Raw genomic sequence first — 57,671 nt, 5'->3', positions numbered from 1 at the left:
ACTAGGAACCTATGCATATGAAGGATACCGAGCGATTCCAAAAAACAAACCTTCTTTTCAAACAGTAGAAATTGTAGTCAATGAAGAGCAAGAAGCTAAAGCAGAAAAAGGATTGCAGATGGCACAAGCATTTGGCACTGGTACGAATCTAGCTCGTACGTTAGTGAATGAGCCTGGGAATTACTTACCTCCACATGAATTAGCACAAAGAGCGATTGAGGTAGCAAAACGTTATGGAATGAGCTATGAGCTTCTGGCAAAAGATAAGCTGGAAGAGCTAAATATGGGTGGCGTCTTATCTGTCGCGCAGGGCAGTGCCGAATTACCGTATGTGGTTGTGGTCAAATACCAAGGGAAAGAGCAGTGGGAAGATGTCATTGGCTTAATTGGAAAAGGGGTAACCTTTGACACAGGTGGTATCTCGATAAAGCCGGTAGCTGGAATGGAAGAAATGAAAACGGATATGGGTGGAAGCGCAGCGATGATTGGAGCTATGGAAGCAATCGGACGCTTGCAACCGGCTGTTAATATCATGATGGTAATTGGATGCGTGGAAAATATGCCTTCTGGAACGGCGTTTAAGCCAGGTGATGTAATAACTACGATGAGCGGGAAAACGGTAGAGATTATCACTACTGATGCAGAGGGTCGATTGGTATTAGCAGATTGTATCACGTATGCGAAGCAGCAAGGTGTCTCTTGCCTAGTGGATTGCGCAACGTTAACAGGTGGGATCGTGGTTGCGTTGGGGCACGTTACAACAGGATTAATGACCAATAATCAGCAATTGGCTGATGAGATGTTCCAAGCTGCTGATTACTGCGGAGAGCGTTTGTGGCAGTTACCAACGTTCCCAGAGTATCGCGAATTAAATAAAAGTCATGTAGCTGATCTAAAAAATTCAGGTGGAAGATATGGTCATGCAATTATTGCTGGTGTATTTCTGCAAGAGTTTGCTGAAGAGACTCCATGGGTGCATTTAGATATCGCTGGGACTGCATCTCAGAGCAAAACGACTCCATTAGGACCAGTAGGTGCTACCGGTGCAATGGTTCGCTCTATTGCTCAATTTTTGTTACAACGCACCAAGTAAGGTGTTCATAATATAAACGAGGTGAAAAAGATGGCATTTACAAATCCAACAAATGACGAGCGCAGAAAGATTTTGGAAGAGGCAAAAACGATTGCAGTTGTAGGATGCTCTAATCGAACAGATCGTACGAGCTATATGATTGCCGAGGCACTGCAACATGCAGGATATCACGTAATCCCAGTCAATCCAATCATTGCAGGGGAAACGGTGTTGGGTGAGAAAGTGATTGCTTCTCTTACTGATTGTAAGACTCCGGTTGACATTGTAAATGTGTTTCGTCGTAGTGAAGACACTATGTCCGTTGCTGAAGATACCATCAAGATGGCTCATAAGCCTAAAGTTTTTTGGCTACAGCAAGGAATTTATAACGAAGAAGCGGCTCAGCTGGTAGAAGAGCATGGCATTACAGCTGTTATGGATCATTGCATCAAGGTAGACCATGCCATTTTGGTACGGAAATAAAGGAGCGATGACATGTGTTTTATGGATTAAGCCGTGGATCAAAAGATGATCGCGTTCCACCTAATCAAAAGGTAACGACAGGCTTTCCTGTGCTTCATTATGGTAATGTGCCAGAGTATAAAGACTTGAGTCAGTGGGATTTTCGAATTTTTGGAGCAGTAGAGGAAGAAAAGACGTTAAGCTTTTCTGAATTTAAAGAGCTACCTATAGGAGAAGTAAGCAATGATATTCATTGCGTGACAGGCTGGTCCAAGCTAGATAATGTCTGGGAGGGTATTCCTGTAGAGGAAGTAGTGAAGTTGGTTACCATTAAGCCAGAAGCTAAATACGTGATGCTCCATGCTGAAGAAGGTTGGACGACCAACATGCCATTCGATGATTTTATGACAAAAGGGAATTTATTTGCGTTGAAGCATAATGGTGAGGAGTTGACACCTGACCACGGCTATCCGCTTCGATTTGTCATCCCGCATCTTTACTTTTGGAAAAGCGCAAAGTGGGTTCGAGGTATCGAGTTTTTGGAGAAGGATAAGCCAGGATTTTGGGAGAAGAATGGCTATCATATGTATGGGGATCCATTTAAAGAGCAGAGATATGCATGGGATTGATGGAGATAGGGGCGGGAAACCGCCTCTATTTTTTTAGAGTGGCTACAATTATAAAAGTGAAATTCAAATAATAGGTTCCAAAGGAGAGAAAAACCAAGTGAAAACTCTTCCAAATTGGTTTTGGACTATATATTACTTATTTTTGTTAATAACATTAAGAAGTGCTATATCCAGTCTTGTTAAAAAAAAGGTTTTAAGAATAGTATCTAGTTTAACAATTATTTTTGTGTGTACTATTCCCTTTATAGGTTTAATTCATGAGATTGAAAGACAAGAAGGGTTAAATGAGTTTGAATATTTAATCGATCAATTACAACAAGGAGAGATGTGGACTATTTATTCAATTTTAGGATACATATACATACTTGTGTGGTGGGGGCTAATAATCAACAAAAAAAAGACTAATAATGTATATTGAAATGTACACTTAACGATACAGACTAATAGCTATGCTAAACAATACTGGATAGCTGTAGATGGGGAAAGGCCCCCCACGCGCTTGACCTATAAACCATGTTAAAAGTGATCAGGATAATTAGTTAGTCTACGGAAAAGCTCTAGAATTGTTCTAAGGCTTTTGTTGTGTGTAGGTTTACAATGTAAAATCATCATCTGTTAAAGAAAAGGCTGAAACTAACTCTTCATTTTATGTCAGCCGACACATTTGCATTATACGAGAATAAATTTTATAAAACAAAAAAATAAATTGAAAAATATGTAATTAATTATGGCGTAATTTGTAAATTTTTAAAAATATATTTTCTTTTTTAATTTTTATAGGAAAGAAATATAATCTCTTTCGTTATCAGTTTGTTTTGTAGGTGTAACGAAGCCTTAAATCATTTATATACACAATAACCCCCTAGGAAGCCCTAGAGGATTAATTTTATTTAAACAACTATAACTATTTCCTAATCATGAGAGAACCCTCCTTCGCAATGTTGGAGGGCGTTTTTTAGATAAGGTATAAGTTCACTATGCTGTATAAGTAAGTGATAAATTAGTTCGGAAAATTTCGAATAATACTCCTTTAATAAACCTCATATTCGAGCTGTAACTTAACAGGATCGTAATGATAAACAACATCTCCAAAATCGGTTGAAATTCTTTGTTTAATATCACCAGTTCCATACACAATTGCTTTTGTATCACCTTTTAATAAATCGTAATCTGTATCACCATTTACAAATTCATTTCCATACCCATATTCTTTTGCTTTAATCTTTGCACTTACTTTACTAATATATCTAAAAGAACCATCGCCTTTAAGAGTGAAGTTCGCTGTTAGGGTAACTTTTGTGGAATTTACAAGACTAATATAGGTGTGCTCTTTTTCTCTAGTTACTTTTGTTGCTTTATCAACAGCTGCCATCATCATCTTACGGTCTGTTTCTATAAATTCTTCTCCTTCTTCAGATCTAATGCTTTCAAGAAATATTTGAAGTTCCTCAGGACTATCGACTTTTATAGTACTACCTCCAACTTCTTGGTCATCAGCACTTTCAAGATGGTATTCCTTCATTAGTTGTTCAAAGGTTTTCTCGTTCCCTTTAATTGAATCTAATTGTTCTTCTGTGACGTAATTTGTCATGTCAATTACGTCTACGTTTTTTTCTTTTGCTTGTGCTTGATATGGAATTGATACAGAGAATGCTAAAGAAAGTGCTAAGAAAGGTGCTACAACTTTTTTGAACATTTAAAAACATTCCATTATTTGGTATAATTCCTATACAAGATTGTTTTATCATAATTTTTCCTGTAAGTAAACATTTATGGAAAATATTCCGGAAAAAGGGGTTATTCAGTTGGAATTTAGCGTTATTTCTTCATTATATCAATTATTTTTCTTGTTTCTGATAGTATTCGTGATTGTGTGGATATATAGATTTTTCTCTCAGAAATTTGGTAGAAAACACGATGAAACAATAAAAATGTTGCAAAAGGTTGTTGATTTGCTTGAAGAACAAAACAAGAAAAAGAAAGAGTAGTTATTTTTTACAATAATTGTTGGGTCTACTGCTGTCAAAGCAGGTGGACCTTTTTTGTTTTATCTACTGCATATTCTCCATAATATCTAATTAGATAAGAACACAAGTTGGTGTTTGGAGAGATGTTTTGATGGCTAGCAAAATTCTTGATCCACTTGTAACGAAATTTATTTTGCCAGAGCATGCTGAGATGCTACGACAATTTCATGAGGATAAGAAACTAATTGAGAAACCGATCATTGAAGAGGATGAGCTAGCCGAGTTTTGTTATAGAATATCTGACTCACATCAGTATGACTACGCATTAACAATTAGCTGGTGGAAAGAAACAAAAGAGGGTAGAGGAGTAATTGAATCAGCTTGGGGATGGGTAGAGAAGTTTGATTCAACGGTTAAGCAGATCAAGCTAAAGAATGATGAGGATTTTTGATGGATACCCGTAGAAGATGTCGTTAGTGTAGAAGCCTAAGTAGTGCATCTACAACTACATAGAATGTATTGTTGTGGGAACAGGGATACAGCAAACACCCCCGCCATTGATAACCTGGCGGGGTGTTTACATCTCCCAAAAGTCGGTTTGCTTCACAGTTGGATCTACTTTGCGTAAGGCGTCCAATATCTTTTTAGCGGTTCTCATCGTTGGAAGCTTTTCATCATTGGAGCAAAGTTGTCCAATTGTATCTCTGTTGTTAACCTTTGAAGCCGAAGAAAGCCACTCCTGTTTCATTCCACGTCGATCGAGATATTTTCCAAGGTTTGTTCTTTTTTTTCCTAGTCCAAATATTTATCTACCAAATCTTTAATTTTTGTTTTTCAAATATTTTCTAATTATCAAAACTGCTATTACGATTAAACCTACCCATATTACGACTCCAGTCCAAATTTGGAATCCAAACGAAAACATGGTAACAACCCCCTTCAGTTTCAATGATTTGCATTATACATTTTTTGGGGGGTAATTTCATAAAAAAATTTTTTAGTCTAGTTTTGGCAATCGGATTATTATTACCCGCAGCGTTACCAGGAACGGTTTCAGCAAGCAATGTATCAAGTTCTGAACACACTACAATCAAAGCTCAGCTCGAAGGTGTCTTGACAGTTAAGGATGTAATCAACGAAGAGTATCAAAAGTACATCGCAAATACAAAGGGGAGTTTAGCATTTATGAGGAGGTTCGTGCTAGCGCAAACTTTGGCGATGGTGCAGTTGATATTGATGAGTTTGACAGTTCTAAGAGTAAAGGATACAAAGGTATTCAGGTTAATAATGTTCTAAAAGAGCTTGGGAGGTTGTAAAACTTAAAAACTTATCTCCAATTGCCAAGCCTGACAAATGATACCGAATGGCAACATGAACACCCTTTACCTTTGGGCCCGGGAATATAATCAGATGGTTGAACCGTCCCATACTAACATCTTCCAACTCCCTTCTACCAACCTTCACCGAAACTATTTTTAATGCTGTAGATTGATTCGTATTTAGACTCGATGTTGGTATTTCAAAACCCGTTCCGATATAACCTAAAAGGACAGAATTGATAAATGTTTCTTTGTGTTCTTCTGAAGGGTTATACGGATAATGCATAAGAATGATGTTTCTTATTCGCTCTACATTTTTAAACATTAGTGCTAATGTAGGGCCTCTAAATTATATTGGAAACCCTTATCCCCCTGTATTAGTCTAATCTCCTTAAACTAATAGAAGCAAATAACATAAAAAAACGGTGGTGAATATACATATCATCATCGCTTTTTTGCTACTTATTTGTCATATTGAACCACTTATATAAGAAAATAAAATATAAATAGTTTCCATGTTATATTTTATTTATGGAGTGGAGGGTGCATATGCAAATCAAATTAATCATCGATGAGAATGTAAAGGAAACAGAAATCCATATTCATACAAATGCGTATACAAATGAAATTGAACGAATTATGAGGTATTTTGAGTCTTCTAACACAGAAGTAATTGATGGTTATGTACAACAGCAAATCTATATGTTGAAAATTATAGATATTTACTTTGTTTATTCAGAAGGTTCAAAGGTTTATTTTTCAACAGATGAGGATGAATATGAATCAAAGCGTAAATTATTTGAGCTGGAAGATTTATTAAAAAAGAACTTTGTCCGTGTCAATAAATCAACGCTCGTAAATGTGTCTAAAATTTCCTTTATGAAGATGGAGAAAATAGGTATGATGCAGCTTGTGATGGATAATGGATCAACAGCTCATGTTAGTCGTATGTATTTAAAGGTACTGAAGAAGCGGCTAGGAATCGGGAGGGATGCTTAATGAAAAAAATAATCCAATCTTCACTAATAGGGGCCCTTATTGGGTTAAGTACCTCTTATATCATTCTTACAATTGTTTTATTACAAAATCAAACCAGAGTAATTAATGGGCAAGAGCTTTTGTTGGAATTGCTTTTGGCTGTATTTCTAGGAGTGGGTTGCGGTCTTATCACACTTATTTTTTACTTTGATCGTTGGCCATTTGTGGTTAAATTATCAATACATTATGTTGTTGTCTTAATACTTGTGTTTATTTGTGGTGCAATTGGAGATTGGTATGAAAATCCAGCTGAGAATCCAGTCAGGTTTCTTATGTTTATTGGAGTTCAATTAATTATTTATATCCTTGTCTGGGCGGTGCTATATTGGCTGAATTTACGAGAAATGAAAAAAATTAACGAGAAATTAAAGAGGAAATAATCTTCAGACGATACCTGTAGAAGATGTAGTGGAGATTCGTATATAATAGATTATAATGATTGCTTATACGAATGAACGGGGATCCTTTCCGAGGCAACGATACACTTGGGATTAAAACAATAGAGTGGGAAGCTAAATAGTTCCCACTTTTTTATTTAAAATCAAGAATATTTCTACAAAAAGGAGTTCATTTATGACAAACAATATTCCAAGAGTGGGTGTAGGAGCTGCAATCATAGACGAGAATAGACGTATTCTACTTGTCTTACGCAAAAAAGCACCAGAAGCCGGTTGTTGGAGTCTACCTGGAGGCAAGGTGGACTACATGGAAACGATTGAAGATGCTGTGATACGTGAAATAAAAGAGGAGCTTAATATAAATATCGTTATTGACAGCCTATTATGTGTGACAAATCATATTGTTCAAGCAGAAAATGTCCATTGGGTTGCTCCAACTTTTATAGCTCACATCGATAGTGGCAAGGTTCAAAATTTGGAACCACACGCTTTAGAGGAAGTAGGATGGTTTCCAATCGACGAATTACCGAATAACATTACGATAACCACCACTTATGCTATTGACCAGTTAAAAAATCAATAAGGACCTTCCCAGAGTCAATTGCTATGATGATTAAGGACATCATCAAGAACTTATACATAAGGAGAGGTGATGTCAGTTGAGCATTTTTCAGATACTGATTGCGTTGCATATCTTAGCAGGAACAGTATGTTTACTCACAGGATTATTGGCAATCATCATGAGGAAAAAAAGAGGTTTCCATACCATTTACGGGGAGATTTATCACGGATCGTACGTAGTGATTTTTCTGACATCCATTATAACGGCTATTTGGCATTGGGAGGAGAGCGCATATTTGTTTTTTATTGCGCTGTTTTCGTATGGATTAGCACTATATGGGTATTTAGCTAGAGAACGTAGATGGACTGAATGGGTAGGCAAGCATATTTACGGAATGCTTGGTTCCTACATTGGGGTTATTACAGCGGTTTTGGTCGTAAATCAAGCTAAGATTCCTGTTCTGAACCAGTGGCCGTCACTTTTGCTATGGTTACTGCCAACAATCATTGGTTCTCCGCTTATTGCTATGGTACAAAGACAATCTGGGAAAAGAAAAATGGCAACAAAGCATGTATAGAGCTTTACAAAGGCATCATTCTATATCTTTAATAAAAAAAGGGGCATTGCTCGCTCAGGTTGTTTATTTGAGGAGTAGCCCTTTTTCTATTCGGAAAATGGTTTTTTAATTGTTAATAGCTGTAAAATCGATATTCTTGATTCCTTTCCTGCTTTAAACGTTGCTTTGAGCGGATTCTGATTGCTAAATGATATACTCCCTGCACAGACTACTCATTCTGATTTATCCATTGTTTTCGTCTGTCCCTTTTGAAGCTGTAATTGTACCATCCTCTGCAATTTTAACTCCTGAAGAGATTGACTCTATTCGCTTTATCAATTGAAGAGAATTTTCCTCATTCATTGGTACAGCCTGACCGAGTTCCGCATGGTATGGCACCATTTTAAGCTCCTTAACTCCCTCCTTTGTCAGGGTAGCTTGTAGAACCATGGTTTCCCAGGTTTTAGGCTGTGTCGCACGGGTAAAGATGAAATTTCCCATGCTGTATGCGATCCATTTTCCATCAAGCTGCTCGAATCCTTGTAGTACATGAGGATGACCACCGACAATAAGGTCAGCCCCTGCGTTCACGAGAGCTCGGGCCAATTCTTTTTGGTGCTCTACTGGAAAATCTACTTTTTCTTTTCCCCAATGAGCGATGACAATGACTAGATCAGCTTCCTTCTTGGCAGCTTGTACGGCTTCAACTGCCCGTTTAGGATCATACATTACCGCAAGGCCAGTCTTATTTTTTCCTGCATACCAACTGGTTTCAGGAACGACACGACTAAAACCGAAAAATGCCATTTTAATACCATTACGTTCTACGAAAACAGGGGAGTAAGCACGATCAGCATTAACCCCAGCTCCTACATACTCGATTTTTTCCTTGTCCAACGTGTACAACGTATCTAATAATCCATCTTCTCCCTGGTCCATAGAGTGATTGTTGGCTAGATTGACTAGATCGATCCCTGATGCTTTCATGGCAGTAACTGCTTCCGGTGCTGATTTATAGACAAACTGTTTGTTTGCGGCTGGACTACCTTTTTCTGTGATTGGAGTCTCTAAATTGCCAATTGTATAATCATCGGCTAGAAATATATCTTTTACATGCTTGAAAGCATAGTCATAACCTTTATCCTTTAATAAAGTCTCCACATGTCCAGACATCATGATATCGCCCGCAAACGTAAGTCGAACATTCTTAGAAGTAGGGTCTGTAGAATCTGTAGAAGCATTGTTTTGAGAGGAGAAGAATTTGTCAATTTTTTCGGGAAGATAGATACAAGCGACGATAAGTAGGACTACTGTTAATAGAACAGTATTGGTCATAATAAGCAGGCGGAGTCGTTTACGTTGTTCTTGCTTCTTTTTGTTACGTCTGATTTGAAGACGACTCGGTTTTTGTTGATCCATTATTCACCTCAGGTACTAGATTTATCTATTAATAAGACGGTAAAGGAAAGAAAAAGTGACAAATTAAGGGTGGACCCCCTTTTATTCTAAGAAAACATCTGTCCTGAAAGGTTACAAATATCTTACAAAATGCTCATATCAAAATAAAAAAAGAGGCTCATGGGTAGCCTCTTCACTAGCATACTAATCATGCATTCTAAATATTACGTGTTCTTAGTTAGGCATCCTTTTTTAATCTCGAATCTAAAACAAAGGTTCCAAATGGAATAACGGATGCTAGCACAGCACCTATCGCACGGATAAATGACCATCTTAACGCAAAAGTAGCATGAGCCACAACAAATAGATAGAGAACAAACAGAACACCATGTAAGGGCCCAATCACTTGTACTCCAACGGGTAGATCAGCATAATACTTTAGTGGCATCGCGATAAACAGCAGGAGTAAGAAGGAAAGACCTTCTAAAAAGCCAATCACACGAACACGTCCCAAAACAGTTTTTAGCATAGATGGATGCGACCCTCTCTTTCATATATGAACGAATATAGTTATGACTTACGATAGTTAACACTATTTTATTACAGTTTTCTTTCGAAAGTCCACGTCTTGTCCAGTCAATTTGTGAAAATTTGGTGATCGGAAAAAGAGGATTCCAGATAAGAGCAGTAAGATTAGGCAAATGCTAAATAAGGTTTCCCCACCAAAGGTAAGCAAAACGACTCCTCCTAAGAAAGGACCAAATGTGCGTGAGATATCCCAATGAATGCCGTGCAAAGAAAAATAACGGCCACGTTCCTCTGGAGGAGCAATTTCTGAAATGTACGTATGCAAACGCGTTAGCCCGATAGTTTCTCCTACAGTCCACGTTAATTGAACCAGAATAAGGACAATCATACTTTTAGAGAATCCATACGCGACAGCAGTTACCATAAAGCAAGAGCAGGATAACAGCATCACACGTTGAAAGGAGAAGCGCTCTGTTAATTTGACCAATGGTAGCTGTAGTACCACAGATAAAATAGCTTTGATTGTTGATAGAGTTGCAATAATGGATACATAGTTAACAAAGCTTTCTTGCAAATAGATTCGGAAGGTGGTCTCAGTTTGAGCATAGAAAAAACTGATTGGTAGAGTGTAGATCATTAGCGTGAGTACATGTTTGTATCTAGTGATCAGTGTAGTAATTCGATGTAACGAGAAGAAACGATGCCTACTCGTTCCTACAGAGACATGGTTTGTTTCGGTACGATCAGAAGATCCTGCCTCTTTTTTTTCCGTTCCTGACGCCTCACACTGGTCAGATGAGGAAGAAAGAATATCAGATGAGACAGGAGCTGTTTCAGGTAATTTCCACCAGCATACAAGCATGTAAATAAATATGGATAGGGCTTCTATACCAAACAGCCAAGTAGGATCATAGTGGAATAATAGCATTCCTCCTACAGGACCTAACGCAAGACCAATATAGCTAATGGTATTGAGTAATCCGAACACTTCCACACGTTGATCATCTGTTGTGACATCAGCAATTTGAGCACGTTGAGCAGGAACAAACAATGATTGTCCCGCTCCATGCAACATGTACAGCAGGGCAAAACTAAGTACCGAGTCAGCCAAAATAAAACCTGCCATTGCTATGCTTTGCATGGTTAGGGCAAGCAGCATCACGGGTTTACGTCCTAAACGATCGGTAATACCACCCCCGAGCAATGTAACAATGATGTCGGTTAATGGTTGTAATCCGACAATGAGCATAGGTACTAGCACAGCCCCGTTTAATTTATCATGTAAGTATAACAAGAAAAATGGGGCGAGCATTGAGCTAGATAGACTCGTTATGAATGCTCCAAACATTCTGATCCAGATAGTGATATGATAGCGTTGAGTCCAATTTTTTTTCGTTGGGTTAGGAAATTTCATAACTTGATCCCCCTTTGTTTTGCTGATTGTATGGCATAGGGGAGACAAGAAAAAGAGAAGAAGAGGAAGCACTACTTTTTCCTCTTTTATAGAGGGGCAGATCTGAGAGAGATAAACAGTTGATATAAAAAGGGTTAGGAATAGTCGTCTACTACTCCTAACCAATTTTTACTTTATAAAGTAACATGTAGAGTTGGGACTATCTTTTCTGTTTTGCTTAGATTTTCATATGTACTTATCTTGTATTATATTTACAATTTTCGGATAACTTGTTGTGTAGCGGGAATCAATAGTTACGAAAATAGAGTAAATAGTGGTAGAGAATGAGTAAAAAGGAAGAGTCGTTATGTATATTTTAGATGATTTTATACGATTTCGAACGGAATTAAATCATATTCCATTAAAAGAGCCTGTTTCGATTTCGCTTGAACAAATTGCTACTTTGTTGTGCTGTACCACTCGAAATAGTAAGTTCATTTTGCAAAAATGGATTGCTCTTCAATGGATTGCTTGGATACCTGGTAGAGGAAGAGGAAATCGGTCACAGCTTTCCTTTCTAGCTGAGCCAGACGAACTAATAATTAGCCATGCACAACAGATGATTTATTCAGGGCAGGTAGCAGAGGCATTGTCACTCATACAAAAATATACGATTACTCTGCCAAAAGCTAATGAGAGATTTCAGCGTTGGTTTCGAGGGCAATTTGGATTGCAGTGGGAAAGGGAACAGGGTAAAAGGATCGAGACCTTGCGTCTGCCTCTAGGTGAACCATTAGCTATAGTTGACCCTATCCATGCATACCTACGCTCAGAGTGCCATATCAGTCAGCATATTTGTGAAACGCTGCTTCGCTATAATAAGACGTCGGGTAGTATGGAACCTCATTTGGCCTATCATATCGAAAAAAATGAATCTGGGGACCGTTGGACGATTTTTTTGCGCAAAGGGGTCTTGTTTCACCACGGGCGAGAAATGCTAGCAAGCGATGTAATTTTCAGCCTTAATCGATTAGCAAGGGAGAATTCCCCTTATCAATGGCTGACGCGGGAAATAAGAGAGATGATCCAGCATGATGATCGTGTTATTGAAATAAGGCTCACAGGTCCTCACCATTTATTTGATCGCTATCTAGGGAATGAACATCTTGCTATTGTGCCTAAGGATTATGTAGAGCAAGTAGGTGAGGATTTTGCAAGGATGCCGATAGGAACGGGGCCGTTTAAACTTATTCGAAACGATGATGGTCTGGCCATACTAGAAGCGTTTGAAAGTTATTTCGGTATTAGGCCTCATCTCGATCGTGTGCAATTTATTGCTATGCAAACAAAAGCTGATGAAATCGAAATGAAAACCACATATGGCATGTGGTATGAAATGGATGAAGTAGAGCAAAAAGTAGAGAGTCACAGGGAGGATTGGCAAAGGGTAACAAGTGATGATTGGTGTGTTCAGTACTTGAGCTGCAATCAGCGAAAATCAGGACCAATTACTTCTCTTTCATTTCGCCGAGCGCTGCAACTGATCTTATCGCCTGAACAGATGCTGCACGAACTGGGAGGTGCACGTCACGAAACAGCTACGTGTTTTGCTTCTTGGAAGCGAGATAGCTTATTTTTAGAAGAGAGCAAGCGACAATCTGATTTATGTCTTTCTGAACGTGTACATCTTTTACTTCAACAGAGCAATTACCAAGGAGAAGCCGTTCGTTTACATACTTTTACAGATCAAGATCATGTGGAAGATTGCGAATGGATCAAAGAGCGGTGTGCGATGTATGGCTTAAATATGGAAAATCATTATTATACCGTGAGTGAGCTACTGCAACCTATCACTATTGAGCAAGCTGATTTCATTCATGATAGTGCCACGATTGGTGATGATACAGAGCTATCTTTACTAGAAGTTTTTTTGTCACATAACAGTTTTGTGTATTCCCATGTAAAGGATGAGGACCGACAAAAAATTAAGATCGCGATCACTCATCTACAGAGTCTTTCCTCAGGGGTAGATAGACGGAAAGCTATCACCAAAATAGAGCAAATGTTACAACAACAGATAGCTTATCTGCCCCTTTATCGTAATCGGATAGGGCTAGTGGTTGATCCACGGTTGCGTGGAATCAGAGTTAATCGTCAAGGACATGTGGATTATCGTACATTGTGGTACAAGGATATGAGTTAAGTGAACATACGATGGAGAAAAGGAGCTAGGAATGACAATAAAATACCAATTGCTGTGACGACTAGGAATCCTAGCACAATATATAATATTTTTTCTACCACCCAAGGTAACCCAGAGTTTTGTAAGCCCCTTTTCTCTTGGAAAAATGTCATGAGAACGACAGCACTGGTAAAGATAATGGTATATCTCACCACACGTAAGATGTATTCCATCCAAGTAAGCTCTTGGGTAGTCATCCCACCAGAATACAGATGGATTTCACGCTCCTCGGGCACAATTAGAATCATGATGGCTAAACCAACAAGAAAACCATATTTTGCACTTTTGATCAACTTTTCTTCCATAAGAGAACCTCCAATTCTTTTTTTCTTGATGACTATTTTAACAGTTTTTTCCGTATTATTTGTAGGAAAATGCGAAAAAGATCATTTTTTGTAGAATTCGAAGTGGAAGCATGGAAGCTAGAAAGGTATGATGGAGTGGACATTGTTTTTGATGCATTGCCTGAGAAGGAGGACTTACCGTGGCGAACTATGCCGACAGACGAATTTATTCCCCTTATATGATTTTTTCTAGGGAAGAGTGGAGAGGGCTACGAAATGAAACGCCCTTATCCATTTGTGAAGAGGATTTAGCTGATCTAGAAGGGCTTAATGAGAAACTATCACTACAAGAAATCAGTGAAATCTATCTGCCTCTCTCCAGGCTGTTAAATTTATATGTAGCAGAATCACAAGAGTTGTACAAAGCTGCCGATACTTTTCTAGGGAATCGTTCGGAAAAGGTACCATTTATCATTGGTATTGCTGGCAGTGTCGCTGTAGGGAAAAGCACGACAGCACGCGTACTATTATCCTTGTTGAAACGCTGGCCTAATCATCCGAAGGTGGAGCTGGTTACTACGGATGGCTTCCTTTACCCCAATGAGATATTGGAAGAACGTGGCCTGATGAAGCGTAAGGGCTTTCCGGAAAGCTATGATACAACAAGGCTGATCAATTTTTTAGCAGATGTAAAATCTGGCGTTAAAGAAGTGAGTTGTCCACTCTACTCCCACTTGACCTACAATATTTTGCGTGACCAAGAGCAAATCGTTTCTCAACCCGATATCTTGATCGTGGAAGGATTAAATGTCTTACAAGTAGGACGTATTATAGATAATGAAAGCATGCCACAGGTGTTTGTCTCTGACTTCTTTGACTTCTCAATCTATGTAGATGCCAAAGAACAAGACATTCGCGAGTGGTATTTAAATCGCTTTTTATTGTTAAGACAGACAGCTTTCCAGAAACCGGCCTCCTATTTCCATCGATATGCGCAGCTATCCGATGAAGAGGCGTTGGATGTAGCTAATAACATCTGGCGGGAAATCAATGCAGTTAATTTACATAAGAACATCTTGCCTACGCGTTATCGAGCTGATTTGATTTTGACGAAGGGAAAACAACATGCCATTGAACAGGTTATGCTACGGAAGTTGTAAGATGACGCCGCTTTTGTCACAGAAAGTACAACTGTACGCCAAAGCCTAGCAAATCATTGTCTTTTCCAAAAGTTATCAGTAAGATAAAGAAGGACAGGTCTCTCGAATAAGGAAACAGAGGGCTTTTCGTGTATGTACATAGGCGGAGCAAAGGCTCACGCTAAACCATAAGAAGGGGTTGTGTCACATGTCAGCCAATGAAGCATTGCTCACGTTGGAAGGATGGTTTACCTATCATGACTTCCGGAAGATCAACTGGGAAAAATGGAAAAAAGCATCTAGCGAAGAACGCCAAGCGGCCCTTGACGAACTAACTTCCCTAATGCGCGTATGGAATGATGCAGAATCCGAGACTGGTGGTAGCACGGCTGTGTATTCTGTACTTGGACATAAAGCTGATCTATGCTTTATCTTCCTACGCCCTACAATGGGTGAATTGGATGAATTAAAAACAGCGATCAATAAAACTCGCTTTGCAGATTATACAGAGACGGATTACTCTTATATTTCCGTGGTAGAGTTAAGCAACTATGTGAACAATCCTGGTCAAGATCCTAAAGCAAATCCGCATGTGCGTGAGCGTTTGTACCCAATCTTACCAAAATGGGATCACTTCTGCTTCTATCCCATGAACAAGAAACGTGGAGAAAAAGACAACTGGTATTCCATGACAATGGACGAGCGTCGTGAATTAATGCAAACTCACGGTTTGACTGGTCGTAAATATGCTGGTAAAATCAAGCAAATTATTGGTGGCTCTGTGGGGTATGACGATTGGGAATGGGGCGTTACTTTATTCGCTCATGACCCAATTGAATTGAAACACATTGTGTATGAAATGAGATTCGATGAAGTAAGTGCGCGTTATGGTGAATTCGGTATCTTCTTGGTTGGTAACCATGTAGATGAAGAAGCCCTACTAAAAATGTTTGCGCTTTAAAAAGGAATAAATGCGTTTAAAAGAAACCGATGAGCAAAGGCTTATCGGTTTTTTGCTTTTTTACCTTTTTGCACAATATGAGATGGCCAGACCTGTTGGAATGGGGCAAACTGGTATATGATAGATACATAAGTGAACTGACAATCAATACGGCTCTAGCTAGAGCGATCAAAGACGGGGGACTAACCATGAGTATCAGTCAAGAAACACGTCAGGAGAAAGATTTTCTTGGAACAAAAGAGGTACCATTGCATGCTTATTATGGCATTCAAACGTTGCGTGCTGTAGAGAATTTTCCGATCACAGGCTATCGTATTGATGGGGAGCTAATTAAAGCGCTAGGCTATGTAAAAAAAGCAGCAGCTTTAGCCAATATGGAAGTAAAGCAGCTTTCTTCCAAATTAGGTGATCCAATCGTACAAGCTTCTCAAGAATTGATTGATGGCAAATGGCATGAGCAATTTATTGTCGATCCGATTCAGGGAGGCGCCGGTACCTCTATCAATATGAATGCTAACGAAGTGATTGCGAATCGAGCATTGGAAATCATGGGTGCGGTGAAAGGCGATTATTTTACCCTAAGCCCAAATACGCATGTAAACAAAGCACAATCCACAAACGATGCAATTCCAACAGCCGTACATATTGCGGTTCTGCGCTTAATTAATCAATTGCTAGGTACTATGGAAGCATTGAAAGATGCTTTTGTAGATAAAGCAAAGCAATTTGATCATATAATTAAAATGGGACGCACTCATTTGCAGGATGCTGTTCCAATTCGAATGGGCCAGGAATTTGAGGCATATAGCCGTGTATTGGATCGAGATATTAAACGAATTGGGCAGACTCGTCAGCACCTTTATGAAGTAAACATGGGGGCAACAGCAGTAGGTACGGGTCTAAATGCCGATCCAATCTATATTGAACGGGTTGTTAAAATTCTTGCAGAGCTGACTGAATTACCATTGGTTAGCGCAGAGAATTTGGTGGATGCTACGCAAAATACGGATGCTTATACAGAAGTATCTGCGGCTCTCAAGGTTTGTATGATCAATATGTCTAAAATTGCAAATGATCTGCGCTTACTTGCTTCTGGTCCACGTGCAGGATTAGGGGAAATTAGCTTACCTGCTCGTCAACCAGGGTCTTCTATTATGCCAGGAAAAGTAAACCCAGTAATGGCAGAGGTAGTCAATCAAGTGGCATTCCAGGTAATCGGGAATGATCATACGATCTGCTTAGCCTCTGAAGCAGGCCAATTAGAGTTAAATGTGATGGGGCCTGTGCTTGTATTTAATCTGATTCAGTCCTTGACTATTATGAATAATGTATTTACAGTGTTCCAGAAAAATTGTCTGGAAGGTATTGAAGCAAATATAGATCGTTGTCGCCAATACGTAGAAAATAGCGTGGGAATTATTACTGCACTTAATCCACATTTGGGTTATGAACCAGCAGCACGTATTGCAAGAGAGGCAACACTGACTGGCAGATCAGTACGCGAGCTGTGCTTGGACTATAATGTGTTGACGGAAGAGGAACTCGATATTATTTTAGACCCATATGAGATGACACATCCCGGAATTGCTGGCGCATCTCTTTTGGATCGCGAATAAAACGATAAAGTAAGATAATAGAAGCGACAATGTAACAAAAGGATGGGCGGTCAATTCCGATAGAATATACGGAAATGATCGTCTATTTTTGTACTATGTGAAACAAAGGGACAAAAGGAGGGAGCCGATGCTTACTTTACAACAAGCAGCAGCGATACAGGCAACATTTGCTCACGAACTGATAACAGGAACAATGGTACATGAGGCAGAGTTTATAACGCGACAGCAACAGCTACAATTAACAATTTGTCCTAAGCTTGCAATGGTGATATCACTGGATCGGTATCCTGATTTGGCAGCGAGTAAGCCTGTTGGATGGTGCCAAGAAATCGGACAGCAATTACTCAAGGTATTGCACCAGGCTTTATCTGTTCCTTTTGTGTGGTGCTGGGTCTCAGAAGGGGTTATGGTCATATTGCTTGAACTGCTAGATGGTAACGAGAACAAGCACCAGGATTTTGCTGGTCAGAAAGCTCGTCAGATCGCTTCTGAAATTGTTCAACATGCCGATGAAAAAAGGATATCGGTCTCCATCGGAATTGGGGGCGTCTATGATAATCCGCTGGATATGCAGCATTCTTATGAAGAAGCACAAATGGCTTTAAAGGATCGTTTTTTTCAAGGAAATCAGTTAGTTTTGCCCAAAAGGACGAAACAAGATAGGGATAGCAAAAGCAGAAGAAATTCGTCCATACTTAGCAAGAATCGAGCAGATGTTATCGCTAGTGTGAGAATTGGAGATGAACGCGCTACGCTAGAATCCTTGCGCACGCTGCTACAGGATATGACGATGGTGGACCAGCAGGATGTGGAGAGCTTTCAATCGGAAGTGGTTGAGATTATAACAGCTATGTCAAGGACGGTGCTAGAGCTGGGAGCAGATGCTTCCACTATTTTAGCAGAGAATGCACGATTCATTCAGGATCTCTATAAAACAATACGCTACGATACCTTCTTGCAAAAAGTGGAGCGGTATAGCATAAGTCTGGTTCAACAGGGGGAACAGCTAGGCATGAAAAAATATTCTCCTGTTATTCGAAACGCGATATTGTATTTGAAGGAACATCTAGGAGAAAAGATAGGATTGAAGGAAGTAGCACAAAATTGTTGCTTGAGTGTCTATCATTTTAGCCATCTTTTTCAGCGAGAAACAGGATACAGCTTTATTGAGTACGTTCATCATATGAAGCTACAAAAAGCTGTTATCTATTTAGAAACTACCGATTTATCTATTAAAGAAATTGCTTTTGAACTAGGATTTGAAGATGCTAATTATTTTAGTCGTCTATTCAAAAGGCATATGAACATGAGTCCACGCGAATATCGTACAGCAAGATTATGCTAGTATTTCGCAAATTACACTAGATGATTCGTAAGCGCTTTCCGGTAAACTGAAGAAAATAAACAGTCTTTTGGGAAAAATCGTATAATTACAGTTGAGTCTAGGCAACCGTCCTAAGATAAAAGGCTTTGATATCGTCTGTGTTGACCCCATACAAGACCCACGGAGAGCGACGGTAAGAGCTTCTTTATATACGATTTTGACTTTTTTAGCGGGGTATGCCAATCGAGCTCACAGCTAGTAATCCCATTGTGTTTGTAAGCAAATGTTTGCTATACGAAAGGGGAATGTAAAATGACAACAACCAATAAAAGAGTAGTGCGAGCTCCACGCGGTAATGAATTAAGCGCGAAAGGCTGGGAACAGGAAGCGGCTTTACGCATGCTGATGAATAATCTGGACCCAGAGGTTGCAGAACGTCCGGAGGATTTGGTTGTGTATGGAGGTATCGGTAAAGCCGCACGTAACTGGGCTAGTTTTGACAAGATCGTTGAATGCTTAAAAGAATTGGAAGCAGACGAGACATTGTTAATTCAATCGGGTAAACCAGTAGGAATATTCCGTACACATTCCCAAGCTCCGCGTGTGTTGTTATCTAACTCTATGTTGGTTCCCGCTTTTGCAAATTGGGAGACATTCCGTGAATTAGACCAAAAAGGCTTAATGATGTACGGGCAAATGACAGCTGGTAGCTGGATTTATATTGGAACACAAGGAATTCTGCAAGGAACTTATGAGACTTTTGCAGAAGCAGCACGCCAGCACAATAATGGTACATTAAAAGGTACCATTACTCTAACAGCAGGCATGGGCGGTATGGGGGGAGCTCAACCATTAGCGGTTACGATGAATGAAGGTGTGGTCATCGCAGTTGATATTGACGCTACTCGCATCCAACGCCGGATTGAGACTCGCTACTGTGATGTAATGGTACATGATTTAGATACAGCATGGCAGATGGCAACAGAAGCGAAGAATGAAGGTAGAGCACTGTCCATTGGTTTGGTCGGTAATGCCGCAGAGATTTTTCCAGAGATGGTTACACGGGGGCTAACGCCTGAATTTGTCACCGACCAGACCTCTGCACATGATCCTTTGAATGGATATGTACCAGTCGGTTATGGATTAGAAGGTGCAAAATCATTAAGAGAGAGCGATCCAGATCAATACATCCAACTAGCGAAACGTTCAATGGCCATCCATGTACAGGCCATGCTTGATTTACAAAAGGCAGGTTCGATCGTTTTTGATTATGGTAATAACATTCGGCAGGTTGCTTTTGATGAAGGCGTTGAGGATGCTTTTCATTTCCCGGGTTTTGTACCAGCCTATATTCGCCCATTATTTTGTGAGGGCAAAGGGCCGTTTCGTTGGGCTGCTTTGTCAGGCGATCCAAAAGATATCTATAAAACAGATGAGCTTGTCCTAAAGCTATTCCCAGAGAACGAGCATCTCCGCCGCTGGATTACGATGGCTCAGGAGAGGGTAGCATTCCAAGGCTTGCCTGCCCGTATCTGCTGGTTGGGGTATGGAGAGCGTGTCAAGATGGGGCTTGCTATCAATGAAATGGTACGAAGCGGTGAAATTTCTGCACCAATCGTTATTGGACGGGATCATTTAGATTGCGGTTCGGTTGCTTCTCCAAATCGTGAGACAGAAGCAATGAAGGATGGTAGTGATGCGGTAGCTGACTGGGCTATTTTAAATGCGTTGGTAAATACCTCTGCGGGCGCAAGCTGGGTATCCGTACATCATGGTGGCGGTGTAGGGATGGGCTATTCCTTGCATGCCGGAATGGTAGTTGTGGCAGATGGCTCGGTGGAAGCAGAAGAGCGACTGAAACGTGTACTTACAACAGATCCGGGCATGGGAGTTATCCGTCACGCTGATGCTGGTTATGATTTAGCAGTTGAAACAGCAAAAGAGCGTGGGGTTCGAGTACCAATGCTAGATATCTAAGCAAGGAAAAACGGAGTATGGTCAATAGGGGGAAAGCTTGATGTCGAAAATCGACTTGCTTGTTCATAATATCAAAGCGCTCGTCACTATGGCTGGCTCAGCTCAGGCACGATCTGGAGCTGAGATGAAAGAAATTGGCTTGGTTCAAGCAGGGGCAGTAGCCGTGGTAGATGGACGAATTGTGGCAGTTGGACGGGAAGAGGACGTGCGGAAACAAATCCAAGGGGCTGACATTTCTACAGAGTGGGATGCAAAAGGAAAGCTAGTTACACCTGGATTAGTCGAGCCGCATACGCATTTGGTGCATGGAGGTTCTCGTGAGCATGAATTGTCTCTTAAATTAAACGGGGCCAGCTATCTGGAAATCTTGGAACAGGGTGGGGGTATTTTAAGTACGGTGCGTGCCACGCGTGCGGCTACGGAGCAGGAGCTTTTTCTGAAGGCAAAAAAGAGCTTAAATCAAATGCTACAATTCGGTGCAACTACCGTAGAAGCTAAAAGCGGCTATGGCCTTAGCGTGGAAGAAGAACTTAAACAGCTTCGAGTAACAAGTGCGTTACAGCAAGCGCACCCGGTCGACTTAGTCTCTACTTTTATGGGAGCACATGCAATCCCCACCGAATTTAAGGGACGAACAGATGAATATGTTGCTTTAGTTATAAACGAGATGCTACCTGAGGTAAAACGTTCTGGATTGGCAGAATTCTGTGACGTATTTTGTGAGCATGGGGTGTTTAGTGTAGAGCAATCGAGGGCTATTATGCAGGCAGCCCGTAAGCTTGGCTTTAAATTGAAGCTTCATGCAGATGAAATTGAACCGTTGGGGGGAGCAGAGCTAGCCGCTGAGCTAGGCTGCATTTCTGCCGAGCATTTGTTAGCGGCAAGCGATGAGGGATTACTTGCGATGAAGAAAGCAGGTGTTGTAGCAGTTTGCTTGCCAGCGACCTCCTTTAATCTTCGACTGAGCAAGCATGCTCGCGCTAGAAAAATGATCGAGATAGGTGTTCCTGTTGCCCTCTCCACTGATTATAATCCAGGCAGTTCACCTACAGAATCGTTACAGCTTGTGATGACGCTAGGCTGCCTAAATCTGGGGCTAACGCCAGAGGAGGTATTGACGGCTATGACGATCAATGCAGCTCATGCGATTGGCCGTGCAGAGCAGGTTGGAAGCCTTGAAGTGGGTAAACAAGCGGATTTGGTCATTTATGATGCGGATAATCTTGACTACCTGCCTTATCATTTTGGCATCAATCATGTCAAAACCGTTGTGAAAAATGGTCAGATTGTGGTACAAGATGGAAAAGTGGCTTATGAGTAAAACTGTAGCGCATAAAGGTTGAGTGAAAGACGTCAATTCTCAAAAAGGGATTGACGTCTTTTTTGTGTGGTTCTACATCCCCAGCATTTACATAGATAACACCCTTCGTATTTACACCCACTACATAAAAGTCATCAAACACGTGCATTTCATTTTCATAGCGCGTGTAGGTAACGGCGTCCCAGCTATTATCTTTCGAGGTCTTACTAGCTTTATACTTTTTGAAATCTTCACCCAATATTACTTTTAAAAGGGTTGCTGATTTTCTATCTAATAGTCGACAAATATCAGCAAAGGTTACAAAATTGCCAAAATATATATTTTATTTTATAGAAGTACTCTACATCACTAAAAAACAAATAAAAGCTCAGCTCAAATTGTGAACATGTTGAGAGAAAGTGTTCACTCCTCTAAGAAATAGGCCATAGGAAACAGATAGAGAAGGATATATAATTTTACTTATATCTCTTGAACATAAAGGAGCGTTTCAGTGAAAAAACAAATTGCCTGGGTAACAGACAGTACGGCTTATATACCGGCTGACCTTCGGGAGAAGCACGATATTTATGTTGTGCCACTCGAAATTATTTTCTCCGACGGTACCTACCGCGATGGCCTCGATATGACGCCTGAGCAAATGTACGAAAAAATCGAGAATACTCGAGAAGTTCCGAAGACCTCTCAACCTTCGCTGGGCAAGTTTGTGGAGCTATATGAGACCCTAAAACAAAAATATGATTGTGCGATTGCTGTACATGTATCGAGTAAGTTAAGTGGAACACTCAATGCTAGCCATAGCGCTGCAGCGATGGCGGAGTTCCCCGTAGAAGTCGTAGATTCAAAAACGATGTCCTATCCGATTACACATATGATTTTACAAGGAATGGAAATGGCGAAAACGGAAGCTTCACCAGAGAAGATCGCTAGTTCGTTGCGTCTTATCGCTGAGAAAGCGGAAAGCTACATCCTCCTTGGAAGTCTTGATCAGTTTTATCGTGGGGGACGAATGAATGGAGTACAGTTCTTCATGGGCAATCTACTCCAGATCAAACCTATTCTGCGTATCAGAGATGGTATTTTTGAAGTTTATGAAAAAATCCGAACCGAAAACAAAGCAATTGTGTGCATGCTAGCACAACTCGATCAAGCAATGCAGAAACAAAAGATTAAGAACGTACAGATTCTACATGGGAACGTAGTGGAAAAAGCTCAAGCTCTCAAAAAGCGAATCAAAGAGAAGTATGACGATTTAGAGGTTATTATTGGACCTATTAGTTCAACGATTGGCGCACATGCTGGGCAAGGGACAGTAGCACTATCATGGATTAATGAATAGTCAGAATAAAGTATATTCATGAGTATTGAAAGGAGCGGATATGCTCCTTTTTTGTTTGTTTTATGCCACGTTATTTTTACAACTTATGATTTTAGGGGACAGGATGGTAGTTACAAAGGCGGTTTCTACCAGTAATCACTTTCGCTTGACACCCTATCTGTGAGCGAGTATATTTGTGTTGTAAGATTATGAAACCGGTTACAGATTTGAATAAACTGAATACTACGAGACTTTATGCATGTATTTCTAAAATTTGTATGGTCTTATGTAATTTATGTGAAACCGGTTACACATTAGATGGTTAACGAATGTGGAGTGACGCATGATGGCAACGATTCGCGATGTAGCAAAGCTGGCAGGTGTATCTGTGGCAACTGTTTCTCGTGTGCTTAACAAAACGGGTTATGTGAATGTAGAGACAGGTCGCAAGGTTGAAAAAGCAATTCAACAGCTTCAGTATGAACCTAACTCGGTGGCGCGAGGCTTGGCGGGTAAGCGAACAAGTACGATTGCTTTTATCTTGCCGGATATCACGAACCCATTTTTTTCAGAAATGGCGCGTGGTGTGGAGGACAAAGCTAGAGAATTAGGATATACGGTTATCTTATGTAACTCTGATGATCAGGGGCAAAAGGAAAAAACATATATTGAAGTTCTTAAGAAAAAATATATTGATGGCATCATTATCGCTTCTCAAACTTTAAGTAGTGAAGACATCCAAAAGATGCAACAGGATCAGATTCCCTTGGTGGTCATGGATCGTGCTCCAGAGAATCAACATTGCTCTGTCATTAGATGTAACAACTATGTGGGGGCAAAGGAAGCTGTAGCTCATTTAGTGGAGCAGGGCTGTCGCAAGATTGGACATATCTATGGCCCGCAGGAATTAATTACTGCCAGAGAGAGAATGCTTGCCTATGAAGAAAGCGTCCAAGGATTTTCCTGGTATTCGCCAAGCTTAATGGAACCGGGATATTTTCAATTAAATGGAGGCCAAGAAGCGGTTAAAGAATTACTGAGAAGGCATCCCGATATTGATGGTGTTTTTGTCGGAAATGATTTAATGGCCATTGGGGTGCTAAAAGGATTAAATCAACTAGGCAGAAGAGTGCCAGAAGATGTAGCCGTATGCGGCTTTGATGGCATTGCCCTAGCCTCGATGACGATTCCAGAATTAACAACGGTAGCTCAACCGATCTACGAGATGGGGGAGCTAGCGGCACTTACACTAGCCCAGCAAATAGAGAGTACAAAACTAGTACCGAGTGTGTTTGAACTAGAACCCATCTTTATTGAGCGCAGTTCAACCAGAAAGGAGCCATTGGGATGAAAGCACTACGAATAGCTGTCATTGGCAGTCTTAACATGGATGTTGTAGTAGAAGCCCCTCGTCAGCCAAAAATGGGGGAGACAATCAGCGGAGATCATGTACATTTTATCCCTGGGGGTAAGGGAGCGAATCAAGCGGTTGCTGCTGCGCGTCTAGGAGCCCACACTGCCATGATCGGTTCCTTGGGGAGAGATGCATTTGGAGATTCCTTGGAGAAAGCGATGAAGCTGGAAGGAATTCAGGTCAATACGATAAAACGTGTTGAAAATGCTCCTACTGGCATCGCATCTATTTTGTTAGCAGAAGGAGATAACCAAATTATTGTAGTAGCGGGTGCCAATGCTCATACCTCTATGGCAGATGTTGATCTGCACGCTGATACGGTGAAGGCGGCAGACATCGTGCTACTGCAATTGGAAATTCCCATCGAGACGGTTGTTTATACGGCAAAGCTCGCTAAAGAAGCTGGCAAAATGGTCATCTTAAATCCAGCTCCAGCGCAGAAGCTTCCAGATGAATTATTTGGTTACATCGATGTGATGACACCCAATGAATCAGAATTGTATCTCTTGACGGGGATGGAACAAGACCAAGCGACAGACCAAGCGACAGACCAAGCAACTACACTGCCTGTTGCCATGAAAGCACTCCATGCAAAAGGAGTGAAGCACGTCGTTACCACACTTGGATCTACAGGTTCTGCCTACCTAATAAATGGTGAGACATTTGGGACGATCGCTAGTCATAAAGTTCAGGTCGTCGATACCACAGGAGCTGGAGATTCTTATAACGCAGGGCTCGCTTATGCGCTAGCCTCTGGACAAAGCATTCCAGAAGCTGTTGAGTTTGCGAGTGTTGTCTCAGCGCTTGCCGTAACTAAGTTAGGGGCACAACAGGGAATGCCGACAATGAAGGAAGTGCTAGCTTTTCAATCCAAGTGCTAGTTTACATGCTAGTCGCTATAGATTAAGGCAGCGACAGCGACAGCTAAGGAAATTCTTGCACAGCTAAAGGGTGAGAAACATGAAGAAAATCGGGATCATGAATAGTGAAATTTCGACTATCATCAGTAAGCTGGGACATACAGACCGCATTGTAATTTGCGATGCGGGTCTGCCGATCCCAGATGGGGTACAGCGAATCGATGTGGCTCTCAAGGCAGGGCTACCAAGCTTTCTGGATGTGTTGCAAGTGATATTAGCAGAAATGCAGGTGGAGCGTATCCACTATGCGAACGAGATGATCGAGGTTAGCCCTGCTCTTTATGAAAAAATGAAACAGGAGCTTCCTCATGTAGAAGAGAGCATAATCAGTCATGAAGAATTTAAAAAACGGACGAATGAAGCGAAAGCGATCATACGTACCGGAGAGTGCACGCCATATGCCAATGTGATTTTAGAAGCTGGAGTTACTTTTTAAAGGCGGTGTGAACGTATGACAGATTTATTGTTAGAAATGAAGGGCATCTGCAAGTCGTTTCCCGGTGTCAAAGTACTCGATCAGGTTGAGTTGTCAGTGCGCCCAGGTGAACTAGTAGCGCTAATGGGTGAGAATGGAGCAGGTAAATCTACTCTTATGAAAATCCTTGGTGGTATTTATACCAAAGATAGCGGTACTATCACGGTCAAAGGTCAGTCGGTACCTGAGATGACTACGAAATTGGCCGCTGAACTGGGGATTGGAATTATTCATCAAGAATTGAACCTGATTTCCCATTTATCAGTTGCCGAAAATATCTTCTTGGGACGCGAATTTACGTATGGAAAAACCAAATTTATCAATTGGAAAAAGCTACGTCAGGAAGCAAAGATATATTTAGACCAATTGGGCATTCAAGTTGATCCTGATACCAAAGTGGGGGATTTATCAGTTGGTCAGCAACAAATGATCGAAATTGCTAAAGCGCTTTCATTGCAAGCGGACATCCTTGTACTAGATGAACCAACCGCAGCTCTTACCAATCGTGAAATCGATGCCCTGTTTGAGGTGATTTTTGCCCTCAAGAATAAAGGAGTAGGTATGATTTATATCTCGCATCGGATGGAGGAAATCTTTCAGGTCAGCGATCGCATCACCGTTCTTCGTGACGGTCAGTATGTTGGCACGAAAGTAACGGCTGAGACTAGCATGGATGAGCTGGTCAAAATGATGGTAGGTAGAGAAATTACAGATCGCTTCCCCAAGGTGGATGTTTCACTTGGCGAAGAGAAGCTGCGAGTAGATCACCTGTCGGTTAAAGGAAAACTGGCTGATGTCTCCTTTGCAGTACAAGCTGGCGAAATATTGGGATTTGCCGGATTAATGGGAGCAGGGCGTTCGGAAGTTGCTAAAGCTATTTTTGGACTCGAACGGCTGGAGTCAGGAAGTATTAAGGTAGAAGGCAGGTCTGTAACCATAAACAAGCCCAAGGATGCGATTGCGGCAGGGATTGCCTTTGTAACAGAAGACCGAAAAGAGGAAGGCTTGGTCCTTTCCTTATCCGTTCGTGAAAATATAGCGTTACCTAATCTGTCCAGCCTTTCATCCTTAGGGGTCCTTCACAAGCAGAAGGAACAGCAATTAGCAGATGAGACGATTAATAAATTGCTAGTTAAAACGCATAGCAGTGAGCAGAGGGTTGGTTCGTTGAGTGGGGGCAATCAGCAAAAGGTTGTGATTGGAAAATGGCTGGCAACCGCTCCAAAGATTTTAATTTTAGATGAACCGACGCGTGGAGTGGATATTGGAGCTAAGAAAGAGATTTATGATTTGATGAATCGCTTGGCACAGGCAGGTGTAGCAATCATCATGATCTCATCAGAATTGCCAGAAGTCTTAGGAATGAGCGATCGAATTATCGTTATGCATGAAGGAAAAATGACGGGTGAATTCTCACGGGAGGAAGCGACTCAGGAAATCATAATGCACGCGGCAACAGGAGGAGGTCATTCAATTGCAAGCACAAGCGAAAACGACGCTTACGTTTAAAGGTAATTTTTTGCAACAAATGGGCCCGTTACTGGGACTGTTTCTGTTAGTGATTATACTGTCCATCGTCAGCTCTGATTTTTTAACGGTAAGTAATATTTTTAATGTGCTACGCCAGGTATCAATTAATGCATTGATTGCATTTGGAATGACCTTTGTTATCTTAACAGGCGGTATTGATCTATCAGTAGGCTCTACCTTGGCTTTATCAAGTGCGTTGTCAGCGGGGATGATGGCTAGTGGTGGCGATCCATTCCTAGCAATCGTGGTTGGACTATTAGCAGGTCTGGTAATGGGTGCATTCAATGGGATTTTAGTTGCAAAGGGAAATGTAGCTCCCTTTATCGCGACATTGGCAACCATGACTGTTTTTCGAGGATTGACACTTGTTTATACAGAGGGAAAACCAATTACAGGATTGCCAGATAGCTTCGGAATGGTAGGAAAAAGCTTCTTTTTACAGATTCCGATGCCGGTGATCTGGATGTTACTTTCCTTTATCGCATTGTATTTCATCTTAAAACATACGACATTTGGTCGTCATGTCTACGCTTTAGGAAGCAATGAGGAGGCAACCAGATTATCAGGGGTTTCTACCACTAAGGTAAAAATCTGGGTGTATTCTATCAGCGGTCTGTTTGCATCCTTAGCGGGTATTATTTTGACCTCACGCCTTAACTCTGCCCAACCAACGGCGGGTACATCCTATGAGCTAGACGCCATTGCAGCAGTTGTTCTAGGGGGGACTAGTCTCTCTGGTGGTAAAGGCTGGATTGTTGGTACCTTAATCGGTGCCATGATTATCGGTGTGCTCAACAACGGTCTAAACCTGTTGAATGTATCATCCTTCTATCAACTGGTAGCCAAAGGGGCAGTCATTCTGATTGCTGTTTTGTTAGATCGTTCTAAAAAATAAATGTATGAGAAAAAGGAGAGGTTTCGACATGAAGAAGTATCTGAAAGTAGCATTGGCATCAACTATGCTTTTATCTGTACTAGCAGGTTGTTCAACTCAATCCAGCTTAGAGGATAACAAGGCACCAGCCCCTGATGCGAAAAAAGAAGGTGTCACCATCGGGCTCTCTATCTCTACTTTAAATAACCCATTCTTTGTAACGCTTAAAGAAGGGGCAGAAAAGGCGGCCAAAGACGCAGGGGTAAATCTGATTGTCGTAGATTCTCAGGACGATACCGCTAAACAAATAAGCGGAGTCGAGGATTTAATCCAGAAAAAAGTGGATGTCATTTTGGTTAATCCAACCGATAGCGCAGCCATTTCCACAGCAGTTGAATCAGCAAACGCAGCGAACATTCCAGTAGTTACGGTAGACCGTGCTGCGGAAGGCGGAAAAGTAACTGCACACATCGCTTCCGACAACGTGAAAGGTGGAGAAATGGCTGGTCAGTTCATACTAGATTCTCTAGGTGGGAAAGGAAACGTGGTTGAACTGGAGGGTATTCCGGGTTCCTCGGCAGCACGTGATCGAGGTAAAGGCTTCCACAATGCTGTAGACAATAAAGATGGTCTAAAAGTAACAGCAACCCAACCAGCAGATTTTAATCGTGCTAAAGGCATGAGCGTTATGGAAAACATTTTGCAAGGAAACAAAAACATCCAGGCTGTGTTTGCCCACAATGATGAAATGGCTTTGGGTGCCCTACAAGCATTAGAAGCAGCTGGTTTAAAAGAAGTGAAGGTAGTAGGCTTTGACGCTACTGATGATGCTGTCACAGCTGTAAAGGATGGAAAACTAGCGGCAACAGTTGCCCAAAAACCGGCTGAAATCGGTAAAAAAGCTGTAGAGACGGCTATTAAAGTATCCAAGGGTGAAAAGGTGGATGAGTTTATCCCAGTTGATTTGGAGTTAATTAAAAAGTAGCTACCCCGTGCTCCCGAAGCTTGCTAAAAAAATAAAAACATCAGGTGAAACTTCAGATATGCCTGGTGTTTTTATTTTTTGTGTAAATTGACCCTATTTTTGTTCAGCAGAAATTTCGATACATAACGTATATACAAGAAGTTAGGAAGGGAGACACTATTACACGAATGGAGTGTCAAACAAAGAATAATCTATCGCATGCTGCAAATAGTCAAAAATGTGATTACGATATTCAGGCATTAGAAAAAATCTTGCTGGACATTTCTAAAATAACAATAGAAACACAGCGATTGGCCAAGCAGACTATGTTGAATAGTGAACTGGTAAACGAACACAACAATGGAGTTTTTTTGGCTATGGAAGAGACTGTGAAGCAATTAATGGAGAAATCAGCTGTCATCTGGCATGATTGCAAGAAAGCCGTTAGAAAGATTCAACTAGAAATCCAAGCATATACCACTCTTGTAGAACCATTGAATCTAAACGAAAATGAAACGACGAACCCAGCCTTGAAACAGGGAATAACGATTACATTGATATATGAAATGCTACAAGAGGCACATCGGGAAATAAAGGAATTATTTCTCGCTGTGCAGAATATAACCATCAAAACCAATATCTTGCTACAAGTAACGGAACTAAGTCAACGGGTAGCAAAGCATAACAGTAGGAAAAGAGAACTGATTGGCGCGGAAGGTCTGAGTCTAAAAGACTAGTGGGAGTAGTGTTTATCGGTACTTGCTAAGAAGAATAACAGCCCTATCTTGTAATGTTCATTTGTTGCTCAAGGAGCTTTGACAAACAGCCGACATATCCAAAAGTGTCCAGTGTAAATAAGGAAGTACGGGTATGATAAAGGTAGAAAGAAAAGTTATAACCTAGCAAGTGTTAATTGGTTGCATAGTGGGAGAGAGAACTTTCAGTAGAAACCAAAAGCTTTTTACAGAGAAAAAAGGAGTGGTGTGTATGGTAGCTTGGCTACGACAATCTCAAAGTGCTTCAGTAGTTTTATTATTGGTTCGTCTTTATTTGGGGTATACGTGGATTACCTCTGGTTGGGGCAAGATAAGTGGTGGAGGCTTTGCAACTGAGGGCTTCTTAAAAGGAGCGATTGAAAAAGCGTCTGGTGATCATCCTTCTGTTCAAGGCTGGTGGGCTGCTTTTCTGGAAAATTTCGCATTACCGGGTGCTTCCTTTTTCAATTTCTTAATTCCTTGGGGAGAATTCCTGGTAGGACTTGCGTTATTACTAGGGCTGTTAACCACATTCGCGGGATTAATGGGAATTTCTATGAATTACGCATTCTTATTTAGTGGTACAGTAAGTATTAATCCATATTTGATTTTATTAACCACGTTTATTTTAATTGCTGGTCGTAATGCCGGCTACCTTGGGTTAGATCGATTGGTCCTTCCATATTGGGATAAAAAACGAGGAAAGCAGAATATGCGGCTTCGTTAAAGTATATAGTTAGCTAGAAGTTCCTATAAAGGTGATAAGTTATGATTGACTTTTATCAACTTTATAGTAAAATGAACTTGAAGCGAATAATGCGTTTACAGGCGTGTTACTGTTACAGACAGGCATGAGCCACACAAAGGATTTTTCTTTCTTGTTTTTTCATGGAGAAAATCTGATGTTGGCTCTTTTTTGACTTTATTACTGTTACAGGATACGCAGGGATTCTCAATGCAAGTTCGTAATTCTGATCTATGGTGGTGTCTGCGTGTACAAAAGCCAAGATTATAACATAAGTCGAATTTTAAGTAATAACGTCGTCTTGGTAAGCGATCCAACTGTGAATACAGAAGTGGTCTTGCTTGGGAAGGGTCTTGGATTTGGGCAAAAAGCAGGCAACCCGATTGCGAAGAATGATGAACGTATTGAGAAGCGCTTTCGAATGGAAAATGAGCTTCACTTAAATCAGTTCCAATCTCTTCTGACCCAAATCGATCAGTCGGTGATTGAAATTGCAGAAGAGATCATTTCATGGGTTTGCGATGAAATGACGCCTGAGATCAATGAATTAATTCATGTTGCTTTACCTGACCATATCCAGTTTGCTGTACATCGCTTGTCAAGCGGTATGGAAATTGTAAACCCTTTCCTATTTGAGATTCAAGCGCTGTATCCGCAGGAGTTCATTCTTGCTGAACGATCGGCGGCCTTAATCGAAGATACCTTCACGATTACTGTTCCAGAAAGTGAAATCGGATTCTTGGCATTGCATATTCATTCGGCTGTTAGCTACATCCCAGTAGCGCAGACAGTGAAGCATACAAACCTCATCCTTGAGATGATTCAGATGGTGGAAGAGCGATTAACATTGAAGGTAACAAAGGAAAGCTTACATTATACTCGAATGATTACGCATTTCCGTTTCGTTCTAGAACGATTGATGGAAGGCAAAACAATAGAAAATCCCTTGTTGGATCGCGTAAAGTCCATGCTTCCAGAGGCATATGAGCTTGCCCTGCAATTGGGAGAGCTTATCTCACAAAAGTTAGATGTTAAAGTGCCCGAGGATGAAGTGGGATACATGGCAATGCATTTGTTCCGTTTGTTTCAACTCGTAAAGGACATAAAAGAATAATTGTCTTTTCACAGCGTGTTACTAGTTCGACTAGGCATGAGCAGTGGAAGATGGAGTATCCTAAATGATATCACTTTGTTTAGGCATATCCGTTTTCTATGCTCATGCCTTTTCTATTTGATAAAGTCAGTGAATACCTAAGGAGGCCCTACATGTTTAGCAAACTATTTTCACGTAAAAAAGAAGTTCAGCCAACTCTACTGCTAGCACCACTAACTGGTAAGGCAGTTAACTTAGAAGAAGTACCAGATCCTGTTTTTTCTCAAAAAATTGCTGGTGATGGCTTAGCTATCGATCCAACAGAAGGTGTTTTGGTAGCACCTGTTGATGCGAAAGTGGTTCATTTGTTTAACACAGGACACGCAATCGGCTTGCAGACTGCTGATGGTGCTGAAATCTTGATGCATATCGGGATTGATACTGTTAACTTAAACGGCGAAGGCTTCTCAGCAAAAGTAACGACTGGCCAGGATGTAAAAGCTGGCGATACTCTGATTGAATTTGATTTAGATATCATTAAGAAGGCAGGCTATCCTGCAATCACACCAATTATTATTACAAATAGCGATGCTGTAGAAAGCATGAAACAATTTGTAGGTGCTTCTGTAACACGCGGTCAGGAAAAAGTTCTTGAAGTAACGCTTAAAGCTTAATCCTATCAAAACAACTAGACATCATGTAGATAGAAATAATTACATCTTGTGGATAGTGAGGGATGAGTAATGAGAGTAATCGTATCAGAAAATTATCAGGAACTAAGTAAAAAAGCTGCTGAAATAATGGCAGAGCAGTTGAAAAAAAAGCCTACATCCGTGCTAGGCTTGGCTACAGGAAGCACACCAAGAGGTATGTATAAGGAATTAATTAGCATGCACCAAGCGGGAAACGTTGATTTTAGCCAAATCACAACGTTTAACCTTGATGAATATGTGGGACTGACTGCTGACCACGATCAAAGTTATAGCTACTTCATGTGGGATAACTTGTTCTCTCATGTAAATATTAAAAAAGAACAAACGAATATCCCATCGGGTATGTTTACGGATGCAAAGGCAGAGTGTTCCCGATATGAGAAGGCACTGGAAGAAGCAGATGGCATAGATATTCAAATTTTGGGTATTGGCCATAATGGACACATTGGCTTTAATGAGCCGGATCAAGCGTTTACATTATCCACCCATGTAGTAGAACTAGCACCTGAGACCATCGAAGCAAATGCTCGCTTCTTTACTGATATATCCGAAGTGCCTAAGCAAGCAGTTACGATGGGGATTGGTGGGATCATGAAAGCACGCCACGTCCTGTTACTTGTAAATGACAAGAGTAAAGCTGAAGCTGTGCGTCATTTATTCACAGGAATGGTTGATCCACAAGTACCTGTATCAATCTTACAGCTACATCCTAATTTGACCGTATTGGTAGATCGTGCAACGGCTGATTTATTGCCTTTGCAAGCTCAATCAAGAGAAGCTGTTCTTCAAGGCTAACACGTTTTGTGTATTGTACAACAAGCGATATGATGTGAAACCTTATGGACGTCATGAGGTTTCACTACTCATATATAATTTTAAAAGGAGGAAATGATATGTTGGCTTTTCTTCAAAAGATTGGTAAAGCTTTGATGCTTCCAGTCGCAACATTGCCAGCTGCAGCTCTATTGCTACGTTTTGGAGCGATCGACTATGTTAACGATTTTAATATGGGCACAACTGGTGAATTTTTAAATCATTACATTGCTCCATTCCTGAAAGCAGGCGGTTCTGCTATTTTTGATAACTTACCTTTAATATTTGCTGTCGGGGTAGCCATTGGTTTGGCAGGAGACGCAGTTGCAGCTTTAGCGGCGGTAATTGCACAGTTGGTTTTACTGAATGTGTTGAAAGCGGTTCCACCTGCATTCGCTTTCATCGATGATGCGATGAAATTGGATATGGGCGTACTAGGCGGTATTATGTCTGGTGGATTGGCGGCTTTCTTCTACAACAAGTATTACAATATCAAGCTTCCGGATTGGCTAGGATTCTTTAGTGGTAAACGATTTGTTCCAATCATTACATCCTCTACCATGGTAGTTTTAGGACTGCTATGTGGTCTTGTATGGGGTCCTGTACAAGAGGCGCTTAATTCATTTGGTAATACGGTTGTAGGTATGGGGGCTGTAGGTAGTGGTATCTTTGGTATCGCTAACCGTGTACTAATTCCATTTGGTTTGCACCATGTTATTAACACGATAGCTTGGTTTGAAATTGGCACCTTTACAAGTGCGGCTGGTGAGCTCGTAAAAGGTGACTTGAACCGCTTCTTTGCAGGAGATCCATCTGCTGGACTATTTATGACAGGATTCTTCCCAATCATGATGTTCGCTATGCCAGCGATCGCACTCGCAATCGTTCACACAGCTAAGCCTGAAAACCGCAAAACGGTTGCTTCTATCTTCTTAAGTACAGCAATCGCAGCGTTCTTGACAGGTATCACAGAGCCAGTAGAATTTGCATTCATGTTTGCTGCTCCATTACTATACGGTATCCACGCTGTTTTAACAGGTGCTATCGCCTTTATCATTGTTGAATTAGGTGTACGTCTAGGCTTTGGATTCTCTGCTGGTCTTATTGACTACTTGGTTAACTTTAAATGGTCGCAAAAACCACTTCTGCTTTGGCCGATTGGTCTTGCTACCTTCGTACTTTACTACTTCTTGTTCCGCATTATGATTAAAAAGCTGAACCTGAAAACGCCTGGTCGTGAAGATGATTTTGTAGCAGCAGCCGATGGTGATAAGGCGAAAAGCAATGATGCTATGAAGGAAAAAGCAGAAAAAGTTTTGACAAACATCGGCGGAAAAGAAAATGTCAAGAACATTGATGCATGTATTACTCGTCTTCGTTTGGTAGTAAATGATGACCAAAAAGTAAATGATGCAGCCTTGAAGCAACTAGGTGCAGCAGGTGTTATGCGCTTAGGTCAAGGTAGTGTACAAATTGTTTTTGGTACACAATCTGAGATTTTAAAAGATGAGATTAAAAAACTGTAACGAGTCGTAATTAAAAAATAGCACGATTAAAAGAGGGCATGATCCGATGAGGGTCCTGCCTTCTCTTTTTGCCGTAATAACTCTTGCCGTTTTTGATGCAGAGTGGTCACTCACCATGCTAAAGTAAAAGGAATAACCAATGTGTGTACAAAAAAGGGAGTGAAGGTAGCATGATACTTGAAGTAATTGCAACTACAGTAGATGATGCGAAGCGAGCAGAAGCAGGCGGAGCAGATCGATTAGAATTGATTACAGGTATTGTGGAAGGAGGACTTACTCCTAGCTATGCTTTAATAAAACATGTGGTCAATCAAGTGAAGATCCCCATACATGTGATGGTGCGTCCTCATAGCCAATCCTTTGTTTATACGATAGACGATCTAAAAGTGATGCAGCAAGATATACAAACCATCCGGGAATTAGGTGCAGCAGGTGTGGTTCTTGGGACTTTAATGCCTGACAATCACATTGATTTTCGGGCATTAGAGGCTTTGTTAACAGAAACAGGTCATATGCATGTTACATTTCATCGGGCGTTTGATGAAGTAGAGAACCAACTAGAAGCGCTTGAACAATTACTACAGTATAAAGAGATTACTCACATTCTAACATCTGGTGGCAAGTCAAGTGCCCTACAAGCGGTTGATCAGATTAAAACATTGGTAGAACGAACTTCTTCTACACACCTGACCATATTAGCAGGTGCTGGTTTAACAATAGATACCGTGCCTACCTTTGTAAAAGAGACAGGCGTTAGGGAAGTCCATTTTGGCACGGGAGTAAGGCAGAATGGACAAGCATTGGAACCGGTGGATCCGCAATTAGTTGCTTTATTGAAAAGGAAACTATAATGAAAGAAGCTAGTGAGATAACAGGAGGGGGTAAGTAATGAAGAAACGCCCGTTTAACATAGAGATACGACGACAGATGATGGGAGAGGATATCGTCTATCTGATAGGTGGTGGAGTGGTACATATTGGTGCAGTTGCGACAGCTTATTGGCGGAATGAGCAAATAAAAGTGGAGCTTATAACATTACCAGGTCATAAGGAAGATCAATTGGCATTGGAATGTGCAAGTTTAGCTTGTGAACAAAAAAAATGCACAGTAACAGCTATTGTGGGCATTCATATAGATCAAGCTAGCAGGGAAGAAATCATGCTGGCAGTAAAGACAACTCGTGAAGCAATGCATGAAGAGCTCTTTGGAGAAGGAAAATAGTGATTAGTTACCCCTTTTTTCAACTGTCATAGAACTGAAAAAAGTTGGTTCTTTTTTTCACGTTATAATAGACGGATGCGAAAGGGGGATTTTGTTTTACATGAATGCACTATTTTTCAAGATGAAAAGGAGAAACAAGCATCCTAGAGAATTAAACGTCTTCGTCTTGTTGCTAGGCATTTTACTATTGGCAACTGTACTTACGTATATAGTACCTGCTGGAGAATATGCTCGCGTTGAGATTGATGGGCGTAATGTGGTTAATCCCACTAGCTTTCACTTTCTACCGTCTAAGCCTGTCCATCCATTTGATACGCTGATTAGTATTCATAAAGGAATGGTTGAGACAGCCGACATTATTTTCTTTGTCCTCATGGTAGGAGGAACATATGGAATTATTACATACTCCGGCGCAATGGAGGCTTTGGTGCTAACTATGGCACGTAGGCTAGGGAATCAGGAAAAATGGCTGGTTCCACTGATGATGCTATTCTTTGGTGTCTGTGGTTCCTTAATGGCAATGGCTGAGGAGACACTACCGTATCTAGCCTTACTTATTCCTTTAGCTTTGGCATTAGGTTTTGATGTAATTACAGGTGCAGCGATTGTACTAGTAGGGGCCCAAATCGGTTTTAGTACTGCTCTTATTAATCCTTTTACTATTGGTGTTGCTCAGAAGATAGCAGAACTTCCTCTGTTTTCTGGTATGAGCTTTCGAATTGGGCTATTTGTGGTTCTATACATAGTTAGTGTTACCTTTGTATATCGCTATGCGATGAAAGTGAAGAGAGACCCATCTAAAGGCTTCTTTGTGGAGAATAGCTTTGGAAAAGAGATGTCTCATACTTATTTTGCTCCTATTGATTTGCAAGCCTCAGACAAACAAAAGGTAGTAGATCACAAAGTATTTCTCACCAAGCACAAGCTTGTTCTGCTTAGCTTCCTGCTGACATTAGGTACAATTGCATTTGGTGTCATCAAGCAAGGGTGGTTTATTTCTGAGATTGCCACCATATTTTTATGTTTAGCGTTGGTATCTGGTTTAATCTGCCGTATGAGTGGAAACGAGTTTGTTACTTGCTTTATCAGTGGGGCAGCAGATTTATTAGAAGGGGCTCTAATCATTGGAATGGCCCGGGCTATCTTACTGGTTCTGACAGAAGGGCAGGTAATGGATACGATTCTGTTCTATTCAGCTCAAGCTATTCAGCAGATACCCTCCTCTTTAACAGCTATGGGCATGTTTATCCTTCAATGCTTTTTAAATGTGATTGTCCCGTCGGGGAGTGGTCAAGCGGCACTAACAATGCCAATCATGACACCTTTGGCTGATTTGGTGGGCATCACTCGTCAGACCGCAGTATTAGCCTTTCAATTGGGAGACGGCTTTACTAATATTGTAACTCCTACCTCTGGATATTTTATGGCTGGACTAGCCTTGGCCAAAATTCCGTGGATTCGCTGGTTTAAGTGGATTATGCCTCTAATTGGTTTGCAGATAATAGTGGGAGGTATTGCTATCATCGTTGCACAGGTGATTGGATATGGGCCTTACTAACAAACCATGCGTAGGCTATTAAAATAAAAATGAGGGCAGTTCCAGAAGATGGGGAAACCACTCTGGAACTGCCCTTTTTAGATATGAAGTGTTTTATACCAAAATGATATCTAGATTTTTACTAGCTTATTGATGTTGTTTCTTTTTGTATTCAACTGCAATCTTAGCAGCTACCTCTGCGTTGTGATATACAAGTGCGATGTTGGTTTCTAAGCTTTTGCCTGCTGTTAGTTCTTTTACTTTTGAAAGCAAGAACGGTGTTACTTTTTTACCAGCGATATTATTTTCTTTGGCTTCAGCTAATGCTTGCTGGATTGCAGCTTCAATCTGATCGTATGGAAGAGCAGATTCTTCTGGTACAGGATTGGAGATAACCATTCCACCCTGCATACCTAGCTTCCATTTCGTATCCATTACGGAAGCTACTGAATCAGGCGTGTCCAATTTGAAGTCAACGCCGTAGCCGCTCTTACGGGAGTAGAAGGAAGGGAATTCGTCTGTTTTGTAACCAACTACTGGTACACCTTGTGTTTCTAAGTATTCCAAAGTACGTCCGATATCTAGAATTGATTTACAACCTGCGCAAACCACGGCTACGCTAGTATTCGCCAATTCTGTTAGGTCAGCAGATACGTCCCACGTTACTTCTCCTTCACGGTGAACTCCACCAATACCACCTGTAGCAAACATTTCGATACCAGCTAGTTCAGCAGCAATCATAGTGCCTGCAACAGTGGTCGCTCCAATTTTACCTGTTGCTAGGATATAAGGTAAATCACGGCGGCTTACTTTCTCGACGGATTTGTTAGTAGCGAATTCTTGTAATTCTTGATCGGTAAGACCAATTTTAATTTTGCCATCCATGATACCAATAGTAGCTGGTACAGCACCGTTATCGCGAATGATTTGCTCAACTTTTTTAGCCATCTCAATATTTTGTGGATACGGCATACCGTGAGAGATAATGGTTGTTTCCAAAGCGACGATCGGTAATTTATTTTCTAGGGCGTGTGCAACCTCTTCAGTAAAAGTTAAGTAGTTTTTCATTGTGCATTCTCCTTTACGAACTGATATAGTTTTTCCGGCTGTAATTCGGGAGAGACAGATTGTTCTGTTACTAGCGTCAGAGCTGATGCAGCAAGACCTAAGCGGCAAGCATCTAAAAGCTCTTCACCATGTAGAACACCATGCAGCAAACCTGAAGCAAAGGCATCACCAGCACCGGTAACATCTACTACATCCACTGGATATGGTGGAAGTAAAACCTCATGCTCAGGGGAGGACACAAAAATGCCTTGTTCACCCATGGTTACGATGACATTGAGAGCACCGCGTTTACGAATCAACTGGCAAGCTGTTTTTACATCCTCTACATTGTTAATCTTCATGCCAGATAGAATCTCAGCTTCTTCCTGATTAGGTAAAATGCTTGTGACACCCATGAGGGATTCTGGTAATTTTTTCGCTTTGGCAGAAGAGACGGGATCAATATACAAAGTAATGTTCTCATCGTGGCAACGTGTGATCATGTATGCCAACACTTCCTCAGGTAAGTTCGTATCTAGAAGCACAATGTCGGAAGCAACGATATGAGTCCATTTCTCAGCAACCATCTCGGTTGTTACTTTTTCATAAATATCCATGTTTGCTAGGGAAACGTACATTTCACCATCTACATCTAGTAGTGCTGTGTAAGTACCTGTTTGTTCAGAGGAGAGCATCCAGGATTGACTAACGTCTACGCCATGCTGTTTGGTTTCTGCAAGAACCCATTCACCTTCTTTGTCATTACCTACGCTTGTAATAAGCAAGGTAACGCAACCAAGACGTCCCAAATTTTCGGCAATGTTTCGGGCAACCCCTCCACATGATGAAGAGATGCTAACTGGATTGGAAGAGTGCAGCTTGACTTGTTGTTTACTGCGAGCTTTGCGATCCAGATTGGCACCCCCAAGGCAAGTGATGGAAGCTTCTTCTTTTAAAATGTAGGCTCTTCCTTTGATTTGGCCTTGTTTCATCATAGTGGCAATATACCCTGCTACAGCTGAGCGGGAAATTCCCATTTTATTGGCTAATTCTTGTTGACTGATGAAGGGATTCAAACGGATGTAGTGCAAGATTTGTTGTTCTTTATCCATATGACACTCCTCCTTTCAAACAAAAGTTTATCACTTAAACAAAAGTTTGTAAAGTATTTGTTTATGAAGTATGATAGGAGAAAACATTTTACAAAAATCCTTGTGGGCTATTTCTAGTAATAGTTTCTCTACTATCTAAGCAAAAGTCTATCTGAATAACAAAAGTTGAGTTACAATAACAAAAAGTGGCGAAAAAGGGGCGGTTGGTGTGTCATTAGTAGGAGAGGAACGAAAGGAGCTCATCTTAGAACTACTACAACAAGAAGGAAAAGTAAAAACAACAGAGCTAGTAGAAAAGCTACAAGTCTCTTCAGAATCCGTACGTCGGTATTTAGAAGAGCTGGAACAAGAGCAGAGGCTCAAGCGAGTTTATGGAGGAGCCGTAAAAGTTGGTGGAGACATTGAGTTACTTTCTTATAAAGATGACTCAGAAATTTGTTATAGCAGCATAAAAGGAATTGCGCAGACAGCAGCAAATTTAGTACAGCATGGTGAAAGTGTAGTGCTAGATGACGGGGTTATTTCACTATATATGTTGCCCTACTTATTAGAAAAACAAGACGTGACGATCATTACCTGCTCTGTACGATTACTACAAGCCTTTTTTCTGCAAGAGAAAAGGGATGAGTTTTCAGGAGATATTTATTTTTTAGGTGGGAAGGTACATCAAAAGCATGCACGTGTATGCGGATTGATGACAGAAAAAATGATGGAATATTTCCATGCAGATAAAGCTTTCTTGTGTGTAGATGGATTATCCTTACAAAAAGGAATGAGCCATCATGATGCTGAACGAGCTTTTTTAGTCCGGAAATTTATGGAGAATTCAAAGAAATGTATCGTGCTTTGTGATCAGGCTAAATTGGAATTACAGACTTTTTATAAAATTGCAGACATAAAAGACATCCAGACGATTATTTGTGATAGAGAAATACCAGAGGAATGGATAGAAAAATGTCAAGAATGGCAGGTACAATGGTTGATTGCCTCCGAGGTGTAACCGGTTACACAGAACTTTCGTACATATTCTTACTGTGCTAACACATAATAACAGCAAATATGAGAGTTCAGGAGGCACAACATGTGGTACAGCAGTTGGATGCTTACGGTATTGATGATTGGATACACAGGATGGGGCGGAGATACGGCGAACTCTCTTCGGGGAGAACAGCACACCCAAGTCATCCAAAATGAACTAAAAATCCGTTCCGTCAAAGAACTAACCAATGAGTCCCAGGCTATTATTCATGCAACAGCATTGGAATCCATTAATGAGCAAGCTACAGACCGATCTGTTCAAGGAAGAAGAGTTGTCAAATATACACAAACCTTTCAAGTAAAAACGACACTAAAGGGGAACATAGGGAGCCAAGTACGGGTTATCTTTTATGGATTGGAACCTAAACCTGTGGCTAGGGACCCTTTAAATTTACAGTATCCTGGGGCGCTTGGGGATGGTGAATATTTTTTATTCTTAAAAAAATTGGACTCCAATTCCTACACAACCGTAGATAAATGGCAAGGAATCTATCCTATCTTCGGGGAAAGAACGGTTGCTCTGGAAGGACAAGGAATTTCTGAATTAAATGGATTAACACCGAATCAGATGATTGATAAAATAAAACAGGTAACAAGATAATAATAGAGAAAGCCGTTTTCTGTATAAAGAGAAAACGGCTTTTTTAGGAAGCTCTTATTATAAATTAGTCTAGCAATCCCAACATAGCTAACCCCTTTGCAATCCCATTCTCATTACAATGTGCTGTCACATAGCGGGCTTTTTGTTTTGCTTCTGCAACGGCATTGCCCATAGCCACACCGTGTCCTACGGTTTCAAGCATTTCTAAATCATTTAGACCATCACCAAAGGCATAGGTGTGTTCAAGAGAAAATTTACCGTGTTCCAGCATTTTCTGAATACCGACTGCCTTGGAGCTTCCTAATGGAATAATATCTAAGGCATAATCATGCCAGTGAATAAAGCCTAACTGCGGGAAACGCTCTACGTACTCTTTTGCAGGCTCCGGTGAGCAGAAGATGATGCTTTGATAGATCGGGTTTTGCTTGTAATAATCAGGATCAAGCAAAGGTTTAGCCAATTGCAGCTCACCATAAATTTCGTCCAAACGAGGATCGTTAAGATGGTTGGCACATAACATTTCATGATTTACATAGGTGAGAACGTGACCGTGCTTGTCGGCAAGGTTCGTTAAATCTGTTAATTGCTCCATCGAGATTGGATTACTATAGATTGCTTCTCCTTCAAACACAACATATTGACCGTTTATAGAAACATAAGAATGGATGTCTAATTCCCTACAAATATCTTCTAATTGCTTAGGCATACGACCAGAAGCAATAGCCGTATAGATTCCATTTTCACGTAATCGACGTACAGCGTCGCGTGTGCTTGCTAGCAATTGCTTATCATCGGTAAGTAAGGTTCCGTCTACATCAAAAAATACGATTTTTCTCTCCACTTGGATTTCCTCCGCTTTTCTCTAGTTGATCTAAGTGATATCACTGTGTCGTAACGCCCAGAGGTCACGCCGACACCAAGTGATACTAACAAGACTAACCTTACAATATGAAAAGCATTTCAGGTCAAGTAATTTCTTCAGATTTTCTAGAGAACAATGAGAACATAGCATCTATAAACAGCTTATTTTACAATGGAGAGAGGGGGGATGACACATGGCTAATATAAAACAGATAGCTGAGCTAGCAGGTGTATCTATTACAACCGTATCACGGGTTCTTAACAATCATCCCTATGTACAGGAAGCTAAGCGTGAGGCAGTCTGGGATGCCGTACATAAGCTTAATTACTCGCCGAACAGTAACGCTGTTCATTTGGTAAAGGGGAGAACAGGTATGGTGGCGGTCCTCTTACCGTTTGTCAATCATCCCTTTGCTGGAATGGTGTTGGAAGGAATTGCTGAACAAGCACTAGTGAATAATTACCGATTAATTTTATGCCAGACCAATTATGATCAAAATGAAGAAAAGCGTGTATTGGATATGCTGAAATCGAAGCAAATAGATGGGGTGATCATTGTTTCAAGAAAAGGCAAATGGGAAATGGTAGAGTCGTACGCTTCCTATGGACCTATTGTTGCTTGTGAGAAAGTAGATAGTGAAGTTATTTCTTATGTACATGTTGATCGGTATAAAGGTACGAAGGAATGCTTTCGTTATCTAGTAGAAAAAGGCTATCGACAAATTGGTTTTTCTCTTGGAACCAGTGGAACTCATAATGGAAAAAAACGTATGCAGGCTTATTTGGAAGGTATTGCCGATTTGGGAGAATGCGTTCGACCAGAATGGATTTTTGAAAATTGCTATCAGATGGAGGATGGTTCGCAGGTTGTGCAGCGATTGGCTCAGCTAAAAGAACGTCCACAAGCGATTATGGTAGCAGGTGATTTACCGGCAGCAGGTATGATAACAGAAGCAAAAAAACTAGGATGGGGCATCCCTGAGGACTTGGCTATTATCGGCTTTGATAATTTACCGTTGGCGAGCATCCTTGATCTAACAACCATGAATGTACCTAGCTTTGAAGCAGGAAAGGTTGCTTTTCAGTTATTTATCGAACAAATTCCTGAGCGGGGAAACAAGCTAAAGGATAGAACAATCGTCACTAGAAAGGTAGAACTTCCGTTGAAGTTTATCACACGAGGCAGTGCGTGATCTTTTCTGTTGAAACGAATTCAACAATAGGTTCGTCAAAGCAGATATTCAGATAATGCGTAGATTGGCAGAATGCTGAAAAAGTGTAGCGCATGAGTGAAAGGTGGCAATAATCATGAGAAAAAAAGCAATGAATAAAGTAGTAGCATCCTTTCTGACGGTTGGATTGTTAACAGGGGGGAGTTTATTGGCTTCTGTACCTGCCGTACATGCTCAAGAAGCACAGATAATCCGCAACATTAGTGTTACAGGAGTAGGTAGTATCTCTATTGACCCAGATGTGGCTTATCTTCAAGTAGGAGTAGAGACGAATGCTAAAACAGCGAAGGAAGCACAAGAAAAGAATGCAAAAATTTTTGCTGCAGTGGAAAAGGTGTTGAAACAAGAGGGGTTATCTGAGAAGGAAATTCAGACCATTCAATTTACAACCAGTCCACAATACAATTACGAAGATAAAGCAGGTCCTGTCCTAACAGGTTACCAAAGCCAGCATATTGTGAAGGTAACGTATCGACATTTAGATAAGATTGGTAATTTGTTAGATAAGCTGTCGGCAGCTGGCGCTAATCGAATTGATTCGGTTCAGCTGAGCACAGATAAACAAGCAAAATATGAAGGGCAAGCTTTAACGCTAGCTGTGCAAAATGCAAAAGCTAAAGCAGAGGCGTTAGCAAAGGCATCTGGCGTGACAGTGAAAAAAGTACTAACCATTTCAGAGAGCAATGTCATAGAACGTCCCTATATGCTAGCGAAGAGCGAATTATCGATGCAGGATTCAGCAGCACGAGGCAGTTCAATCGCTCCTGGACAAATTAAAGTAGAAACAACTGTTTCGGTACAGTTTGAAATTGAGTAGAACGGAATAGAAAAGAAAAACGGGGAGACTTAAACAGTCGCTCCGTTTTTTTTATTTACTCAAAAAGATTTTATCTTTTTCCAATAAAGGTAGAGAGCTTATAGTATAGTGAGGAGAAGAGGAAGAAAGGAGGCAATAGATGCCTTATATTGGTTACCGAACACTGAAAACAGCAATTGGTGCTGGATTATCTATTTTTCTCGCTCAATTACTTGGACTAGAGTTCTACGCTTCAGCAGGTACATTAACCATCTTATGCATTCAAATTACGCGAAAGCGTTCGTTAAGCGTCTCCATCGACCGCTTTCTAGCATGCTTACTCGCTATGGTTTTTAGCTTTCTGTTCTTTAAGCTGGTTGGATTTCATGCTTTCACCATCACGATGTTGATGTTGATTTTTATTCCGACATTAGTGCGCTTACGTGTAATTGAGGGATTTATTTCCAGTTGTGTCATCATGCTACATATCTATTTGAAACAGGATTTGAGCTGGGGCTTCTTATGGAACGAAATACAATTGGTCACGATCGGTATAGGAATCGGGCTCCTTATGAATTTATATATGCCTAATAAGGATAAGGAATTGTGGGAGCTTCAGCAAAAGGTAGAAAAAAACTTTTCTGTAATTTTAAAGGAATTGGCAGGCTATTTACGCCATGGGGAAGATGGATGGCCAGGATCAGAAATGGTGGAAACACCTATCTTGATTAAAAAAGCAAAAGAGCTCTCCTTACTGATTGTTGAAAATAATTTGTTGCGACCCGAATCGACCATTTATCGTTATTTTGGTATACGGGAGAAACAATTTGATATCTTAGAGCGCATGCTGCCTATAGTTTCTAGCCTTTCTTTACAGGTTCCACAGGGAAAACAGATTGCTGATTTTCTTGATGAGTTGAGTGTAAAAATCCATCCAGGCAACACGTCATACGTATATTTGGATGGTATTCGAGAAATAAGGGAACGCGTACGTCAAGAGCCTTTGCCTGTTACACGTGAAGAATTTGAAGTGAGGGCATCACTTTTTTATCTGTTGAGTGAGATTGAACAATATCTATTACTCAAACATAATTACATTCGTTCAGAGAGAGAAGCAGAACGAATGCATGCGCGTTTAAAATTGGGGAAAGCCAAAGCAAAGGCAAAACAAAAAGAGTAATTTATAACCAATGGGAGATGTTTTGATGAAGCAAGTGATTTTATTTTTGCAAGTAATTGCATTGATGTTGATACTTCCAGCTTCTGTGGGAGCCGTATACTCAATGAAGGGGATTCCTGTATTGATTTATCATTCCATTGCGGATAATCCGGATAATCCGTACTGCGTACCTCCTAGAGAGTTTGAGGAACAAATGAAATGGTTACAGGATGAAGGATATCAGACTCTGACAGCAACTGAATTACTTCAATACTATAATGAAGGAAAGCCTGTGCCAGACAAGGCCGTTGTGATAACAATTGATGACGGGTATGACGACAATTATCTGATCGCCTATCCAATTTTTCAAGCCTATAAGCAAAAAGCGACAATCTTTGTTACAGCTGGTTCAGTAGGAAGACCTTCCTTTATGACCTGGGATCATATGAACGAAATGCACAGCAGTGGATTAATTGACTTTCAATCACATACAATGACGCATGCTCATCTAGATAAATTATCACCTGATGCTGTTTATCAGGAATTAGCTCTGTCCAAGGCCTTGTTGGAAGCTAAACTACATAAAAATATAGACATCCTTGCTTATCCATATGGAGGATTTAATCGTGCTATGTTGCCAATGGTACGCGAAGTGGGATATAAAATGGCGTTTACAACTGTACCTAGTAAGACAACCCAGAAGCAAGGCATGTATACTCTTCACCGTCTAGAAATCCATCCTAAAGCTTCACTTCAAGCTATGCTTCAACCAAAGCTAAAACCAACTACTCATCTTACATTTTTAAACTCTCTGTCACGATAGGTGATAGAGAGTTTTTTTGAAGAAAAAATGGGTGCTTATTTCCGTCTGTTTTCACCATCCGTTCTCATCTTCTCGGCGTATGATGAAGGAGAATGAACAGATTGGATGTGATTCTGTTGAACACGGATTTAAGGAAAGCCGTGGAACATACGTATTGTATGCAAATCCTAGAAACAGAAATTTTGCATGATACGGGGAGAACAATCGTAATCCATTTGAAAACATCAAAGGGAGACTACGTCCTGAAGAGGATCATTCTGGAAGAGGAACGATTACTGTTTATCCTAGCAGTAGAGGATCAAATTCGGAATACTGGTATCTATATTCCAATTGTTTTACCTACAGCCGATGGAAAGCGTTATTTTACTTGGGAAAATCAATATTATTTAATGCAACAGTACATTTATGGCGATCCATCAGCTGATCCGAACATGGGTGAAACCACCGTAGATAATATATGGGAGCGTGGTGTTTTATTAGGCCAATTGCATCGTGCATCTTATGGGTTTAGTACTCCCATGAGCCAAAAATACATGGGATTGAATAATTGGGATGAACAATATAAATCAGGACTTCGTTATTTGAAACGATGGTATGAAAGAAACAAGAACAGCTCCTCAGAACGAAAACAGGTGATGTGTGAGTATCTCCCATATTTTCAGGTGGCTGGTCATCAGATTTACCAAGCATTACAAAGGTCTAGCTATTATGCTAATTTGAAATACCGATCAGTTGCCGAACAATGGATTTGTCATGGTGATTTTCATCGGGGGAATGTCTTTAAACGAAGAGGGCAATTTTGGGTAATTGATTGGGAATTTACCCGTCATGATTTTCCCTCTAAAGATTTGGAACGGTTGGTGAATTTGCTCGTGAAAAAACAGAGCCAGTGGAGCAGAGAAGCTTTTACTACCTTAATAGACCAATATTTATCTAAAAATGCTCTGTCCCAGGCGGATCAATGGATACTGTATCATGACTTAACTTTTCCACATGGAGTGAGAAGAATGGTTCGGTACGGTATGTATAAAAAGGGTTCTGTTAGTGATTTGGAGGAACTTTTACAAAAAGAATGGGATCGAAGCGAGCATCTAAAACAATTGCTAGACTAACTGAATTAGGATATATTAGGGAATTAAACAATGAGAGGGAAAGTGTCGAAAGAGTCTGTTTAGTAGAAAATGCTGGCGCTTTCTCTCGAAAATAGGTAAGGCATCCCAGTAAAGTTTTTTTGATTAGGGAAATGCGAGTAATTGTGACAAGCTCTCGCATGTTTTTACAGGGAAAGTCGAAAGGTTTTACTAGTAAACAATTGGAAACATACCTATACTAAGTAAGGAAAGTATACGTGTGGAGGGTGTTATGGAAGAGGTAACGTTAGAATCAACAATTGAAATTTTACGATCAGACATGATTCAGGCTTATAAAGAAAAAGGTAATTTTGTCGATTCACGGGTAGTACATATAAGTCAACAGCTAGATACCTACATTGTCCAACTTCAACTGCTACGTCGCCATTCATAGGATTACAGTATTTCCTAGAAACATAACAGGAGAAGTTTACACAACCTGACATGGTTAGGTTGTTTTTTGTTTGAGTTTCTTACACGGATTCCATATTTTTTACACAAGTTCTCATTTCTTTTATGTTACACTAGGTGAAGAATATGAAGGAAAGTATAGAATGGCAAAAGGAGTAGAATGATGAAAAAATTTGACGCAACCATGCTTACTATTGCAATCCTAGTAGTAGGTTTAGTTATACTAGGCGTGACAGGTAAGCAGGAAACAAAAGAACCAGCAGTAGCTACTGTTAATGGTGAGGCAATCACGAAAGATCGTGTAATTAATGGCTTTACCCCTAAAGGTCAGCAAAAGGTTATGGAAAATGCAATCAAAGAAATCGTTATAAGACAAGAAGCGAAAAAGCTTGGGGTGCAGGCCGATCAGAAAGCAATAGATGCTGAAATAGAACAGATTAAAAAAAGCTGGGGCACGAAAGAAGAATTTGAGGAGTTCTTAAACCGCAAGAAAATTACGGAAGCAGACATGCGTAAGGATTTAGAGATGAGCGAGATTTCTGAGAAGGCCTTTGCTAAATCAATTCCATTGAAAGACGAAGAAATTAAGAAATATTTTGAACAGCATAAAACAGAATTTGGTGAAAACGCTGTTTATGAAAATGTAAAAGATAAAGTAAAAGAGAAGGCAATGAGTGAACACAAAAAAGAGTTTTTTGATCAATGGATCCATACTCTAGTGAAAAATGCAGATATTAAATACATCAGTAAAATAGAACAACCTGTCTTCGAGGATACCGAGAAGAAGTAAAAAAAGTTATTTAGACGCAATCAAAATCACTCCCTATGTATTGACTAGGGAGTGATTTTTTTATGGTAACAGTTATACAAGGGATAGAGAGACTCTTATCTCTGAAAAATGAAAAGCCTCATGTTCTCTAGAATTCCCTTGTTACTATGACATGTAGGGTAGGGTAATCTCAATGGTAGTTCCCTGATTCATTTCACTTCGTAGCTGTAGGGTGCCATTGTGCTCACGAATAATTTTGGAACTAATCATGAGCCCAAGCCCAGTTCCGGTTTCTTTGGTTGTATAGAATGGTTTTCCTATTTTTTCTAGTGTAGACAGAGGTATACCGCAGCCTTCATCCGAGAAGCGGATTACTACATGTTGCTCTAGTTTTTTTACCTCAATGTGTATGCAACCTCCAGAGGGCATAGCTTCTACACTATTTTTAATAATATTGATAAATACTTGCTTTAACTGACGGGCTTCACAGAGAAGGTAGGGAATATCTGTTTCCCAGTGAGTAGAGATGGTGACATTAGCTAGTATAGCTTGCGACTCTAATAGTGTAATCACATCCTGCAATAAAGAGAGGATATCATTCGTTGCTAATTGGTATCCCTGTGGTTTAGCTAACAGTAATAATTCATTTGCAATAAAATGGATGCGATCTAATTCCTTTAGCATGATGTCTGTATATTTACTGCTGTCTTCAGGGTGGGTTTGCAAAAGCTGAGTGAATCCTCGCAAAGCCGTAAGCGGATTGCGAATTTCATGAGCTATACCAGCAGCTAATTCTCCAATAAGGGAGAGTTTTTCAGATTGACGTAAGAGGTTCTCGGTTTGTTTTTGATTGTGTATGTTCTCTCCGATGATGGCAAAGCCTAGAATATCTCCGTCTTTACTAAGCATGGGAATACAGGAAATTCGAATAAATAAAAAGTGTCCATCATGATGTCTGGCCCTGAATTCTATAGGTTCAGCATCCGATTGTTTTGATTCGTATATATGATAAAACCATTTGCGTAAATGAGGGATATCATCAGGATGAAGATAGTCAAATGGGTGTTGTTGATAGTAGTCTTGCAGAGGGTGTCCGAATATATGTTCATGGGAGGGAGAAACAAAGACTACTTTACCGCGTGAATCTAGAAAAGTAATGAGATCTGAAGAATAATCTGCTAGAATCCGATACTTAAGTTGGCTTTCCCATAATGCTTCCTCTAACAAATGCTCGTGTGAAATCTCTTTTGCCATTCCCTGCATACCGACGATTTGATCTAAGGCAAGCAAGGGGAGAAACATAACCTGTATCCACACGGGATGTCCCTTTTTATGCCGGATGGAAAGAGTAGTTGCAAATGGAGTCCCTGTTTGAAGGCGTTCATAGATATGATTTGCTTCATTCCAATAATCTGGTTGTAGCAGGTCATAGACATTTTTTTGTAATAATTCAGACCCAGTGTAGCCAGTTAAGACACTACATTTCTCGTTCACATCTCGAAAAGCCCCTGTAATATCTAGGGTCATGTAAGCATCGTCAGGTGAAAGATGTGAATGATTTTGTTTGAACTTTTCGAAAATTTTACGCCATTTCGTTTTTTTGCCCAACTTTCTAATGAGAAGGAGATGAGCCGTTTGTCCCTGCTTCTTGTAGGACTGAATTAAAGTTTTTACATAAAGCGAGCCGTTATCTATCGTGTTGATTTCATAATGCCGTTCAATAGGGGATTTCTCGTCTTCGCAATCTCTCAGTGTAAAAGCAGGAAAAAACTCTTGTAGCGGCCTACCAATCAATTCTGTCTCTGCATACCCAATCCATTGGAGTAAAACGTTGTTCGTATAAACGATGATTCCTCTACTATCGATCTGAATGACTCCTGTTGGTAGATGATCAAGGATATCCTGATGCGATACAGAGGAAAAGAACGGGAGAGCTTTCAAGTTACTCATGTAAAAAAACCACCCTACCTTCTTAAAAACTGGAGCACATTCTTCCATTTAGGGATGAAAAAGGAAAACGTTATCTTTACTTTAAGTCATGAAAGCTTTTTGTTCAATACTAGTCTTTATTAATTGTTAGGAGGGTGATAAAAATAAGAGCCGTTCCTCTTACTCTTACAAGATTGGCGAAATCGGCTCTAATTAATTGATCATAGAGGAACACCAAGGAAGCAGGTAATTCTGGCATGCATGGTAATACGTCTGACCGCTATTACTTAGAGGCTTGGGGGGGAGCGAGTGGTAGTCGGATTGTGATTGTTGTACCTTTGCCTACTTCACTAGTTATAGACAAATTACCACGATGCTCTTTTATGATTTTTTGGGTAATCATTAAACCCAGCCCAGTTCCTTTTTCCTTTGTAGAGATGAACGGTTGTCCTAACTGAGAGATAAGCTCATCAGGAATTCCACAACCTTGGTCGATAACTTGAATATAAGTACTATCTTCTTTTGTACTTACCGAAATTTGTATAATGCCACCACTATCCATTGCTTCCAATGAGTTTTTAAGTAAATTGATAAATACTTGTTTTAATTGGTTTTCCTCACATTCTACATAGGGATCGTCATCACCAAAATCTAATAGTACCTGGACGTTGCTAATAATTGCCTGTGTCTGTAAAAGCAGAACAACGCTGGTCAACAGCTGATGCAGGCTCTTTTGCTGTAAACGTAATACTTGCGGTTTTGATAGAACTAAGAGTTCGCTAACAATCATGTTTATACGATCCAATTCCGTCAGCATAATTTGAAAATAAGGTTGATAATCCTTTACTGATGAACGTAGCAATTGTACGAATCCGCGTAGAGCTGCCAAGGGATTGCGAATTTCATGGGCTACCCCAGCAGCTAGTTCGCCGATAGCAGACAATTTTTCAGAGTTAAGTAATAGTTGCTCGGTTGCTTTTCGTTCTGTTATATCCCGTGAAATAGTTGCTGTTCCTACAATTTTTCCAGTTACATCATGAATAGGAGATAGGCTTAAGCTGACATAGAGCTTGCTACCATCTTTTCGCTCTTGATGTGTTTCATAACTGGTGATGTAATTATTTTCCTGCTTGTCACGGCAAACGAAAATCATCTGCTGTGAATCATTTGGCAGAAACTCATGCAAAGGACGACCAATCACTTCTTCACTACTCCAACCATACATTTTTTCAAAGGCACGATTTATACGTAATACAGTACCATCTAAATCCAAGACATAAATCGCATCGGTTGAGTTGGTAAACAGAGATTCAAGTAAATCTTTGGTTGAGCGTAGTTCTTCTTCTGCTTTTTTTCGTTCAGTTATATCAATACATGAAGCGATTACCTCGACCACACGATCATTGCGGATAATTGGGCGCAAGGAAGCTACATAGCAGACACCTACTACATTTTCTTCGTAGGTAACAGTTTCTCCCTGCCAAGCCCTTTCGTAGTAGCTGCGTTTACTTTGTAGATACGGGAGCACATCTTGCATACGTCGACCTACTACGTATTCTGGTGTGAGACCTAGACGATACAGCAATTCCCCATCTGCCATTGTATAGATAAATTCCTTACCAGATTTAATGAATTTAAAGGTCATACCTTTTTGCATTTGGAGCGTATTTTTCAAATCCTCCTGAGCCATCATGAGGGCACGCTCTGTTTGCTTTCGAGCAGTAATATCGAACCCCATAAAATAGACACCTACTACCTGTGACTCAAATACTTTAGGAAAGCTAATCAGGCAAATGTAGATGAGATGTCCTTGTTTATTGCAAAAGGGGATCTCTAGCTTGTAATGTCCACCTTGAAGAACACGACGGAATCGGATGCTCTCAGCTGTTCGATCTTCCTCAAACATCATTAAATCTTGATAAGAACGGCCAATTAACTCATGTGCGGAGTAGCCTAAAATCTGTTCGCTCGCATGGTTTAAACTGAAAATTCTGCCTTGTAAGTCCGTCGAATAAACAAGGAAGGGATTCTGCTCAAACAAGGATTGATAAAGATCCGATTTTTGGTCCTGATTTTGTTTGATATAGATAGCAAGAATTCGTGGAGTACTATTTGTGATAATTGTTGTGTGTACATCTATGGAAAAGCTAGCTCCATTCTTATGTAGACCAATCCATTCCTGGTTATAGGACGGAATAGATTGGTTTTCTTGTTGAAATAAAGAATGAAAGGTAGATCCATGAATGGTTGGAAATAAGATAGGAAAGGATTTGCCGATGATCTCTTCTTCCCGGTAGCCAAACGTGCTACTGGCTGCATGGTTGCAGCTAAGGATGTGACCAGTATCCGCTACGCTAATGATGCCTAACGGGGATTCGGCAATAAGTGACTGAAATAACGTATCGTTACCGGAAGAAAATAAATTCATATCATTCACGACCTGTCTCATCCAGTGTTAGTAACGTTGATAGCCCTATTGTCTACCGTCTTCGTTACGTTTCATATACATCTCAAAGTGAGCCAATGCACTTATTTCATCGGTACCTTCTCGCTTGATTTCAGTGTGTACTGTAAAACGTATCCGATCGCTGGGTTGTACAAGTGTGTTACGAACCAATTGTTCTGTCTCTTTGGAAATGGAAGCTATCGCTACAATATCACCTTGAGCTGGTGCAGAGTATTCGATAGAACTTTTGGTTACCAGTAGCAGAATATGAGGAACTAAGTCAGAAAAGGTGGATAAAATGGAAGCAGCAGCGGCCGATTCAGCTAACGTAAATAGGGCACCAGCATGTATGGTGCCGACATGATTTACATTAGAAGGTGAAAAGGGGAGCTGAGCACATGCTTCACCAGGTGATATGTGTGTGATGGTAACTCCAATGGTTTTTGCAAAAGGCACTTGCTTGACAAAAAATTGTTGAACGGGGTTCATTCTGACACTTCCCTTCTTATAACTTTACTTTCGTTACAAGGAAGAAAGTTCGGCAGGTAGGGAAAAATATCCTTTTTTGTCAGATGAAAACGATATTACTCGAATGACGGCATCTAAGTTGAGAGGACCATAAATATGTGGATACAATTGGCCGTCTTTAGCTAGATCATATTTTAATTCCGAGCTAAGTCGAGTAGGATCAATCACTAAGAGCAGTAGATGCTGCTGTCCTTTGTAGATTCGATTAGCAACACCTTCAAATTGCTCTGGAGTAGAACAGTGAATAAATCCTTCCGTGTCTAGGGATGGATGCAGATATGTACCTTGCTCTTGGGCAGTATTCCATTGCTGTTCTGTAGATATTTTAACAATAATCTCCATAGCTAACATTCTCCTTTTTGTGGCAGAAATATACAATTGTTTATCTGTACTATTCTACAACTTTCTTTAAGACTTGGGAAAGGAAAAACAAGAATTAGCAAGAATGAATATTCAGAAGCAAACGTTTAAGGCGGTTCGTGCAACTAGAAGAGCTCCGGTCCCAAAAGCAAAAAGAATAGGGGGAGTTTGCGATGATGAATGCACAATTAACACTTGCGCCTATGATGGAAAGAGCAGAAAAAATGTTTGGCAAAAAACAGGTAATATCACGTACATCTACGGGTATCTATCGATTCACCTACACAGAGATTGCAGAGAGAACTAGACGTTTGGCTAGCGCACTTGAATCACTAGGTATTAAACGAGGAGAACGAGTAGGGACTCTAGCGTGGAATCATCACCGACATTTAGAAGCCTACTTTGCCATTCCTAGTATGGGGGCGGTATTGCATACCATTAATATCCGCTTATCTCCTGAACACATCGTCTACATCATCAATCACGCAGAAGACCAGGTATTGTTGATAGATGATGACATTCTTCCATTAATCGAGCAACTAAAAGATCACTTACACACTGTAAAGGCATATGTACTGATGACTGATCACGATCAATTGCCTGCCTCCAGCCTAGAACCTCTTTATTCCTATGAACAGCTGTTAAACGAAGCAGACCCTTCCTATCAATATCCAACTGACATCCAAGAGAACGATCCAGCAGGTATGTGTTACACGTCTGCTACTACAGGGAATCCAAAAGGTGTTATCTATTCTCATCGAGGAATTGTATTACACTCTATGTCTCTAGGGCTAGCAGATACATTAGCATTAGCTGAACAAGATATTGCAATGCCAGTAGTTCCCATGTTTCATGTAAATGCGTGGGGCTTTCCTTTTGCTGCTACTTGGTTTGGTTGTACGCAGGTGATGCCGGGCCCACGTTTTACGCCTCAAATCTTAGCTCATCTGATTGAAACAGAAAAAATAAGTATTACGGCGGGAGTACCAACGATCTGGTTAGGTCTTTTACAGGAATTAGAGAATGGCCGATACGAAACCTCAAGTTTGCGAGCAGTTGTCTGTGGTGGATCTGCTTCCCCACGCAGTTTAGTAGAAACGTATCGCAAAAAATTTAACATTCCCTTCTATGTTGCCTATGGGATGACGGAAACCAGTCCGTTGGTTACATGCTCTAAGTTAAAAAGCTATCAGGAGGCGGAGCTATCTGAAGAAGAAAAATTAGATCTTCTCTGCAAACAAGGAACGCTGGTTCCTGGACTTCAGATGAAGATAGTTGGTCCTCATGGAGAAGTGAAGGCGGATGGTGAAGAGATGGGTGAGCTGTTAATTCGCGGCCCATGGATTGCGGATAGCTATTATAAAGATGAACGTAGTGAAGAGACATTCCAAGATGGCTGGCTACATACGGGAGACGTAGCTACTGTGGATGCAGAGGGTTTTGTGAAGCTAGTCGACCGTACAAAGGATTTAATTAAGAGTGGAGGGGAGTGGATTTCTTCTGTAGATGTGGAAAATGCTTTAATGGGACATGAGTCCATATTAGAGGCTTCATGCGTGGGTGTACCTCATCCTCAATGGGGAGAACGACCCATAGCATGCGTGGTAATAAAAGAGGGAAAAAGCGTTTCAAAGGACGAGATTCTTGCCTTTTTGGAACCTAAATTTGCCAAGTGGTGGCTACCAGATGACGTACTATTTGTGAAGGAGATTCCTAAAACATCTGTAGGTAAATTCCTAAAACGTGCTTTACGTGAACAAATTGTTGAGCATTATTCTAAGGAACCGCAAGCATAAAGAAAGATAGGTGTACGTTATCAGTTAAACGTCTAGCTCTTCTTTTTCTCTAATGAATATGTTGAGAGAAAGGGGGACTTTCTATGGAGTGGATACGCATTCAGTGTCAGCGATATGCGCAGCTTTGGTGGAAGGAACAGGATCTCGACGTGCAAGGAATAGCTTTACTATTTGGATTAGGTATAGTTAGTATTTTTGGGGTTATTTATATCATTTTACTATAGTCGTATAAAAGTCTTCTCTGCATCTAGGAGAAGGCTTTTTTACTTATCAAAATTTTTCTAGATTCACTATCCTTCATAGAGAAATTAGGGGAAGTTATATGAAGATGGGCTGATTCTCGGGATAGTTGGGAAAGCGGACTTTGGTTTGTTTTTTAATAAACATTGGTGGGGGAGTAGGCGAGGGGTTCAAAGTGCGGAAATTAAAACCAAAGTATAAAAAGATTATTGAGGCTGCAACAGTAGTTATAGCCGAAAATGGGTTTCAACAGGCCCATGTGTCAAAGATTGCTAAAAGAGCTGGCGTTGCTGACGGTACCGTCTATCTATATTTTAAAAATAAGGAAGACATTTTGTTGTCGTTATTTGAAGATAAAATTACAGAGTTTCTAGAAGAAATGTCTCCTGATATAGATTGTGCGACTAAGGCGACCGATAAGCTACGAGTATTTGTAGAAGGTCATTTTTCACGATTCTCGAATAATCCTCATTTTGCTATGGTAACTCAATTAGAATTGAGGCATTCTGACAAAGAAGTACGGCGCACAATTAACAAGATCCTAAAGGATTATCTATCTATGATTGATAAGATATTAAAGCTGGGTATTGAAAATGGAGAATTTGACCCTCAATTAGATGTTAAAGTAACCCGTAGAATGGTCTTTGGAGTTGTCGATGATTTGATGACTAACTGGGTGATGAACGACCAAAATTACGATATTATGGAGCTTACGGATAGTGTTTATCAATTTGTAAGTCGAGGCTGTGGAGTTGTTCAGAAGGTATGAAGCAGTGAATAGTGTAAGGGGAATATGGGAGAAGCCGTATTTCCTTTTTTATTTGCTTTTTTCTCATTGTTAATTATAAAGGAATATTCATTCAATTTTTTTTGATAAATAAGTTTTTTTTATCAGACTTAGTTGAACAAAGAAGAATCCAATGAGAGAATAAACTTGTTTTTGTGCGATAGTTTCAAATTTAGAAGCATCGTTTCTTTTGGATTTGCTTATTATTGATTAAAGGGGGATGAAGATGATTACTTTTAAACGATTGAGTCAGCTTACTTTTGAAGAAGCGGTGCAGCTTTGGAACGCAGGATTTTCTGAATATTTCGTTGATATTCAGGTCGATACCAACTCTTTTCTGAAACGGTTAGGCAAGGATGAGCTTTCTCCTGATTTATCTATTGTGGCCTTTGAAGACGAGGCACCTATTGGGTTTATTCTGACCGGCTGGCGAATGATTAAAGGTAAAAAAGTAGCCTGGAATGGCGGAACCGCAATAAAACCAGAATGGCGTGGACGTGGAGTAGGGAAGCTCCTGATGAAGGA

General features: G+C 40.5%; 57 protein-coding genes (2 of these 57 running past the window's edge). 45 read left to right on the top strand and 12 right to left on the bottom strand.

Annotation, left to right across the window (positions count from 1 at the left end; genetic code table 11):
• The 3 genes in view from ACQV1I_RS21510 to ACQV1I_RS21500 are tightly spaced (at most 30 nt apart) and all read left to right on the top strand, a layout consistent with a single transcriptional unit that may run on beyond the window.
• Positions 1–1,093: the 3' portion of a leucyl aminopeptidase gene (locus tag ACQV1I_RS21510; protein ID WP_116334939.1), read on the top strand. Its footprint begins 404 nt before the window's first position; only the last 1,093 of its 1,497 coding nucleotides appear in the window; its start codon lies beyond the left edge, outside the window; its stop codon occupies positions 1,091–1,093.
• A gap of 30 nt (positions 1,094–1,123) precedes the next feature.
• The gene (locus tag ACQV1I_RS21505; RefSeq protein WP_116334940.1) at positions 1,124–1,555 is read left to right on the top strand and encodes a CoA-binding protein; all 432 of its coding nucleotides are present in this window, start codon (positions 1,124–1,126) and stop codon (positions 1,553–1,555) included.
• A gap of 14 nt (positions 1,556–1,569) precedes the next feature.
• Positions 1,570–2,163: a sulfite oxidase-like oxidoreductase gene (locus tag ACQV1I_RS21500; protein WP_116334941.1), complete on the top strand. Its 594-nt coding sequence runs from the start codon at positions 1,570–1,572 to the stop codon at positions 2,161–2,163.
• A gap of 1,030 nt (positions 2,164–3,193) precedes the next feature.
• Here ACQV1I_RS21500 and ACQV1I_RS21495 read toward each other — a convergent pair.
• Positions 3,194–3,859, bottom strand: coding sequence for a hypothetical protein (locus ACQV1I_RS21495; protein ID WP_116334943.1), 666 nt, complete (start codon positions 3,857–3,859; stop codon positions 3,194–3,196).
• A gap of 109 nt (positions 3,860–3,968) precedes the next feature.
• Between ACQV1I_RS21495 and ACQV1I_RS21490 the strand changes: the two genes are divergently transcribed.
• From ACQV1I_RS21490 to ACQV1I_RS21465, 6 genes are all read left to right on the top strand, one after another.
• On the top strand, positions 3,969–4,151 hold the full coding sequence (locus tag ACQV1I_RS21490) for a hypothetical protein (protein ID WP_104032008.1): 183 nt from the start codon (positions 3,969–3,971) through the stop codon (positions 4,149–4,151).
• Between the two features lie 130 nt (positions 4,152–4,281).
• On the top strand, positions 4,282–4,581 hold the full coding sequence (locus tag ACQV1I_RS21485; RefSeq protein ID WP_116334945.1) for a YolD-like family protein: 300 nt from the start codon (positions 4,282–4,284) through the stop codon (positions 4,579–4,581).
• Between the two features lie 1,417 nt (positions 4,582–5,998).
• Positions 5,999–6,448 carry a LytTR family DNA-binding domain-containing protein gene (locus ACQV1I_RS21480; protein ID WP_018673734.1) on the top strand — a complete coding sequence of 150 codons (450 nt, stop codon included), beginning with the start codon at positions 5,999–6,001 and terminating at the stop codon, positions 6,446–6,448.
• Entirely contained in the window at positions 6,448–6,867 is a 420-nt protein-coding gene (locus tag ACQV1I_RS21475) for a DUF3021 domain-containing protein (protein WP_018673735.1), read from the top strand. Before ACQV1I_RS21480 ends, ACQV1I_RS21475 begins: the two co-directional genes overlap by 1 nt.
• 193 nt (positions 6,868–7,060) lie before the next feature.
• Positions 7,061–7,468, top strand: coding sequence for an NUDIX hydrolase (locus tag ACQV1I_RS21470; RefSeq protein ID WP_116334948.1), 408 nt, complete (start codon positions 7,061–7,063; stop codon positions 7,466–7,468).
• Between the two features lie 76 nt (positions 7,469–7,544).
• Positions 7,545–8,024 carry a DUF2306 domain-containing protein gene (locus tag ACQV1I_RS21465; protein WP_116334949.1) on the top strand — a complete coding sequence of 160 codons (480 nt, stop codon included), beginning with the start codon at positions 7,545–7,547 and terminating at the stop codon, positions 8,022–8,024.
• Between the two features lie 222 nt (positions 8,025–8,246).
• On the opposite strand, the gene ACQV1I_RS21460 is transcribed toward ACQV1I_RS21465, so the two are convergent.
• From ACQV1I_RS21460 to ACQV1I_RS21450, 3 genes are all read right to left on the bottom strand, one after another.
• Entirely contained in the window at positions 8,247–9,422 is a 1,176-nt protein-coding gene (locus ACQV1I_RS21460) for a CapA family protein (RefSeq protein WP_116334950.1), read from the bottom strand.
• Between the two features lie 217 nt (positions 9,423–9,639).
• Positions 9,640–9,930 carry a DUF3817 domain-containing protein gene (locus ACQV1I_RS21455; protein WP_116334951.1) on the bottom strand — a complete coding sequence of 97 codons (291 nt, stop codon included), beginning with the start codon at positions 9,928–9,930 and terminating at the stop codon, positions 9,640–9,642.
• Between the two features lie 63 nt (positions 9,931–9,993).
• Complete coding sequence (locus ACQV1I_RS21450) at positions 9,994–11,343, bottom strand: MDR family MFS transporter (RefSeq protein ID WP_116334952.1); 1,350 nt, start codon at positions 11,341–11,343, stop codon at positions 9,994–9,996.
• 346 nt (positions 11,344–11,689) lie between these two features.
• Between ACQV1I_RS21450 and ACQV1I_RS21445 the strand changes: the two genes are divergently transcribed.
• A complete protein-coding gene (locus ACQV1I_RS21445; protein WP_116334953.1) occupies positions 11,690–13,525 on the top strand; it encodes an ABC transporter substrate-binding protein in 1,836 nt (611 codons plus the stop codon).
• Here ACQV1I_RS21445 and ACQV1I_RS21440 read toward each other — a convergent pair.
• Positions 13,522–13,869 carry a hypothetical protein gene (locus tag ACQV1I_RS21440; protein ID WP_116334954.1) on the bottom strand — a complete coding sequence of 116 codons (348 nt, stop codon included), beginning with the start codon at positions 13,867–13,869 and terminating at the stop codon, positions 13,522–13,524. The genes ACQV1I_RS21445 and ACQV1I_RS21440 overlap by 4 nt on opposite strands.
• Positions 13,870–14,048: 179 nt before the next feature.
• Between ACQV1I_RS21440 and coaA the strand changes: the two genes are divergently transcribed.
• From coaA to ACQV1I_RS21330, 22 genes are all read left to right on the top strand, one after another.
• On the top strand, positions 14,049–15,008 hold the full coding sequence (coaA, locus tag ACQV1I_RS21435) for a type I pantothenate kinase (RefSeq protein WP_104032021.1): 960 nt from the start codon (positions 14,049–14,051) through the stop codon (positions 15,006–15,008).
• Between the two features lie 187 nt (positions 15,009–15,195).
• Positions 15,196–15,948 carry a hydrogen peroxide-dependent heme synthase gene (gene hemQ / locus ACQV1I_RS21430; protein WP_094700979.1) on the top strand — a complete coding sequence of 251 codons (753 nt, stop codon included), beginning with the start codon at positions 15,196–15,198 and terminating at the stop codon, positions 15,946–15,948.
• A 188-nt stretch (positions 15,949–16,136) separates the two neighbouring features.
• Complete coding sequence (gene aspA, locus ACQV1I_RS21425; protein ID WP_094700980.1) at positions 16,137–17,564, top strand: aspartate ammonia-lyase; 1,428 nt, start codon at positions 16,137–16,139, stop codon at positions 17,562–17,564.
• A 127-nt stretch (positions 17,565–17,691) separates the two neighbouring features.
• Positions 17,692–18,909, top strand: a complete 1,218-nt coding sequence (locus ACQV1I_RS21420; RefSeq protein WP_094700981.1) for an AraC family transcriptional regulator — start codon at positions 17,692–17,694, stop codon at positions 18,907–18,909.
• Positions 18,910–19,200: 291 nt separating this feature from the next.
• Positions 19,201–20,865 carry a urocanate hydratase gene (hutU, locus tag ACQV1I_RS21415; RefSeq protein ID WP_116334955.1) on the top strand — a complete coding sequence of 555 codons (1,665 nt, stop codon included), beginning with the start codon at positions 19,201–19,203 and terminating at the stop codon, positions 20,863–20,865.
• Positions 20,866–20,905: 40 nt separating this feature from the next.
• Positions 20,906–22,186: an imidazolonepropionase gene (gene hutI / locus ACQV1I_RS21410; protein WP_116334956.1), complete on the top strand. Its 1,281-nt coding sequence runs from the start codon at positions 20,906–20,908 to the stop codon at positions 22,184–22,186.
• A 490-nt stretch (positions 22,187–22,676) separates the two neighbouring features.
• On the top strand, positions 22,677–23,522 hold the full coding sequence (locus ACQV1I_RS21405) for a DegV family protein (protein ID WP_094700984.1): 846 nt from the start codon (positions 22,677–22,679) through the stop codon (positions 23,520–23,522).
• Between the two features lie 325 nt (positions 23,523–23,847).
• Positions 23,848–24,852 (top strand): LacI family DNA-binding transcriptional regulator, encoded by a 1,005-nt coding sequence (locus ACQV1I_RS21400; protein WP_094700985.1) that lies wholly within the window; start codon positions 23,848–23,850, stop codon positions 24,850–24,852.
• The gene (rbsK, locus tag ACQV1I_RS21395) at positions 24,849–25,796 is read left to right on the top strand and encodes a ribokinase (RefSeq protein ID WP_116334957.1); all 948 of its coding nucleotides are present in this window, start codon (positions 24,849–24,851) and stop codon (positions 25,794–25,796) included. The genes ACQV1I_RS21400 and rbsK overlap by 4 nt, the downstream gene beginning before the upstream one ends.
• 79 nt (positions 25,797–25,875) lie before the next feature.
• Positions 25,876–26,271, top strand: coding sequence for a D-ribose pyranase (gene rbsD / locus ACQV1I_RS21390; RefSeq protein WP_018673754.1), 396 nt, complete (start codon positions 25,876–25,878; stop codon positions 26,269–26,271).
• 15 nt (positions 26,272–26,286) lie between these two features.
• Positions 26,287–27,819 carry a sugar ABC transporter ATP-binding protein gene (locus tag ACQV1I_RS21385; RefSeq protein ID WP_116334958.1) on the top strand — a complete coding sequence of 511 codons (1,533 nt, stop codon included), beginning with the start codon at positions 26,287–26,289 and terminating at the stop codon, positions 27,817–27,819.
• Between the two features lie 19 nt (positions 27,820–27,838).
• Entirely contained in the window at positions 27,839–28,735 is an 897-nt protein-coding gene (locus tag ACQV1I_RS21380) for an ABC transporter permease subunit (protein ID WP_236645895.1), read from the top strand.
• A gap of 28 nt (positions 28,736–28,763) precedes the next feature.
• A complete protein-coding gene (gene rbsB, locus ACQV1I_RS21375; protein WP_094700988.1) occupies positions 28,764–29,699 on the top strand; it encodes a ribose ABC transporter substrate-binding protein RbsB in 936 nt (311 codons plus the stop codon).
• 167 nt (positions 29,700–29,866) lie between these two features.
• Positions 29,867–30,415, top strand: a complete 549-nt coding sequence (locus tag ACQV1I_RS21370; protein WP_116334960.1) for a hypothetical protein — start codon at positions 29,867–29,869, stop codon at positions 30,413–30,415.
• Positions 30,416–30,665: 250 nt separating this feature from the next.
• Complete coding sequence (locus tag ACQV1I_RS21365) at positions 30,666–31,160, top strand: DoxX family membrane protein (protein WP_094700990.1); 495 nt, start codon at positions 30,666–30,668, stop codon at positions 31,158–31,160.
• Between the two features lie 265 nt (positions 31,161–31,425).
• Entirely contained in the window at positions 31,426–32,292 is an 867-nt protein-coding gene (glcT, locus tag ACQV1I_RS21360; protein ID WP_094700991.1) for a glucose PTS transporter transcription antiterminator GlcT, read from the top strand.
• 152 nt (positions 32,293–32,444) lie between these two features.
• Positions 32,445–32,945 (top strand): PTS sugar transporter subunit IIA, encoded by a 501-nt coding sequence (locus ACQV1I_RS21355; RefSeq protein WP_018673761.1) that lies wholly within the window; start codon positions 32,445–32,447, stop codon positions 32,943–32,945.
• 69 nt (positions 32,946–33,014) lie between these two features.
• Complete coding sequence (nagB, locus tag ACQV1I_RS21350; protein ID WP_094700992.1) at positions 33,015–33,779, top strand: glucosamine-6-phosphate deaminase; 765 nt, start codon at positions 33,015–33,017, stop codon at positions 33,777–33,779.
• A 98-nt stretch (positions 33,780–33,877) separates the two neighbouring features.
• Complete coding sequence (locus tag ACQV1I_RS21345) at positions 33,878–35,323, top strand: PTS transporter subunit EIIC (RefSeq protein WP_094700993.1); 1,446 nt, start codon at positions 33,878–33,880, stop codon at positions 35,321–35,323.
• A 170-nt stretch (positions 35,324–35,493) separates the two neighbouring features.
• Positions 35,494–36,174, top strand: a complete 681-nt coding sequence (locus ACQV1I_RS21340) for a copper homeostasis protein CutC (protein WP_094700994.1) — start codon at positions 35,494–35,496, stop codon at positions 36,172–36,174.
• 37 nt (positions 36,175–36,211) lie between these two features.
• Positions 36,212–36,544 (top strand): hypothetical protein, encoded by a 333-nt coding sequence (locus ACQV1I_RS21335; RefSeq protein WP_116334961.1) that lies wholly within the window; start codon positions 36,212–36,214, stop codon positions 36,542–36,544.
• Positions 36,545–36,644: 100 nt separating this feature from the next.
• The gene (locus ACQV1I_RS21330) at positions 36,645–38,102 is read left to right on the top strand and encodes a YfcC family protein (RefSeq protein ID WP_116334962.1); all 1,458 of its coding nucleotides are present in this window, start codon (positions 36,645–36,647) and stop codon (positions 38,100–38,102) included.
• 126 nt (positions 38,103–38,228) lie between these two features.
• Here the strand turns inward: ACQV1I_RS21330 and ACQV1I_RS21325 are convergent, their stop codons facing one another.
• Positions 38,229–39,149 carry a pseudouridine-5'-phosphate glycosidase gene (locus ACQV1I_RS21325; protein ID WP_116334963.1) on the bottom strand — a complete coding sequence of 307 codons (921 nt, stop codon included), beginning with the start codon at positions 39,147–39,149 and terminating at the stop codon, positions 38,229–38,231.
• On the bottom strand, positions 39,146–40,240 hold the full coding sequence (locus ACQV1I_RS21320; RefSeq protein ID WP_116334964.1) for a carbohydrate kinase: 1,095 nt from the start codon (positions 40,238–40,240) through the stop codon (positions 39,146–39,148). Before ACQV1I_RS21320 ends, ACQV1I_RS21325 begins: the two co-directional genes overlap by 4 nt.
• A gap of 208 nt (positions 40,241–40,448) precedes the next feature.
• On the opposite strand from ACQV1I_RS21320, the gene ACQV1I_RS21315 reads away from it, so the two are divergent.
• Positions 40,449–41,240, top strand: coding sequence for a DeoR/GlpR family DNA-binding transcription regulator (locus ACQV1I_RS21315; protein WP_018673769.1), 792 nt, complete (start codon positions 40,449–40,451; stop codon positions 41,238–41,240).
• Between the two features lie 81 nt (positions 41,241–41,321).
• Positions 41,322–41,879, top strand: coding sequence for a hypothetical protein (locus ACQV1I_RS21310; RefSeq protein ID WP_116334965.1), 558 nt, complete (start codon positions 41,322–41,324; stop codon positions 41,877–41,879).
• Between the two features lie 64 nt (positions 41,880–41,943).
• On the opposite strand, the gene ACQV1I_RS21305 is transcribed toward ACQV1I_RS21310, so the two are convergent.
• On the bottom strand, positions 41,944–42,720 hold the full coding sequence (locus ACQV1I_RS21305; RefSeq protein ID WP_116334966.1) for a Cof-type HAD-IIB family hydrolase: 777 nt from the start codon (positions 42,718–42,720) through the stop codon (positions 41,944–41,946).
• 214 nt (positions 42,721–42,934) lie between these two features.
• Between ACQV1I_RS21305 and ACQV1I_RS21300 the strand changes: the two genes are divergently transcribed.
• From ACQV1I_RS21300 to ACQV1I_RS21270, 7 genes are all read left to right on the top strand, one after another.
• Positions 42,935–43,933: a LacI family DNA-binding transcriptional regulator gene (locus tag ACQV1I_RS21300; protein WP_116334967.1), complete on the top strand. Its 999-nt coding sequence runs from the start codon at positions 42,935–42,937 to the stop codon at positions 43,931–43,933.
• Between the two features lie 115 nt (positions 43,934–44,048).
• Positions 44,049–44,789 carry an SIMPL domain-containing protein gene (locus tag ACQV1I_RS21295; protein ID WP_018673773.1) on the top strand — a complete coding sequence of 247 codons (741 nt, stop codon included), beginning with the start codon at positions 44,049–44,051 and terminating at the stop codon, positions 44,787–44,789.
• Positions 44,790–44,928: 139 nt separating this feature from the next.
• A complete protein-coding gene (locus ACQV1I_RS21290) occupies positions 44,929–45,948 on the top strand; it encodes an aromatic acid exporter family protein (protein ID WP_018673774.1) in 1,020 nt (339 codons plus the stop codon).
• A 25-nt stretch (positions 45,949–45,973) separates the two neighbouring features.
• Positions 45,974–46,750 (top strand): polysaccharide deacetylase family protein, encoded by a 777-nt coding sequence (locus tag ACQV1I_RS21285; protein WP_116334968.1) that lies wholly within the window; start codon positions 45,974–45,976, stop codon positions 46,748–46,750.
• Between the two features lie 92 nt (positions 46,751–46,842).
• Positions 46,843–47,862 (top strand): phosphotransferase, encoded by a 1,020-nt coding sequence (locus ACQV1I_RS21280; protein WP_236645892.1) that lies wholly within the window; start codon positions 46,843–46,845, stop codon positions 47,860–47,862.
• Positions 47,863–48,112: 250 nt separating this feature from the next.
• On the top strand, positions 48,113–48,274 hold the full coding sequence (locus ACQV1I_RS21275) for an aspartyl-phosphate phosphatase Spo0E family protein (protein ID WP_003340731.1): 162 nt from the start codon (positions 48,113–48,115) through the stop codon (positions 48,272–48,274).
• A 180-nt stretch (positions 48,275–48,454) separates the two neighbouring features.
• On the top strand, positions 48,455–49,081 hold the full coding sequence (locus ACQV1I_RS21270) for a SurA N-terminal domain-containing protein (RefSeq protein WP_236645893.1): 627 nt from the start codon (positions 48,455–48,457) through the stop codon (positions 49,079–49,081).
• 144 nt (positions 49,082–49,225) lie between these two features.
• Here ACQV1I_RS21270 and ACQV1I_RS21265 read toward each other — a convergent pair whose 3' ends face one another.
• The 4 genes from ACQV1I_RS21265 to ACQV1I_RS21250 form a co-directional block, all read right to left on the bottom strand.
• On the bottom strand, positions 49,226–51,010 hold the full coding sequence (locus ACQV1I_RS21265; protein WP_116334970.1) for a PAS domain S-box protein: 1,785 nt from the start codon (positions 51,008–51,010) through the stop codon (positions 49,226–49,228).
• A gap of 262 nt (positions 51,011–51,272) precedes the next feature.
• Positions 51,273–53,417 carry a PAS domain S-box protein gene (locus ACQV1I_RS21260; RefSeq protein ID WP_104065039.1) on the bottom strand — a complete coding sequence of 715 codons (2,145 nt, stop codon included), beginning with the start codon at positions 53,415–53,417 and terminating at the stop codon, positions 51,273–51,275.
• Between the two features lie 45 nt (positions 53,418–53,462).
• Positions 53,463–53,924 (bottom strand): YiiD C-terminal domain-containing protein, encoded by a 462-nt coding sequence (locus ACQV1I_RS21255; protein ID WP_094701004.1) that lies wholly within the window; start codon positions 53,922–53,924, stop codon positions 53,463–53,465.
• A gap of 33 nt (positions 53,925–53,957) precedes the next feature.
• Complete coding sequence (locus tag ACQV1I_RS21250; protein ID WP_018673781.1) at positions 53,958–54,305, bottom strand: DUF952 domain-containing protein; 348 nt, start codon at positions 54,303–54,305, stop codon at positions 53,958–53,960.
• 191 nt (positions 54,306–54,496) lie between these two features.
• Between ACQV1I_RS21250 and ACQV1I_RS21245 the strand changes: the two genes are divergently transcribed.
• The 4 genes from ACQV1I_RS21245 to ACQV1I_RS21230 form a co-directional block, all read left to right on the top strand.
• The gene (locus tag ACQV1I_RS21245) at positions 54,497–56,119 is read left to right on the top strand and encodes a long-chain fatty acid--CoA ligase (RefSeq protein WP_094701005.1); all 1,623 of its coding nucleotides are present in this window, start codon (positions 54,497–54,499) and stop codon (positions 56,117–56,119) included.
• A gap of 83 nt (positions 56,120–56,202) precedes the next feature.
• Positions 56,203–56,343 carry a hypothetical protein gene (locus ACQV1I_RS21240; RefSeq protein ID WP_176452425.1) on the top strand — a complete coding sequence of 47 codons (141 nt, stop codon included), beginning with the start codon at positions 56,203–56,205 and terminating at the stop codon, positions 56,341–56,343.
• 191 nt (positions 56,344–56,534) lie between these two features.
• On the top strand, positions 56,535–57,128 hold the full coding sequence (locus tag ACQV1I_RS21235; RefSeq protein WP_116334980.1) for a TetR/AcrR family transcriptional regulator: 594 nt from the start codon (positions 56,535–56,537) through the stop codon (positions 57,126–57,128).
• A gap of 244 nt (positions 57,129–57,372) precedes the next feature.
• Positions 57,373–57,671, top strand: the 5' end (the start) of a protein-coding gene (locus tag ACQV1I_RS21230; protein ID WP_116334971.1) for a GNAT family N-acetyltransferase. Its footprint extends 598 nt past the window's final position; only the first 299 of its 897 coding nucleotides appear in the window; its start codon is at positions 57,373–57,375; the stop codon falls past the right edge of the window.

It is taken from the genome of Brevibacillus sp. JB24b, assembly GCF_051713385.1.
GTDB classification, from domain to species: Bacteria; Bacillota; Bacilli; order Brevibacillales; family Brevibacillaceae; genus Brevibacillus_B; species Brevibacillus_B laterosporus.
The sequence above is the reverse complement of the archived record's forward strand: the minus strand, read 5'-3'. Positions and strand labels throughout refer to the sequence as shown.

Bases quoted from the DNA above. Each gene is read 5' to 3' on its own strand.
- ACQV1I_RS21505 (WP_116334940.1), top strand. From the start codon at position 1,124: ATGGCATTTACAAATCCAACAAATGACGAGCGCAGAAAGATTTTGGAA.
- ACQV1I_RS21495 (WP_116334943.1), bottom strand. From the start codon at position 3,859: ATGTTCAAAAAAGTTGTAGCACCTTTCTTAGCACTTTCTTTAGCATTC.
- ACQV1I_RS21485 (WP_116334945.1), top strand. From the start codon at position 4,282: ATGGCTAGCAAAATTCTTGATCCACTTGTAACGAAATTTATTTTGCCA.
- ACQV1I_RS21480 (WP_018673734.1), top strand. From the start codon at position 5,999: ATGCAAATCAAATTAATCATCGATGAGAATGTAAAGGAAACAGAAATC.
- ACQV1I_RS21475 (WP_018673735.1), top strand. From the start codon at position 6,448: ATGAAAAAAATAATCCAATCTTCACTAATAGGGGCCCTTATTGGGTTA.
- ACQV1I_RS21470 (WP_116334948.1), top strand. From the start codon at position 7,061: ATGACAAACAATATTCCAAGAGTGGGTGTAGGAGCTGCAATCATAGAC.
- ACQV1I_RS21460 (WP_116334950.1), bottom strand. From the start codon at position 9,422: ATGGATCAACAAAAACCGAGTCGTCTTCAAATCAGACGTAACAAAAAG.
- ACQV1I_RS21455 (WP_116334951.1), bottom strand. From the start codon at position 9,930: ATGCTAAAAACTGTTTTGGGACGTGTTCGTGTGATTGGCTTTTTAGAA.
- ACQV1I_RS21450 (WP_116334952.1), bottom strand. From the start codon at position 11,343: ATGAAATTTCCTAACCCAACGAAAAAAAATTGGACTCAACGCTATCAT.
- ACQV1I_RS21445 (WP_116334953.1), top strand. From the start codon at position 11,690: ATGTATATTTTAGATGATTTTATACGATTTCGAACGGAATTAAATCAT.
- ACQV1I_RS21440 (WP_116334954.1), bottom strand. From the start codon at position 13,869: ATGGAAGAAAAGTTGATCAAAAGTGCAAAATATGGTTTTCTTGTTGGT.
- hemQ (WP_094700979.1), top strand. From the start codon at position 15,196: ATGTCAGCCAATGAAGCATTGCTCACGTTGGAAGGATGGTTTACCTAT.
- aspA (WP_094700980.1), top strand. From the start codon at position 16,137: ATGAGTATCAGTCAAGAAACACGTCAGGAGAAAGATTTTCTTGGAACA.
- ACQV1I_RS21420 (WP_094700981.1), top strand. From the start codon at position 17,692: ATGCTTACTTTACAACAAGCAGCAGCGATACAGGCAACATTTGCTCAC.
- hutU (WP_116334955.1), top strand. From the start codon at position 19,201: ATGACAACAACCAATAAAAGAGTAGTGCGAGCTCCACGCGGTAATGAA.
- hutI (WP_116334956.1), top strand. From the start codon at position 20,906: ATGTCGAAAATCGACTTGCTTGTTCATAATATCAAAGCGCTCGTCACT.
- ACQV1I_RS21400 (WP_094700985.1), top strand. From the start codon at position 23,848: ATGGCAACGATTCGCGATGTAGCAAAGCTGGCAGGTGTATCTGTGGCA.
- rbsK (WP_116334957.1), top strand. From the start codon at position 24,849: ATGAAAGCACTACGAATAGCTGTCATTGGCAGTCTTAACATGGATGTT.
- rbsD (WP_018673754.1), top strand. From the start codon at position 25,876: ATGAAGAAAATCGGGATCATGAATAGTGAAATTTCGACTATCATCAGT.
- ACQV1I_RS21385 (WP_116334958.1), top strand. From the start codon at position 26,287: ATGACAGATTTATTGTTAGAAATGAAGGGCATCTGCAAGTCGTTTCCC.
- ACQV1I_RS21380 (WP_236645895.1), top strand. From the start codon at position 27,839: ATGGGCCCGTTACTGGGACTGTTTCTGTTAGTGATTATACTGTCCATC.
- rbsB (WP_094700988.1), top strand. From the start codon at position 28,764: ATGAAGAAGTATCTGAAAGTAGCATTGGCATCAACTATGCTTTTATCT.
- ACQV1I_RS21370 (WP_116334960.1), top strand. From the start codon at position 29,867: ATGGAGTGTCAAACAAAGAATAATCTATCGCATGCTGCAAATAGTCAA.
- ACQV1I_RS21365 (WP_094700990.1), top strand. From the start codon at position 30,666: ATGGTAGCTTGGCTACGACAATCTCAAAGTGCTTCAGTAGTTTTATTA.
- ACQV1I_RS21355 (WP_018673761.1), top strand. From the start codon at position 32,445: ATGTTTAGCAAACTATTTTCACGTAAAAAAGAAGTTCAGCCAACTCTA.
- nagB (WP_094700992.1), top strand. From the start codon at position 33,015: ATGAGAGTAATCGTATCAGAAAATTATCAGGAACTAAGTAAAAAAGCT.
- ACQV1I_RS21345 (WP_094700993.1), top strand. From the start codon at position 33,878: ATGTTGGCTTTTCTTCAAAAGATTGGTAAAGCTTTGATGCTTCCAGTC.
- ACQV1I_RS21340 (WP_094700994.1), top strand. From the start codon at position 35,494: ATGATACTTGAAGTAATTGCAACTACAGTAGATGATGCGAAGCGAGCA.
- ACQV1I_RS21335 (WP_116334961.1), top strand. From the start codon at position 36,212: ATGAAGAAACGCCCGTTTAACATAGAGATACGACGACAGATGATGGGA.
- ACQV1I_RS21330 (WP_116334962.1), top strand. From the start codon at position 36,645: ATGAATGCACTATTTTTCAAGATGAAAAGGAGAAACAAGCATCCTAGA.
- ACQV1I_RS21325 (WP_116334963.1), bottom strand. From the start codon at position 39,149: ATGAAAAACTACTTAACTTTTACTGAAGAGGTTGCACACGCCCTAGAA.
- ACQV1I_RS21320 (WP_116334964.1), bottom strand. From the start codon at position 40,240: ATGGATAAAGAACAACAAATCTTGCACTACATCCGTTTGAATCCCTTC.
- ACQV1I_RS21310 (WP_116334965.1), top strand. From the start codon at position 41,322: ATGTGGTACAGCAGTTGGATGCTTACGGTATTGATGATTGGATACACA.
- ACQV1I_RS21300 (WP_116334967.1), top strand. From the start codon at position 42,935: ATGGCTAATATAAAACAGATAGCTGAGCTAGCAGGTGTATCTATTACA.
- ACQV1I_RS21295 (WP_018673773.1), top strand. From the start codon at position 44,049: ATGAGAAAAAAAGCAATGAATAAAGTAGTAGCATCCTTTCTGACGGTT.
- ACQV1I_RS21290 (WP_018673774.1), top strand. From the start codon at position 44,929: ATGCCTTATATTGGTTACCGAACACTGAAAACAGCAATTGGTGCTGGA.
- ACQV1I_RS21285 (WP_116334968.1), top strand. From the start codon at position 45,974: ATGAAGCAAGTGATTTTATTTTTGCAAGTAATTGCATTGATGTTGATA.
- ACQV1I_RS21280 (WP_236645892.1), top strand. From the start codon at position 46,843: ATGAACAGATTGGATGTGATTCTGTTGAACACGGATTTAAGGAAAGCC.
- ACQV1I_RS21275 (WP_003340731.1), top strand. From the start codon at position 48,113: ATGGAAGAGGTAACGTTAGAATCAACAATTGAAATTTTACGATCAGAC.
- ACQV1I_RS21270 (WP_236645893.1), top strand. From the start codon at position 48,455: ATGAAAAAATTTGACGCAACCATGCTTACTATTGCAATCCTAGTAGTA.
- ACQV1I_RS21265 (WP_116334970.1), bottom strand. From the start codon at position 51,010: ATGAGTAACTTGAAAGCTCTCCCGTTCTTTTCCTCTGTATCGCATCAG.
- ACQV1I_RS21260 (WP_104065039.1), bottom strand. From the start codon at position 53,417: ATGAATTTATTTTCTTCCGGTAACGATACGTTATTTCAGTCACTTATT.
- ACQV1I_RS21255 (WP_094701004.1), bottom strand. From the start codon at position 53,924: ATGAACCCCGTTCAACAATTTTTTGTCAAGCAAGTGCCTTTTGCAAAA.
- ACQV1I_RS21250 (WP_018673781.1), bottom strand. From the start codon at position 54,305: ATGGAGATTATTGTTAAAATATCTACAGAACAGCAATGGAATACTGCC.
- ACQV1I_RS21245 (WP_094701005.1), top strand. From the start codon at position 54,497: ATGATGAATGCACAATTAACACTTGCGCCTATGATGGAAAGAGCAGAA.
- ACQV1I_RS21240 (WP_176452425.1), top strand. From the start codon at position 56,203: ATGGAGTGGATACGCATTCAGTGTCAGCGATATGCGCAGCTTTGGTGG.